Annotated in this window: 38 protein-coding genes, 1 pseudogene and 1 riboswitch (1 of these 40 cut by a window edge); of the genes and pseudogenes, 22 read left to right on the top strand and 17 right to left on the bottom strand. The window is 62.8% G+C overall.

Annotation, left to right across the window (positions count from 1 at the left end; genetic code table 11):
• Window position 1 precedes the first annotated feature (1 nt).
• On the bottom strand, window positions 2-1,066 hold the full coding sequence (locus tag ACP7BV_RS06850; RefSeq protein ID WP_426102846.1) for an IS1380 family transposase: 1,065 nt from the start codon (window positions 1,064-1,066) through the stop codon (window positions 2-4).
• 209 nt (window positions 1,067-1,275) lie between these two features.
• Here ACP7BV_RS06850 and ACP7BV_RS06845 point away from each other — a divergent pair, with 209 nt between their 5' ends.
• From ACP7BV_RS06845 to ACP7BV_RS06825, 5 genes are all read left to right on the top strand, one after another.
• Window positions 1,276-3,321 carry a hypothetical protein gene (locus ACP7BV_RS06845; RefSeq protein WP_426102844.1) on the top strand — a complete coding sequence of 682 codons (2,046 nt, stop codon included), beginning with the start codon at window positions 1,276-1,278 and terminating at the stop codon, window positions 3,319-3,321.
• 223 nt (window positions 3,322-3,544) lie between these two features.
• Window positions 3,545-3,895: an ArsC family reductase gene (locus tag ACP7BV_RS06840; RefSeq protein ID WP_426102842.1), complete on the top strand. Its 351-nt coding sequence runs from the start codon at window positions 3,545-3,547 to the stop codon at window positions 3,893-3,895.
• Window positions 3,892-5,034 carry a succinyl-diaminopimelate desuccinylase gene (gene dapE, locus ACP7BV_RS06835; protein ID WP_426102840.1) on the top strand — a complete coding sequence of 381 codons (1,143 nt, stop codon included), beginning with the start codon at window positions 3,892-3,894 and terminating at the stop codon, window positions 5,032-5,034. Before ACP7BV_RS06840 ends, dapE begins: the two co-directional genes overlap by 4 nt.
• Window positions 5,035-5,057: 23 nt before the next feature.
• A complete protein-coding gene (gene prmB, locus ACP7BV_RS06830) occupies window positions 5,058-5,960 on the top strand; it encodes a 50S ribosomal protein L3 N(5)-glutamine methyltransferase (RefSeq protein ID WP_426102838.1) in 903 nt (300 codons plus the stop codon).
• 190 nt (window positions 5,961-6,150) lie between these two features.
• Window positions 6,151-8,148, top strand: coding sequence for an ATP-binding cassette domain-containing protein (locus tag ACP7BV_RS06825; protein ID WP_426102836.1), 1,998 nt, complete (start codon window positions 6,151-6,153; stop codon window positions 8,146-8,148).
• A 79-nt stretch (window positions 8,149-8,227) separates the two neighbouring features.
• On the opposite strand, the gene ACP7BV_RS06820 is transcribed toward ACP7BV_RS06825, so the two are convergent.
• Together ACP7BV_RS06820 and ACP7BV_RS06815 are read right to left on the bottom strand one after the other, a co-directional pair.
• Window positions 8,228-8,539, bottom strand: coding sequence for a hypothetical protein (locus ACP7BV_RS06820; RefSeq protein ID WP_426102834.1), 312 nt, complete (start codon window positions 8,537-8,539; stop codon window positions 8,228-8,230).
• A gap of 266 nt (window positions 8,540-8,805) precedes the next feature.
• On the bottom strand, window positions 8,806-9,294 hold the full coding sequence (locus ACP7BV_RS06815; RefSeq protein WP_426102832.1) for a chemotaxis protein CheW: 489 nt from the start codon (window positions 9,292-9,294) through the stop codon (window positions 8,806-8,808).
• 389 nt (window positions 9,295-9,683) lie between these two features.
• Between ACP7BV_RS06815 and ACP7BV_RS06810 the strand changes: the two genes are divergently transcribed.
• Both ACP7BV_RS06810 and arfB read left to right on the top strand, forming a co-directional pair.
• Window positions 9,684-10,625, top strand: coding sequence for an HDOD domain-containing protein (locus ACP7BV_RS06810; protein ID WP_426102830.1), 942 nt, complete (start codon window positions 9,684-9,686; stop codon window positions 10,623-10,625).
• Window positions 10,622-11,020: an alternative ribosome rescue aminoacyl-tRNA hydrolase ArfB gene (gene arfB / locus ACP7BV_RS06805; RefSeq protein WP_426102828.1), complete on the top strand. Its 399-nt coding sequence runs from the start codon at window positions 10,622-10,624 to the stop codon at window positions 11,018-11,020. The genes ACP7BV_RS06810 and arfB overlap by 4 nt, the downstream gene beginning before the upstream one ends.
• A 29-nt stretch (window positions 11,021-11,049) precedes the next feature.
• Here arfB and ACP7BV_RS06800 read toward each other — a convergent pair whose 3' ends face one another.
• From ACP7BV_RS06800 to ACP7BV_RS06790, 3 genes are all read right to left on the bottom strand, one after another.
• A complete protein-coding gene (locus ACP7BV_RS06800; protein WP_426102826.1) occupies window positions 11,050-12,255 on the bottom strand; it encodes an EAL domain-containing protein in 1,206 nt (401 codons plus the stop codon).
• A 56-nt stretch (window positions 12,256-12,311) separates the two neighbouring features.
• Window positions 12,312-14,198, bottom strand: a complete 1,887-nt coding sequence (locus tag ACP7BV_RS06795) for a flagellar assembly protein A (protein ID WP_426102824.1) — start codon at window positions 14,196-14,198, stop codon at window positions 12,312-12,314.
• A 330-nt stretch (window positions 14,199-14,528) separates the two neighbouring features.
• Window positions 14,529-14,927, bottom strand: coding sequence for a hypothetical protein (locus ACP7BV_RS06790; RefSeq protein ID WP_426102822.1), 399 nt, complete (start codon window positions 14,925-14,927; stop codon window positions 14,529-14,531).
• 265 nt (window positions 14,928-15,192) lie between these two features.
• Here ACP7BV_RS06790 and ompR point away from each other — a divergent pair, with 265 nt between their 5' ends.
• The 3 genes from ompR (at window position 15,193) to ACP7BV_RS06775 (ending at window position 18,313) form a co-directional block, all read left to right on the top strand.
• Window positions 15,193-15,969: a two-component system response regulator OmpR gene (gene ompR / locus ACP7BV_RS06785; RefSeq protein ID WP_426102820.1), complete on the top strand. Its 777-nt coding sequence runs from the start codon at window positions 15,193-15,195 to the stop codon at window positions 15,967-15,969.
• Between the two features lie 80 nt (window positions 15,970-16,049).
• Entirely contained in the window at window positions 16,050-17,342 is a 1,293-nt protein-coding gene (locus ACP7BV_RS06780) for an ATP-binding protein (protein ID WP_426102854.1), read from the top strand.
• Between the two features lie 20 nt (window positions 17,343-17,362).
• Window positions 17,363-18,313, top strand: a complete 951-nt coding sequence (locus tag ACP7BV_RS06775; protein WP_426102818.1) for a threo-3-hydroxy-L-aspartate ammonia-lyase — start codon at window positions 17,363-17,365, stop codon at window positions 18,311-18,313.
• 178 nt (window positions 18,314-18,491) lie between these two features.
• On the opposite strand, the gene ACP7BV_RS06770 is transcribed toward ACP7BV_RS06775, so the two are convergent.
• Window positions 18,492-19,958 (bottom strand): flavin-containing monooxygenase, encoded by a 1,467-nt coding sequence (locus ACP7BV_RS06770; RefSeq protein WP_426102816.1) that lies wholly within the window; start codon window positions 19,956-19,958, stop codon window positions 18,492-18,494.
• A 203-nt stretch (window positions 19,959-20,161) separates the two neighbouring features.
• On the opposite strand from ACP7BV_RS06770, the gene ACP7BV_RS06765 reads away from it, so the two are divergent.
• Complete coding sequence (locus ACP7BV_RS06765) at window positions 20,162-20,533, top strand: YXWGXW repeat-containing protein (protein ID WP_426102814.1); 372 nt, start codon at window positions 20,162-20,164, stop codon at window positions 20,531-20,533.
• 14 nt (window positions 20,534-20,547) lie between these two features.
• On the opposite strand, the gene ACP7BV_RS06760 is transcribed toward ACP7BV_RS06765, so the two are convergent.
• The gene (locus tag ACP7BV_RS06760; RefSeq protein ID WP_426102812.1) at window positions 20,548-20,883 is read right to left on the bottom strand and encodes a hypothetical protein; all 336 of its coding nucleotides are present in this window, start codon (window positions 20,881-20,883) and stop codon (window positions 20,548-20,550) included.
• Window positions 20,884-20,989: 106 nt separating this feature from the next.
• The gene (locus tag ACP7BV_RS06755; RefSeq protein WP_426102810.1) at window positions 20,990-21,307 is read right to left on the bottom strand and encodes a thioredoxin family protein; all 318 of its coding nucleotides are present in this window, start codon (window positions 21,305-21,307) and stop codon (window positions 20,990-20,992) included.
• A 197-nt stretch (window positions 21,308-21,504) separates the two neighbouring features.
• Between ACP7BV_RS06755 and ACP7BV_RS06750 the strand changes: the two genes are divergently transcribed.
• Window positions 21,505-21,918: an SRPBCC family protein gene (locus ACP7BV_RS06750; protein ID WP_426102808.1), complete on the top strand. Its 414-nt coding sequence runs from the start codon at window positions 21,505-21,507 to the stop codon at window positions 21,916-21,918.
• Window positions 21,919-22,102: 184 nt separating this feature from the next.
• Window positions 22,103-23,260 carry an iron-containing alcohol dehydrogenase gene (locus ACP7BV_RS06745; protein WP_426102806.1) on the top strand — a complete coding sequence of 386 codons (1,158 nt, stop codon included), beginning with the start codon at window positions 22,103-22,105 and terminating at the stop codon, window positions 23,258-23,260.
• Window positions 23,261-23,263: 3 nt separating this feature from the next.
• Here ACP7BV_RS06745 and ACP7BV_RS06740 read toward each other — a convergent pair whose 3' ends face one another.
• Window positions 23,264-23,488, bottom strand: a complete 225-nt coding sequence (locus ACP7BV_RS06740; protein WP_426102804.1) for a hypothetical protein — start codon at window positions 23,486-23,488, stop codon at window positions 23,264-23,266.
• A gap of 24 nt (window positions 23,489-23,512) precedes the next feature.
• Here ACP7BV_RS06740 and ACP7BV_RS06735 point away from each other — a divergent pair, with 24 nt between their 5' ends.
• Together ACP7BV_RS06735 and ACP7BV_RS06730 are read left to right on the top strand one after the other, a co-directional pair.
• Window positions 23,513-24,463 (top strand): LysR family transcriptional regulator, encoded by a 951-nt coding sequence (locus ACP7BV_RS06735; protein WP_426102802.1) that lies wholly within the window; start codon window positions 23,513-23,515, stop codon window positions 24,461-24,463.
• Between the two features lie 62 nt (window positions 24,464-24,525).
• A riboswitch (TPP riboswitch) is annotated at window positions 24,526-24,624 on the top strand.
• Window positions 24,625-24,714: 90 nt separating this feature from the next.
• Window positions 24,715-26,823, top strand: coding sequence for a TonB-dependent siderophore receptor (locus tag ACP7BV_RS06730; protein ID WP_426102800.1), 2,109 nt, complete (start codon window positions 24,715-24,717; stop codon window positions 26,821-26,823).
• Here ACP7BV_RS06730 and ACP7BV_RS06725 read toward each other — a convergent pair.
• From ACP7BV_RS06725 to ACP7BV_RS06715, 3 genes are all read right to left on the bottom strand, one after another.
• On the bottom strand, window positions 26,820-27,338 hold the full coding sequence (locus tag ACP7BV_RS06725; protein WP_426102798.1) for an AAA family ATPase: 519 nt from the start codon (window positions 27,336-27,338) through the stop codon (window positions 26,820-26,822). The two genes, ACP7BV_RS06730 and ACP7BV_RS06725, sit on opposite strands and share 4 nt — an antisense overlap.
• Window positions 27,335-27,937: a nicotinamide riboside transporter PnuC gene (pnuC, locus tag ACP7BV_RS06720; protein ID WP_426102796.1), complete on the bottom strand. Its 603-nt coding sequence runs from the start codon at window positions 27,935-27,937 to the stop codon at window positions 27,335-27,337. The genes ACP7BV_RS06725 and pnuC overlap by 4 nt, the downstream gene beginning before the upstream one ends.
• 272 nt (window positions 27,938-28,209) lie before the next feature.
• Window positions 28,210-30,351: a S46 family peptidase gene (locus tag ACP7BV_RS06715; protein ID WP_426102794.1), complete on the bottom strand. Its 2,142-nt coding sequence runs from the start codon at window positions 30,349-30,351 to the stop codon at window positions 28,210-28,212.
• A gap of 539 nt (window positions 30,352-30,890) precedes the next feature.
• On the opposite strand from ACP7BV_RS06715, the gene ACP7BV_RS06710 reads away from it, so the two are divergent.
• The 7 genes from ACP7BV_RS06710 to ACP7BV_RS06680 all read left to right on the top strand — a co-directional run bounded on the left by ACP7BV_RS06710 (window position 30,891) and on the right by ACP7BV_RS06680 (window position 38,876).
• Window positions 30,891-32,144: an efflux RND transporter periplasmic adaptor subunit gene (locus ACP7BV_RS06710; protein ID WP_426102792.1), complete on the top strand. Its 1,254-nt coding sequence runs from the start codon at window positions 30,891-30,893 to the stop codon at window positions 32,142-32,144.
• Between the two features lie 22 nt (window positions 32,145-32,166).
• Window positions 32,167-32,829, top strand: a complete 663-nt coding sequence (locus tag ACP7BV_RS06705) for an ABC transporter ATP-binding protein (RefSeq protein WP_426102790.1) — start codon at window positions 32,167-32,169, stop codon at window positions 32,827-32,829.
• 9 nt (window positions 32,830-32,838) lie between these two features.
• Window positions 32,839-34,080 carry an ABC transporter permease gene (locus ACP7BV_RS06700; RefSeq protein ID WP_426102788.1) on the top strand — a complete coding sequence of 414 codons (1,242 nt, stop codon included), beginning with the start codon at window positions 32,839-32,841 and terminating at the stop codon, window positions 34,078-34,080.
• Window positions 34,080-35,276: an ABC transporter permease gene (locus ACP7BV_RS06695; RefSeq protein WP_426102786.1), complete on the top strand. Its 1,197-nt coding sequence runs from the start codon at window positions 34,080-34,082 to the stop codon at window positions 35,274-35,276. Before ACP7BV_RS06700 ends, ACP7BV_RS06695 begins: the two co-directional genes overlap by 1 nt.
• A 19-nt stretch (window positions 35,277-35,295) precedes the next feature.
• On the top strand, window positions 35,296-36,678 hold the full coding sequence (locus tag ACP7BV_RS06690) for a sigma-54-dependent transcriptional regulator (RefSeq protein WP_426102784.1): 1,383 nt from the start codon (window positions 35,296-35,298) through the stop codon (window positions 36,676-36,678).
• Window positions 36,675-38,033: a sensor histidine kinase gene (locus tag ACP7BV_RS06685; RefSeq protein ID WP_426102782.1), complete on the top strand. Its 1,359-nt coding sequence runs from the start codon at window positions 36,675-36,677 to the stop codon at window positions 38,031-38,033. Before ACP7BV_RS06690 ends, ACP7BV_RS06685 begins: the two co-directional genes overlap by 4 nt.
• A 363-nt stretch (window positions 38,034-38,396) precedes the next feature.
• Window positions 38,397-38,876, top strand: a complete 480-nt coding sequence (locus ACP7BV_RS06680) for a VOC family protein (RefSeq protein WP_426102780.1) — start codon at window positions 38,397-38,399, stop codon at window positions 38,874-38,876.
• Between the two features lie 57 nt (window positions 38,877-38,933).
• Here ACP7BV_RS06680 and ACP7BV_RS06675 read toward each other — a convergent pair whose 3' ends face one another.
• The 4 genes and pseudogenes from ACP7BV_RS06675 to ACP7BV_RS06660 all read right to left on the bottom strand — a co-directional run.
• Window positions 38,934-39,437 carry an SET domain-containing protein gene (locus ACP7BV_RS06675; RefSeq protein WP_426102778.1) on the bottom strand — a complete coding sequence of 168 codons (504 nt, stop codon included), beginning with the start codon at window positions 39,435-39,437 and terminating at the stop codon, window positions 38,934-38,936.
• A gap of 7 nt (window positions 39,438-39,444) precedes the next feature.
• Window positions 39,445-40,827, bottom strand: a complete 1,383-nt coding sequence (locus ACP7BV_RS06670) for an efflux transporter outer membrane subunit (RefSeq protein WP_426102776.1) — start codon at window positions 40,825-40,827, stop codon at window positions 39,445-39,447.
• Between the two features lie 8 nt (window positions 40,828-40,835).
• Window positions 40,836-44,036 (bottom strand): annotated as a pseudogene (locus ACP7BV_RS06665) (efflux RND transporter permease subunit).
• A protein-coding gene (locus tag ACP7BV_RS06660) for an efflux RND transporter permease subunit (RefSeq protein ID WP_426102774.1) crosses the window boundary here: on the bottom strand, window positions 44,033-45,096 show its final stretch. The gene runs 2,053 nt beyond the window's last position; 1,064 of the gene's 3,117 nt are visible here — the last part of the coding sequence; its start codon lies off the right edge, out of view — the gene reads right to left on this strand; it ends in the stop codon at window positions 44,033-44,035. The pseudogene ACP7BV_RS06665 and the gene ACP7BV_RS06660 overlap by 4 nt, the downstream one beginning before the upstream one ends.

Raw genomic sequence — 45,096 nt, 5'->3', positions numbered from 1 at the left:
GTTATATTAACTTTTCGGCTTGACCGCGCGCGCAGTAAATGTCTTCGTACAACATGCCAGCATCGAGTCCCGGCAAGGACGTGACGATGAAACGGGTGTTCTCACCAAGCGCCATGACCTCGGCCTTCAACAGTACCCGCCAAGCCCTTGGCCATGAGCGAGCCTTGTAGATAAATTCATCAAACAGGCGCACAGCATTGGGCGGCACCTCCTGCGACTGGGCCGCAACCCAGCGGTCGATGGCACGCAGCCTGGTCGGCTCGGCCATCGCGACAAGCTTGACGTTGCAGGAGAAACCGAAGATGAAATCGACGTTCGGCATGCTGTCGATCAAGCCCATCAATTCGGGGCCGCTGAAGTGGCCGTCGCCACGAACGAGAATGTGGGTATCGGGAAAACGCAGGCGTATCAGTTTCAGAACGCGGCGCATGATCATCGCGTTCTCGTTGCCAAATGGCCGCCTTCCAGGGCGCAGCACGGCGGCGATCAGGCCACCTGACATGCCGTCAAAGATCATCAGCGGCAGGTAGCAGGTCGAACCGTAATGGTGGTTGTAGAACGCCAGTGGCTGCTGGCCGTAGCACGCATCCTCCGAGTGATCGAGGTCGAGAATCAAGCTCTTTGGTGGGCTGGCAAAGCTGGCGATGAATTGCTCCACGAGTGCTTCGCTGACGCGGTAAATGTCCTGGCGGCTAGCGGCATGTTCGAAGCGCGAGATCGTCGCCCCCGATGCCAGCGCTGCGTCATCGTCAAACGGCAGGCGTGCCGCTCCCAGCTTGAACATCGGATCGTGACGCAGGCTGTTCGCATCGTTGCCGTCTTCGTAGCCACAGCCGATCTGGTAGATGCGCTGCGTTAAAAGATCGTGATACGAATGGCTGACGTAACTCTGATGGCGGCGGTCCGGCAGGGCTGCAGCGAGGCGCTTGGTCAGGCCGATCTGGAGGTCGACGCCACGCAGAAGAACCGGACCGAGATCGGAGGACAAGCCGCCGCCGGCGAAATCGGCACGGACACTGTGAGCGGGAATGGATGCAAAACGGAGCTGCTCTGGGGTAGAATTCATGTCGGGCAAGGTGGCGTTCGTGCTGATAGGTTGTGTTTCTTGATAACTCCCATTTTATCAATCACTTACGGCATTCTTGCCCTTTTTTATGCAAAATTCAGGTTAGAGCACCGTGACATCGTCCTCGCGCACGCGGGGATCCATAGAACGTTTGGGCCGAGTCCCGTTCAATGGATCGCCGTGAGCTTTTCAGCAAGAGGAAAACAAGGTTGGTCGACATTTTCACATTCCCCGATTTGCAAGCGACCGCCCTGCCTTCGGGCGGGTGCATCGCCGACAGCGTCGCCGCCCACCTTGAGCCCGCCACGCGCTTTGGCCGCAGCGATGTCCGTCAGGACGCCCCCGACCAGCTGGTCGCCGTCAATTTGACGCTCACGCAAGTCCAGGAAGTGCATTTCGACGTCGTGTGGCACGCCGGAGCACGCCAGCTGCCGAGCGACATCACCCAACTGGCCAACGGCACGCGCCTGAAAGTTGAACTGAACACGCAGCTTGGCATGGCGCGCGACGGCTGCGACGACGCGCTGCGCGCCTGGGTCGCGCACGATCCGCGCGCCTACCGCCGCGTGCTGCCGCCCGAGGCCGCGTTTCGCCATTCGCCCGGCCGCTACGGCATTGAATTCACCTGCCAGCACTGCTATGGCAAGTGCCAGGTCCAGTGCGACGGCTGCGCCGGCGCCGGGCGCGTCAGCTGCCCTGCCTGTCATGGCGCCGGCAACGTGCATTGCCATCAATGCGCCGGCACCACGCGCCTGACATGCAGCGCCTGCATCGGCAGCGGCCACACCACCGGGCAAGTGAGCGAGCAGCGCTGGGACGCGGACGCGAATGCCTACGTCACCATCCAGGTTCCGGTCAAGCGGCCCTGCCTTGCCTGCGGCGGCGCTGGATCGATCCATTGCATCGCCTGCACCTTCGGCCAGGCGCAGTGCGGCGCCTGCGCGGGCCTGCGCAGCGTCGCCTGCAAAGGCTGCGGCGGCGCCGGATGCTTCGATTGCGCCGAGTGCGCGGCGACCGGCGTGCAGCACGAATGGGCCAGCGTCACGGCCAGCGTGAGCACCCATGAAGAGCTGACCTTCGGCGCGGTCGACGCCACGCTTGAAGCGCTGATCCGCGAGCGCATCGGGGCCGCCGAGCTGCCCGCCTATGGCAGCTACCTCGAAGCCCATCACGTCGTCGACCGCGCGGCGCTGGGCAGCCGCTACGAACTGCGCATTGACGCCCTGTACGCCAGGCTGCATGCTGCGGCCCGCCATTTTTCCGTGTATGGACTGGGGCCGCAGGCGCGCGTGCTCGACTTCGTCAATATCGTCGGCCACCTGCTCGAGAACGACCTCGTCACGCTTGAACGGGCGCTGGCGCCGGTGTCGTTCTGGTCGCGCCCGAAGGACACGGCGCTGCTGCCCGCCTTGAAGCAGTTTGTCGCCTCCGAGCTGAACCTGTTGATCGCCGAACAGTTAGGCGCGCAGCCGGCGGCGGGCGCAATGCAAGCCCATTTCAAAGGCATGGTGGACGCGGCGTACGTGCAGCGCGCCAGCGCCGCACTGCGCCAGGGATTTGGCCGCCTGTACGGCGCCGGCCTGCCGCGCCCTGCCTTGTGGGTGGCCGGCGCGGCCGCCGTGGCCTCGGTCATGGTGTACGCGTTCGGGCCGTCGACTTACGGGCCATTCATTTGCACGCTGTGGGCTGCGCTGGCTGGGGCGGCGCTCTGGATCGGCGTTGAAATGCTCTCGCTTGGGCGCATCATGCGCAGTTTCCCCCAGCAGATCGGGGCGCGCTTGCATTCGCAGATCAAGGCCGGTGGCGGCGTGACGAAGTGGCGCATTGCGGTTGCGGCGGGCGTGCTCGCCAGTGCCTTGCTGGCGGCGACGCTCGCGTCCAAGGTACCGTTCATCGCGCGCCACCATCAGGCAAGCGCACTGGCCCAGCTTGCAGCACAAGCGCCAAGCGCGCCGGCTGCGAGCGGCATTGAGCAGGACCGTTCGACGGCCGAGAAGGAAGGCCTGTACGAGATCCGGCAAGCAGCCCGCAAGTTCCTCATCGCTCACAACAAGAAGAACAAGACCACATTCAAGGCACTCGAGCCCAATTTGAACGAGCAGTACCCCAAATGCAGTACGGCCTTGAGCGTGGCATGGGTGCCGAAGAGTTACGGCCTGGCGCAGCCGGCGCTGTTCGTGCGCTGCAAAAAGAGCGTCAGCAAACACGAGCGGAAGTGGGAATCCATCGTGCCGGTCGCCCGCCGCGGCGGCTGAGCCCGCCATCTCCCCCGGGGTCAGTTCCCCCTTTGCGACACGAGCTCATGTAGTAACGGCAGAGCTCGTGTCGTAATAGGGTAACTGACCCCGTTGGTCTTTCGGGCTACCCGCAGCGCATGTGGTATCCTGTCGCCCTTCCCCCGCATTGTAAAAACAGTGTAAGACTGGTCCATGCTTCGCGCATCCGGGCCACTTGTCGTCCACGCGTGAACAACTATCGATGAAAATGACTCTCTACGGCATTCCCAACTGCGACACGGTCAAGAAAGCGCGCACCTGGATGGCCGAGCATGGCCACGCGTTCGACTTCCATGACTTTAAAAAGCAGGGCCTGGAGCGCGCCACCGCAGCCGCCTGGCTTGAACAGCTAGACTGGGAAGTGCTCGTCAACCGCAAAGGCACGACCTGGCGCAAGCTGACCGACGAGCGCCGCGCCGCCGTCACCAGCAAGGCCGCCGCGCTCGAACTGGTGCTTGAACAACCATCGGTCGTCAAGCGCCCGGTGCTCGATCGCGGCGGCAAATTTTCGGTCGGGTTCTCGGACAGCCATTACCAGGAGCTGTTCAAATGACGCCGTCGCCCACCCTCGCGCTGGCCGAAGAATTGATCGCGCTTTCCTCGGTCACGCCCGAAGACAAAGGCTGCCAGCAGCGCCTGATCGAACTGCTCTCCCCGCTCGGCTTCGTGTGCGAAACCATCACGTCAAAAGGCGTCACCAACCTGTGGGCGCGCAGGGGCACAAGCTCGCCCGTGTTCGTCTTTGCGGGCCATACCGACGTGGTCCCGACTGGCCCGGTCGAGCAGTGGGAATCCAAACCCTTCGTGCCCACCCACCGCGACGGCAAGCTGTACGGCCGGGGCGCGGCCGACATGAAGACCTCGATCGCGGCGATGGTTGTCGCTTGCCAGGAATTTACCGCAGCGCACCCCGACCACAAAGGCTCGATCGCCTTTCTCATTACCAGCGACGAGGAAGGCCCGGCCACCGACGGCACCGTGATCGTCTGCGAAAAGCTGGTCGAACGTGGCGAAACCATCGATTACTGCCTGGTGGGCGAGCCCACCTCGGCGCACATCCTGGGCGACATGATCAAGAACGGGCGCCGCGGTTCGCTGTCGGGCCACCTGGTCATCAAGGGCATCCAGGGCCACATCGCTTACCCGCAACTGGCCAAAAATCCGATTCACCTGGCCGCGCCCGCGCTGGCCGAGCTGGCAGCCGAACAGTGGGACAACGGCAACGACTACTACCTGCCCACGTCGTGGCAGATGTCGAACATCCACGCCGGCACGGGCGCCAACAATGTGATTCCCGGCGAAGTGGCAATCGACTTCAACTTCCGCTTTTCCACCGCCAGCACGGCCGACGGCCTGGAAGCGCGCGTGCACGCCATCCTCGACAAGCACAACCTGGCGTACGAACTGGCCTGGACGCTGTCGGGCCTGCCGTTCCTGACGCCGCGCGGCACCCTGTCCGACGCCTTGTCCAGCGCGATTGTCGCCGAGACGGGCGTGCACACCGAATTATCGACCACGGGCGGCACCTCCGACGGGCGCTTCATCGCGCGCATCTGCCCCCAGGTGATAGAATTCGGCCCTCCGAACGCCAGCATCCACAAGATCGACGAGCACGTTGAAGTGCGCTTCATCGATCCGCTCAAGAACATCTATCGCCGCACGTTGGAAAACCTGCTGGCGCCAGCAGTTTAATCGACCATGCACCGAGACCTGTCATGACCACGACCCCGTTTGCCACCTTATTTACCACCCCGCGCGACCTGCTGCGCTACGCCGTGAGCCGCTTTCACGCGGCCAAGCTGTTCTTCGGCCATGGCAGCGCCGAAGCCTTTGACGAAGCGGCCTACCTGATCCTGCACACGCTCAAGCTCCCGCTCGACAAGCTCGACCCTTTCCTCGACGCCCGCCTGCTGCCCGAAGAAGTGCTGCAGGTACTGGCCGTGATCGAGCGGCGCACCGTTGAACGCGTGCCGGCCGCTTACATCACCAATGAAGCGTGGCTGGGCACCTACGCCTTTTATGTCGACGAGCGGGTGCTGGTGCCGCGTTCATTCATCGCCGAACTGATTCCACAGCAGTTCAGCCCATGGGTGGAAGATCCGTACGCGGTCGCGAACATCCTTGAACTGTGCACCGGGTCGGCCTGCCTGGCGATCATGATGGCCGACTGCTTCCCCAATGCCGTGGTCGATGCGATCGATATTTCGACCGATGCGATTGCCGTGGCCGAGCGCAATATTCGCGATTACAAGCTTGATGGCCGTGTCAATCCGATTGTCTCGGACCTGTACCAGAATGTGCCGTTCAAGAAGTACGACATGATCATCACCAATCCACCGTATGTGAATGCCGATTCGATGAGCAAGCTGCCGCCGGAGTATTTGCGCGAGCCGCACATTGCGCTGGCCGGTGGCGAAGACGGCATGGATTTGGTGCGCAAGATCGTTGCGGGTGCGGCTGAACGCTTGACGCCGAATGGCATCCTGATGGTTGAAATCGGCAATGAGGCGGAGTATGCCGAGGCTGCGTTCGGGCACCTGGGGCTGACCTGGCTGACCACCAGCGCGGGTGATGATATGGTTTTCCTGCTGACGGCTGAACAGCTGCAGTTGCAGTAAAGTTTTTGGCGGCTCATGGCGGAATGCGCTTGCGCTTTTCCGCCCTACGGGCCGTATAAGTTTTTGGCGGAGCTTGGCGGAATGCGCTGACGCTTTTCGCCCTACGAAACCCGTCGCGGGCCGTAGGGCGGAAAAGCGAATGCGCATTCCGCCATGCTCCGCCACCACCATTTAGAAGAAGAAGTAATCAATGATCCGTTTCCTCAACGTTAGCCTCATGCGCGGCACCAAGCCGCTCCTCAAGGATGTCGACCTAACCCTCAATCCAGGCGATAAAATCGGTCTGATTGGCGCCAACGGCGCCGGCAAATCGAGCCTGTTCGCCATGCTGCGCAACGAGCTGCATCCGGATCAGGGCGAGATCGACTTTCCCGCCAAGTGGCGCATGGCGTACGTGGCCCAGGAAACGCCGCCGCTCGAACGCTGCGCGCTCGACTACGCGATCGACGGCGACACCACGCTGCGTAAACTTGAGGAAGAACTGGCGCGCCTCGAAGCGCAGCCGGAATCAACCGAGAACGGCATCGCCATCGGTAACATCTACAGCGCGCTGGCCGACGCCGACGCCTACACCGTGCAGTCGCGCGGCGAACAACTGCTGCTCGGCCTGGGCTTCACGCTCGACCAGATGCAGCAGCCGATCGTGAGCTTTTCGGGCGGCTGGCGCATGCGCCTGAACCTGGCGCAGGCGCTGATGTGTCCATCCGATCTGCTGCTGCTCGACGAGCCGACCAACCACCTGGACCTGGACGCCATCATCTGGCTCGAGGACTGGCTCAAGCGCTATCCGGGCACCCTGATCATCATCTCCCACGATCGCGACTTCCTCGACGAGATCGTCAACGTCATCGTCCACATCGACGAGTGCAAGCTAAAACGCTACTCGGGCAACTACTCGGGCTTCGAGCGCCAGCGCGCCGCGCAGATGATCCTCGCCGCCGGCGCACTGGCCAAGCAGCAGCGCCAGCGCGCCCACCTCGAATCGTTCGTGAACCGCTTCAAGGCCCAGGCGTCCAAGGCGCGTCAGGCGCAGAGCCGCATGAAGGCGCTCGAGAAAATGGAAGAGCTGGCCCCGCTGCGCGCGGCCGCCGAATTCTCGTTCGAGTTCCGCGAGCCGTTGGCCGCGCCCAACCCGCTCTTGGTAATGGAAGACGTCAACGCCGGCTACCATATCCTCGACGAACATGGCGACCGTGTATCGGACAAGGTGATCGTCTCGGGCATTAAGTTCTCGCTGCAGATCGGCCAGCGCATTGGCCTGCTGGGCGTCAACGGCGCCGGCAAGTCGACACTGATCAAGACCATCGCGGGCGAACTGCAACCGCTGACGGGCGACGCCACGCTCGGCAAGGGTCTGTCGATCGGCTATTTCGCCCAGCACCAGGTGGAGATGCTGCGCCACGACGAGTCGCCGCTGTGGCACCTGGCCAAAATCGCGCCCACGGTGCGCGAGCAAGAGCTGCGCAACTTCCTGGGCGGCTTCAACTTCCCCGGCAATATGGTGACCAGCTCGATCCGTCCATTTTCGGGCGGTGAAAAAGCGCGCCTGGCGCTGGCGCTGATTGTATGGCAGCGACCCAACTTGCTGCTGCTCGATGAGCCGACCAACCACCTGGACCTGGAAACGCGCGAGGCGCTGACGATGGCGCTGGCGCAGTTTGAAGGCACGCTGGTCGTGGTCTCCCACGATCGCCACCTGCTGCGCGCCACGACCGACCAGTTCATCATCGTCGCCGACGGCAAGCTGCAACCGTTCGACGGCGACCTGGACGACTACAAGGACTGGCTGTTCCAGACCAAGCTTGGCAAGGGCACCACTGTGCTGCCGGCGGCCGGCAAGGACAACAAGACGGAGTTCCCGACCGTGCCTGCGGTGGCCGTGCCGGTGACGCCCGCGGTCAACACCAAGGACCAGAAAAAGCACGACGCCGAGCAGCGCCAGCGCATGGCCACGCTCAAAAAACCGATCGAAAACAAGATCAAGCGCCTCGAAGAGCAAATCGCCAAGCGCAATGAACAGCAGGCCGAAGTCGATGCGAAGCTGGCAGAGTCAAGCATCTACGAAGCGGCCAACAAGGCCAAGCTCAAGACGCTGATGGCCGACCAGGCCTTCTACAAGAAGGACCTGGCGACGCTGGAAGCGGAGTGGCTGCAATTGCAGGAGCAGCTCGAAGGACTGGCTGCGTAAAAAAGCATCACATCGTCCTCGCACGCGTGGCGCTTTGAGGACGATGGCCTTGCGTCGGGCTGTCCGATTCACGGCGCCTTCAGCTGGCGTGATGCCGGAACGGATTGGCATGCTGCGCCGGGCGTCGGGCACAGGGCGGCACGGGTACGCCCACCGGTCGCGCGATCGCATGGTGCGCGGCCACCTTGACGGTTGGCGGCGCCAGATCGGTGAGCAAATAGGCCAGCCGCACGGCCTGGTATTCACTTTCCTGCACATCCGGCAAAATGGTCTCATTGTCGCTGGAGAGCTTGAGCACCCGCCATCCGCCCCCGGCGCGCCGCACGCACCACAGCGAACCACCATTATCCAGAAAGTCGCGCTCGATTTCGGTAAGTGGAACTGTTGACATGTTCTCTCCTGGCTGGGTTGATATCGGGATCGCCACCGTGGCAACTTTTACACATTTAATTTCCCAATAGCATCAGTATTAATTACTCTTGGAAATTTCTCTGTTAGCTAGCGAACAGAGATGCATAAAACCGACAGCAGGGGCGTGCGAAGTTGCCGAACGAGTGGAGTGATGACGCGAAGGGAAAGGTAGAAGACGCTGGCGGACGCTGCGGTGAAAAGAGCAGAACGCCCTTTCACCACAATGTTTTTTAGCAAGGCGGGAACTTACGCGACGCGCTTTTCATCGCGCGCGCTGTCGCGCTTGATCGACATCAGGCGGTCGATGTCGACCAGGATCAGGCGCCGGCCCTCGGCTTCGCCCAGCCCGAGCAGGTAGTCGCAATCGCCGTCGCCGTCAGTGCCGGGGATCGGCGTGATCTGGTCGGCGTACATGCGCACCACGTCGGTCACGCCATCGACCACCATGCCGACCACGCAGCTGGCCAGCTGCAAAATGATGACGTCGGTCGACGGTCCGGCCACGCCGGCGCGCGCATCGAAGGCCATGCGCATGTCGACAATAGGCATGATCACGCCGCGCGAGACGGCCACGCCGCTGATGATGGCGCCGTCCGAGGCGAAGCGTTCGAGCGACTTGAGCGTGCTCAATTCCTTGACCTTGCGAAATTCAACACCGTAGTCGAGCCCGCCAAGCTGGAAACTGAGAAACTCCAACTTGCCGGCGGGCGCCGTCTTGGGTTCGGTGATGGACATGGTGTGCCTTTCGTTTCGTGCGTGGGGTAGCGCCGACGAAACCTATCGTAATGCGAGGGCATACTTCGCTCGTTGAGTGCGATCAATGTTTCCTAACGAACAGAACGACGCGCGCGCACGCCAGGACGCCCCGCGAGGAACTGATGGCCTTGCAAAGCGACTGGAACCCATTACAATGGGACAGCAATGCTGTGTGGGTAACATTGTAAAAATCAAGGACCGGACATGTTTCAATGGCTGCAGAAAATTTTTTCCTCCCCCGTTCCTGAGGCCCCGCCAACCGCGCCCGGCACACCGGCAGCCAGGCCGGCACCGCCCCGCGGCGGGCGCCAGGGGCGCCGGCCGCTGTCGCCGGTACCGGTACCGGCGACAGCGGCTCCATCGGCGGCTTGTCGTTCGACCAGCGTGACACCGTCAACACCACCTATTACAACTGGCTGTTCGGCAGCAAGGGGGCGTCGGAACTGGAGACCACGGAGCCTGAAAATCAGGTGCTGGGCGCCCTCGCCACCATCCTCAAGTCGCAGCAGTCGGGCGCCGCGCTGGTGCGCCGCCTGCCCGGCCTGATCCCGCAGCTGCTGCAAAGCCTGCGCAGCGATACTTTTTCAGGCGCGCACCTGTCGCGCACCATTTCCAGCGATGTGGTGCTGGTCGCGGCGGTGATCCGCGCGGCCAACAATTCCTTCATCGGCTACGGCACCACGATCACCAGTGTCGAACACGCGATCATGCTGATCGGGACCGAAGGCTTGCGCCACCTGATCACCAGCGTCGCCTTCCGCCCCATCATCGACATGAATTCGGGGCACTACACGCGCGCGCTGGCGCCGCGCATCTGGGACCAGTCCGAGCGGGCCGCCCTGGCCAACCGCATGCTGGCCGAAGAAATGGGCGTCGATCCTTTCGAAGCCTTCCTCGCCGGCCTGGTGCAGTACGTGGGCCTGATCGTCACGCTGCGCATCATGGACCAGTGCGACAAGGACGGCAAACAGCTCGGCTCCGACATGTTTTGCGCCAGCCTGCTGCGCGACGCCCGTGCGCTTAGCTGCAGTATCGGGCGCGAGTGGGATTTCCCGGCCAGCGTCGTCACCGCCATCGGCGAGCAGGCCGGCGCGCGCAAAGGTGTGCAAGTCTCGCCCATGGGGCGCCTGCTGTCGCAGTCCGACTACCTGAGCAAGGTGCGCATTTTGGCTGAAAGTGCGCTGGCCGACAGCGCCGATGCGGCCCTGTTCAAGGGCCTCACGCCTGCGGCGATGGCGTGCTATCACCGGCTCGACGCCATCGCCGACCAGGCGCCGGCCGCCATCGCAGTGCCTGCAGCGGCGTTGTGACGGCGCTCGTCAATCCAGCCGAAGTCGAGTTTTCCAACATCCGGGCCCAGGGCCCGGGCGGCCAGAACGTCAACAAGGTCTCGTGCGCGGTGCACCTGCGCTTCGACATCGCGGCCTCTTCCCTGCCCGAAGCGATCCGCGAACGCTTGCTGGCGCTGTCGGACCAGCGCATCACGCAAAACGGCGTGCTGGTGCTCAAGGCGCAGCAGTCGCGCAGCCTGGAACAGAACAAGGAGGACGCGCTGCGCCGCCTGCAGGAACTGGTCGACAGCGTGGCGGTGCTGCCTGCGCTGCGGCGCGCAACCAAACCCACCCGCAGCTCCCAGCGCCGCCGCCTCGATTCAAAAACCAGGAGCGGCCAGACCAAGGCGATGCGCGGCAAGGTCAGCGAGTAGTTCTCAGTAAAGCCGTGGCCGACGCCGCGTCACCCTGCCGGCAGGCTCCCCGGCCGGCCCGTCAGGTAGCCCTGCACCGTATGCACGCCCAGCTCGCGCAGCGTGCTCAGTTCGTCTTCCGTTTCCACGCCTTCGGCCACCACCTTGCTGCCGGTGGCCGCAGCAAACGTGATCAACGCGGCGGCCAACGCGCGCGAGCCGGCCTCGTGATCGATGTTGCGGATCAGGCTCTGGTCAAGCTTGATCACGTCCGGCTTGAGCTTGAGGATGTGGCGAAAACTGGCGTACCCCGATCCCGCATCGTCCACCGCCAGGCGCAGCCCGTTCTTGCGCAACTGCGCCAGCGCTTGCGAAATCTGGTCGTAGTCGGTGATCGAACAATGCTCGGTCACTTCGAGCATCAGGCGATCGAGCGGCGCGCCGGCCAGCACCGCGTCGAGGACACCGGTCAGGATCGTCTGCGGCGAGACGTTGATGGCAAGGTAGACGCCGTCAGGTATCAGGGCCAGGCCCGCGAGCGCCTTTTCGATGGCAAGCATCTCAAGCCGATGGCCCAGCTCCACGCCGTGCGCTTCGGTGAACCACTGATCCGGGCCGCGCCCGGGCTCGGGCGCGAAACGGGCCAGCGCTTCGTAGCCGACCACGCGCTGGCGTTCGGTGTCGAACACACCCTGGTAGACCATTGTAAAGCGGCCGGCGGAAAACACGTCGGTCAGCCGCTCCACGATCGTCGCGCGCGCGCGCTCGCCCAGCACGCGCGACTCGATCAGTTCGCCGATCAGGTTGGCGAATGCGGCCAGCGTGCCTACATCGCAGTTCGACAAATTTGCTTCCGGGTTGCGGCTGTAGCAGCAAAAGGTGCCGAACACGGCGCCGTCGTGAAAGCGGATCGGCACGCCGACGTGGGCGCGGATGTCGAATTGATCGGTGGCGGCCAGCGCCACCAGCTCGGGATAGGCATGACTGTCCTGCACGATGGCGGGAATGCGGCCATTGACCACCAGAGCGCAATAGCTTTCGTCGAGCGGATCGTAGTCGCCGACACGCACCGGCGAAAAACCTTCGACCGACGCCACGTGGCGAAAAATGCGCAGGCCGTCGCGAAATTCGGTGACGAAGCCCACGTCCATGCCGAGGCAGGTGCGGGCCAGGCCCACGGCGCAGCGGATCAGTTCATCGGTTGAATGGGGCGCTGCCACCGCCATGCCTGCCACCGCAGAAGTTTGCTCAGCCATGTGTTCGTCCATCGAGAATTAAACTACCGCATCCACCAACGCCGTGCATGCGAGTGCTACTGGCTGCACCATTCGATCTTACCGCAATCGGCCGACAGGATCACTTCGCCGGCCTCGTAATTGGAGCGCAGGCGCGCCTTGATTTCCTTTGACGGCAAATCGTACAGGGTGCTGCCGTCCGGATTGAACTTCATCGACAGCAGCACCGTGTCGCCCGAGAGCATCTGCACGTTCACCGCGCTCTGGCCGGCATAGTCGCGGCGCTGCTGCTGCAACTGCGCGACCAGCGCCTCGGCGGCCTGCTGCTGGGTTTCGGTTGCCTTGACCTCGAGCGACACCTTGGCAATTGCCTTGAGCGCCGGCCCGACGCTGCTTGCCATCTTTTGAAACTGCGGCACCTGTTCGGGCGTCAGCGTCAGTTCATTCTTGCGAATTTTCGAGGCCAGCATCACGTACTTGCGCACCTCGCTCTGGCTGGTCAGGCTGTCCATCTCCACCTTGCAGGCCAGCGCCGCCGCGCCGTATTCGGTGGCTTTGGCCATCATGGCGGCGATCGCCTCGTCGATGCGCGCGCTGTCCGGCTCCAGCGCGAACAGCTGCATCTCGGTCTGCTTGCGGGGCCCGGCGCTCTCGATGGTGATCTTGCGCGCGGCAATCGCGCAGCCCTCGGCGTTCTTGATGATCACTTCATCGGCCATGATCTCGCAGTTGGCCGCGTGCTCGATAGTCACGCGGGTGCCGGAAATGATGCAGCTCTCGGCGCGGTTGAGCACCACCTCGCCCACGCTGGTCTGCAGCACAGAACCGGACACCACGCCCTTGACGCAAATGTCGCCGCGCGCGTTGTGGGCCGAGCCGCCCACCATATTATGGTTAAGCAGGATAGTGCCGCCGCGCGAGACGATATTGCCAAAGACGTCGGCGTGAATGGTCACGCTTTCGCCTTCGATCACGCGCTTTTCCTGCACCTCGCCGAATTCCTCGTAGTCGCCGGTCAGCTGCAGGTTGCCGGTGGTGCGCGAACTGACGCCGTCGCGGCTGACGATCTTGTCGTCCACCGAGAGCTGGTGCGTCTTGCTGTCCACGTTCAGAAAGCCGGCCTGCAGCGAGAGCAGGAATTCGCCCTCGGCGTTCGACTCGATGACAGTGCCAGGGCCGGCCATGGGCCCCATCTCGATATCCTTGGGCAGCGGCGGCTCGATCGGGATGCCCGACAGCTCGTAGCCGGTGGCGCCGTCCCGGCGTGGTATTTTCTGCAGCAGGCGCACGCCCGCCTTGATCTGCGGGAAGCGGTTCTGGAAGGCCATCAAGTCCAGTTTGCCGTTGGCCAGCTGGCGCGGCGCGTCGCTGCGGTGCAGCTCGGACGAGACTTCGATGATGTGCGCATCGATGCCGGGCACCGGATCGAGGCGCGCGGCGATCACCACCCGCTCAGTCTTGCCGGCAGCGATCGCAGCGCGCACGGCGGCCATGTCCAGGCCAAAGCGTATGCCCTTGGTCCACATGTCGGCGACAAATTCATCGGCCTCCAGCCAGGCTGGCGTGCCGGCGCCGTCCGGGTCGTTCGGGTCGGTCAGCACGACCGGCTCGAACTGGTATTCGGCGCGCCCGCCGCTCAGCTTGACGGCCTTGTAGAGCTCGCGCCGCTGCGGATCGAAGGGCAGCAAGTCGTCGGCAAAGCGGATCATCATCTCGGTGCCGGCCGCGCGCGGCAGATCGGGGCCGTGGTCGTAGATGGCCTTGATCAAGACCGTATGATTCAAGCCCGCAAAGTAGCTGTTGCCCGAAAAAACCCGGTCAATGGCGGCGGCGAACGTTGGACCCAGCACGCTGGGGTCGGCATACACGCCGTCAGGCCGCTTGACGATGCAGTGACCCACTTCGCCGGCGAGCGCGTCGCCCGCTGCTGGCGGGGTGTTGGCCACGGGTGAGTCAATCGGCACGGTCAGGCTCCATACGGAAAATGCTTACGCCGATGGCAACAGTATTTGCCATCAGTAAGATTTATGGAGCGTAACATGATGCAGCCCTGAAACGAGTATATCGCCGAGAAAAAATACCGCTGAGCCGCCCTGCCGGATGACGGCGTTGCGCGCGCCATGGTGACATAAAGCATGTGACAAGAATCACTGTAACGTCAAGCACTGTGACGGCGAGCGCCGCGATGTCAAGCGTGGTGACATAAAGCACGGTGACCTACAATATGGTGACGCGACGCACGGTGACGTGATGCATGCTGACGTAAAAACGGGCGCCTGGGGCGCCCGTCGCGGCTAACGGCGCCGGCCGTGGTTGGGGTACAGGTCGGCGCCTGCCTCGTTGATCTGGCGCCGCAAATCGCGCCGTTCGTCGGCCGTCATGCGGCCATTGCGGCGCCCTTCATTGCTTTGCTGTTGCTGCTCGGCCTCGCGGCGCTGCTCTTCGGCGCGTGCCTGATTGGTGCGCTCGTCGTCCTGGCGCTGCTGACGCTCGTCGTACTGGCGCGGCTGCTGGCGGGGGTCGGCCTCGCCGCTGTACTCCTGGCGCTGCGGCTCGCCGCGCCGTCCCGGGCCGGCGTGCGCCGCCGACATCGACGCACAGCCGATCAGCGCGCAGGCAAGCAGGCGCCGCACAAGCGCCGTACCGAAGACCGGCTGGCCTGCTGCCTTGCTGTTGAAATGCGCGTTATTCATGGTGAACCTCTTTGCGTTGCGACGCTGCCGGGGCGACTGATGGTGCGGCCTGTTGCGTTGCTTTATTCATTGTGCTCCTCTTCCGCGTTTGCTTATAAACAGATAAGCTCAATGACGCTGGATTCCAGTGTAGGGGGAATCAATTTTCCGAGTAAGCCGAATTGGGTAAAGTTTGTAATAATTTGTAATGCCCATGTCACCGCCCGTCGCATCGGGCGATAAGACGTTACCATAGCGACATCAATATGACAAATCTGACAGCGATATGAACTCACAATCGACACCAACAGCAGGCAACAATACAACGCCCGTGCAAACCAATGGTCATACCGCCAAGATTATGGTAGTGGACGATGACGTGCGCCTGCGCGACCTGCTGCGGCGCTACCTGACCGAGCAAGGTTTCAACGTGGTGACGGCCGAAAGCGCGCCGGCCATGAACAAACTATGGCTGCGCGAGCGCTACGACCTGCTGGTGCTGGACCTGATGCTGCCGGGCGAGGACGGCCTGTCGATCTGCCGCCGCCTGCGCGGCGCCGGCGACCAGACGCCGATCATCATGCTCACCGCCAAAGGCGAGGATGTCGACCGCATCGTCGGCCTGGAGATGGGCGCCGACGATTATTTGCCCAAGCCGTTCAACCCGCGCGAACTGGTGGCGCGCATCGGCGCCGTGTTGCGCCGCAAAGGCCCCGACGAAATCCCGGGCGCTCCGTCCGAAACGCCGCAAACGTTCGAGTTCGGCGCTTTCGTGCTCGACCTGGGCACGCGCACGCTGAAAAAAAACGGCGACACCGTGCCCCTGACCACCGGCGAATTTTCCGTGCTCAAGGTCTTCGCCCGCCACGCGCGCCAGCCATTGTCGCGCGAAAAACTGATGGAACTGGCGCGCGGGCGCGAATACGAAGTGTTCGACCGCAGCCTTGACGTGCAAATTTCGCGCCTGCGCAAACTGATCGAACCGGATCCCTCGTCCCCGCTGTATATCCAAACCGTGTGGGGCCTGGGCTACGTGTTCATCCCTGAAGGCCAGCCGCGCTAGTGCCGCGCGATCCGACCGGCGCCCGTAAAAGCGGCCCGACCTGGCTCAGGAGCGGGCTGTTCTGGCGCACCTTCTTGCTGATGGGGATACTGACGGCCGTGTCGATGGCGTCCTGGATCGGCATGATCAGCGCCGTGCAGCGCGGCCCGCAGGTGCAGCAGACGGCCGAACTGGTGATCTCGGTCGTCACCATCACCAAGACCGCCCTCACCAATTCGGCGCCCGAGCTGCGCACCGAACTGCTGTTCGAGTTGTTCAGCAACGAAGGCATTCGCATCTTCACGCTGGAAGACAGCGACATTGTCGACCCGCCTCCTGACAATCCTTTGATGAACGACATCGAAAAGATCGTCAAGGACAGGCTTGGCCCGGATACCCGTTTTTCCAGCCGCGTGAACGGCTCGCCCGGCTTTTGGATCAGCTTCAAGATCGACGACGACAAATACTGGCTGATGCTCGAACGCGAACGGCTCGAAGGGCTGACCGGCGTGCAGTGGTTCGGCTGGGCCAGCGTGGTGGGCGTGCTCTCGCTGCTGGGAGCGGGCATCATCTCGCGCCTGGTGAACCAGCCGCTGGCGCGCTTGTCGGTCGCCTCGCGCGCCATGGCCCAGGGCAAGCGGCCCGACCGCCTGCCCGAAAAAGGCCCCAAGGAAGTACGCGAAGCGAACCGCAGCTTCAACCAGATGGTGGACGACCTGCAGCGCGTCGATTCCGACCGCGCCGTGATTTTGGCCGGCATTTCGCACGACCTGAGAACGCCGCTGGCGCGCATGCAGCTCGAACTTGAAATGGCCAATCTGACGGACGAAGCACGCGAGGGCCTGCAGTCCGACATCGGCCAGATGGACGCGATCATCGGCCAGTTCCTCGACTACGCCAAGCCGACCGAAGCGGGCAGCTTTGTGCCGGTCGATTTGTCCGACCTGCTGCACGACTGCGCGCGCGAGGCCGGCCGCATTGCCGACGTGCGCATGACAACCGACATCGCGCCCGACGTGCACGTGCTGGGCAACGCGACCGACCTGCGGCGCGTCTTTAACAACGTCATTGAAAACGCGCGCCGCTACGGCAAGACGGCCGGCCAGGACGCAACCCAGATCGACATCTGCTGCAAGATCGTCCAGCGCGGCCAGGGCCGGCGCGCCCTGATCGAGATGCAGGACCATGGCCTTGGGGTGCCAGAAGAAATGATCGAGAACCTGCTCAAGCCATTCACGCGGCTTGACAGCGCGCGCGGCCAGGCCAACGGCGCCGGGCTCGGGCTGGCCATCGTGCAGCGCGTCGTCACGCGCCACAACGCCGAACTGAAGGTGGGCAACCGCGACGGCGGCGGCTTGCGCATCCAGATCGCGATGCCGCTGGCCGACACTTGACCTTTACACGAGAGACCATCATGACCGACTATCGCGATATCGAGGCTGCGGCCGAACGCATCGAGGGTGTGGCCCACCGCACAGCGGTGCTCACCTCGCGCACCGCCGATGAGATCAGCGGCGCGCAGCTGTTTTTTAAATGCGAAAATTTCCAGCGCGCGGGCGCTTTCAAGTTCCGCGGGGCGTACAACGCGATTGCGCGTTTTACCGAGACGCAGCGCCAGGCCGGCGTACTCACTTACTCGTCGGGCAACCACGCGCAGGCCATCGCGCTGTCGGCCAGCCTGGCGGAGATACGCTCGGCGATCATCATGCCGCACGACGCGCCGGCGTTGAAGGTGGCGGCGACCAAGGCGTATGGCGGCGAAGTGATTTTCTATGACCGCTACAAGGAAGACCGCGAAGAGATCGGGCGCAATCTGGCGCGCGAGCGCGGCATGACCTTGATCCCGCCGTATGACCATCCGGACGTGATCGCCGGCCAGGGCACGGCGGCCAGGGAGCTGTTCCAGGAAACGGGAGAACTCGACGTGTTGCTAGTGTGCCTGGGCGGCGGCGGGCTGCTGGCCGGCTGCGCGCTGGCGGCGTCGGCACTAAGCCCGTCGTGCAAGGTAATCGGGGTGGAGCCGGAGGCCGGGAACGATGGCCAGCAGTCGCTGCGCAAGGGCGAGCTCGTGCATATCGGGGTGCCCGACACGATCGCCGATGGCGCCAAAGTCACGCACCTGGGCGCGCACAATTTTGAAGTGATACAGCGCCACGTGGATGACATCATAACTGTATCAGATTCACAACTAGTGGCCACGATGCGGTTTTTCGCCGAGCGCATGAAGATGGTGGTCGAGCCGACCGGGTGTTTGGCGGCAGCGGCCGCGCTGCATGGCGCGCTGCCGCTGCAGGGCAAGCGCGTGGGCGTGTTGATCAGTGGCGGGAATGTGGATCTGGCGATGTTTGCAAAGTATATTGCGTAGAGGCTCGCGAGACCGTCACAAAAGGTATGGGTAATGTGTAGGTCGGATAAGCGGCAGCGCAATCCGACATATGCGTCGCGTTGACGCATGTCGGATTGCGCTATCGCTTATCCGACCTGCTATCCGTAGCAGTGCGATGTAGTCCCCCACAAACGCTCTGCAACAGCCGCGTTTTTCATCAGCCAGCCGCCTCCACCGCTTCCTTCACCACATAATTGTCGATATCAAAGCGCCGCGTGATGCGCCGGTAGGTGAACGTGAACCCTGGCCACATAGTGTAATTGCGGCCCTCCTTGTCCAGGTACCAGCTGCGGCAACCGCTACTCCACACCGTCCCCTTCATCCGCCGGCGCAAGTCGGCGTTGAACGCCGCTTGCACCTCCTGCCTGACTTCCACCGAATGCAGGTCGAGGTCCAGGATATCCTTCACGGCGCCCAAGACATAACGCACGCCCGACTCGATCATGTAAATCATCGAGTTATGACCGAGCCCCGTATTCGGGCCGTTGATCATGAAGTAATTCGGAAAGCCCGCCACCGCGCACCCCTTGTACGCCTCGCGATTGACCGCGAACAGTCGCTTGCCGGCGCGCCCCACGATGTCGAGCGCGCTCCCCGCGTGCTCGACATCGAAGCCGGTGGCGAACACGATCGCATCGATTTGGCGCTCTTCGCCGGCGGCCGTGACGATGCCGTGCGCCGTCACGCGCGCAATCGGATCGGTGACCAGGGCCACGTTCGCTCTGGCGAGCGCCGGGTAATAGGTATTCATCAGCAGCACGCGCTTGCATCCCAGCGCATAGTTCGGCGTGAGCTTTTGCCGCAGCGCCGGGTCGGCCACTTGCGCGTGCAGGTGGCGCCTGGCCTTGCGCTCGGCCACGCGCAGCATGGTCGGCCGGTACACATACCAGAGCGCACGCGACTCGTACTGCACGTATGCGAGCGCCCGATACAGCCATTGCAGCGGCGGCGCCTTCGCCAGCAGCGACTGTTCGAGCCGGCTGATGGCGCGGTCCGGGCGCGGCAGTATCCACGGCGCCGTGCGCTGGTACAGGTCCAGCTGCGCCACCTGGCCGGCGATCTCGGGCACGAACTGGATGGCACTCGCGCCTGTGCCGATCACGGCCACGCGCTTGCCGCGCAGGTCGTAGCCATGGTCCCAGCGGCTCGAATGGAACATGGCGCCGGCAAAGTCGGCCAGGCCAGGTAGCGCCGGCAGCGCGGGCCGGTTCAGGGTGCCCAGCGCCCCCACCAGGCAGCGCGCCCTGATGACACCGCACCCGGCACGAACGTGCCAGCAGCCGCCCTCCTCGTCAAAGCGCGCGCTTTCGAGGGCGGTGCCGACGCGGATGTGCGGCGCCAGGCCGAACTCGCGCACCACGCGGCGCGTATAGGCCAGTAATTCTTCCTGGCGCGCGAAGCGGCGCGTCCAGCGCGCGTTCTGGGCAAAGGAAAATGAGTACAGGTGACTCGGCACGTCGACCGCGCAGCCGGGATAGCTGTTGGCCCACCAGGTGCCGCCATATTCGCGGTCCTGCTCGAGAATGATGAAGTTGTCGATCCCTTCCTGCTTGAGCCGGACCGCCATGCACAGCCCGGCAAAGCCGCTGCCCACAATGACGACGTCGAAGCGTTCCCTATTCATGCGCGTGGCATGTTCAGGGCAAAGCGTTCAACGGCGGGCGGCAACTGGCGCATAGTGATAGTCCACGACAAGGAGCCATGGACGATAGGCGCGGCATGCGGATTTGTCAACCGATGTCTATTCCAAAGTGTGTTGTGTGCCGCACATACCGATCGTATCTGGAGGGCGACAACTGAACTACATGAACTTCTCAGGAGTTGAAAATGATGAAAAAACTGTTAGTCGCTGCCATGCTCGCCGGTTCGCTTGGCACTGTCGCCGCCCCGGCGTCGTCTGCGATCATCGTAGTCCGGCAGGCGCCGCCCGCACCCCGCACGGAAGCCGTGCCGGCCGCACGTCGCGGCCATGTCTGGGTGCCAGGGCACTGGGACTGGCGCGGCGAGCGCTATGTGTGGGTAAAGGGTAATTACATGCGCGAGCGCCGCAGTTACATGTACGACCAGCCAAGCTGGGAAGAGCGTGACGGCAGATGGCACAGGACTGGCGACGCCTGGCGACGCGGCGACCGTGACAATGACGGCGACGGCGTGAAAAACCGCGACGACAACCGCCCTAACAACCCGAACCGCAATTAAGCACCAGTCAAGTCTCAGGCACCGCCAGCCTGAACAAGGCGGTCCAGGTATTCCCGGACCGCCTCGACGCTTGTAAATTCTCCAATCACCTGCTGTACGCCCTCGAGCGCCTCGCGCAGCGTTGCGTGATCGCTGTCGCTTGCCGGTACCAGGTGATACACGCCGTTCTTGGTTGTAAACAAGCCGCGCTTGTTCGGAATGTCAAATTGCGCACCCAGCGCGTGCCCGTGTTCGTCCCAGAACAGCCACATGGTCGCCTCCACGGCGCTACCTTCGCAATAGGAGGCGGCGGTCAGCGCATCGGGGAAAACGTGTAGCGAACGGTCGTCAGTATCGGCGGCAAAAATCAATCTGGATTCCTCTTTCGAGTGTCGTCTCGCTGCGCGTGACGGAACTTTCCACGCGACAACATAATTAGTCCCTCCGGACAATACTTGGCACTGCCAGGCGCTTGCCTCAGTCGCCTGCAGCCAGTGCCTCGCGCACCTGGTCGGCATCGGCAGGGCGCACGATGCGCGCCAGCTCCTTGCCCTTGCGCAGCACCAGCAGCGTGGGCCACAGCTTGACGCGAAACGCACGGCCAAGCGCCCTGCCGCTGCCATCTTCGACCTTGATGTGCCGGACTGCGGGATAGGCGGCCAGCGCCGATGCGATCAAAGGGGCTGCATTGCGGCAATGGCCGCACCAGTCGGCGCCAAATTCAAGCGCAATCACCCCATCAAGGGCATCGACAGCCCGGCGTTCCGGCTGGGCAATGGTGTAAGGCTGGGACATGGAAGCTCCTGCACGTTCAGATGCACAAGCCTACCGCAAATTGGCTGATCGCTAACGCACCCATCGCAATCGCGCGCGCGATCGACGCTTGCCGGGGTGCTTCAGATTGGAGGGAAAACGCCACCGTGCTAATCTGGCATCAAAAGGCAGCCGCTGTTTGCCTTGGCGGCCCACATCCACGACAACCAGGAATCACTATGTTCAAGAAAATTGCCATTGTCCTCCTCGTCGTCATTGCCTTGATCCTGGGCCTGGCGTTCACCAAGCCCGACACTTTTGCGGTACAGCGGGTGGCCACGATCACGGCGCCGCCCGAGAAAATCCTGCCTTTGATCAGCGACTTTCACAACTGGCCGGCCTGGTCGCCCCGGGAAAAACGCGATCCGGCCATGCAGCGCACCTTCAGCGGCGCACCCAACGGCAAGGGCGCGGTGTATCACTGGACCGGCGATGCCGACGTTGGCCGCGGTCGCATGGAGATCACGGACTATGCGGCGCCGGCCAGCGTCACCATCAAGCTCGAGTTCATCGAACCGGTCGCCATGGCCAGCATGACGCAGTTCGTCCTCACGCCGCAGGGCGAGCAGACCACCATCACCTGGAACATGTAAGGTCCGATGCCCATCATGAGCAAGATCATGAGCGTGTTTTACAGCATGGACGCCATGCTCGGCCCCGACTTTGAAAAAGGCCTGGCACAGCTCAAGGCGGCGGCCGAGAAGTAGGCATGGCCGGCACCGAAAGCGGCATTGAGCGATAATCCCTGTTCTTGTTTTCGCCACCAGAGGAATAACCGTGCTCAATTTCGATTTCTACAATCCGACCCAGATCCTGTTTGGCAAAGGCCAGATCGCCGCACTGGCCAGGCAGGTACCACCGGGCGCGCGCGTGCTGCTCGTCTACGGCGGCGGCAGCATCAAGCAAAACGGCGTGTACGACGAAGTGATGCAGGCGCTCGCCGGCCACCACGTCAGCGAGTTCGCGGGCGTGGAGCCCAACCCCAGCTACGAAACGCTGATGGGCGCGATCGACCAGGTCAAGGCCGAGAAGATCGACTTCCTGCTGGCCGTGGGCGGCGGCTCCGTCATCGACGGCACCAAGTTCATCGCCGCCGGCGCGCTGCTGGCAGAGGACCCGTGGACCATCCTTGAAAAGCACGGCGCCAACGTCACCGCCGCCATGCCCTTCGGCGCCATCCTGACGCTGCCGGCTACGGGTTCCGAGATGAACGCGGCCAGCGTCGTCACGCGCAAGTCGACGCAGGAAAAATTCGCCTTCATGAACCGCAACGTGTTCCCGAAGTTCGCCATCCTCGACCCATCCAAGACGTTTTCGCTGCCCGTGCGCCAGGTCGGCAACGGCGTGGTCGACGCCTTTGCCCACGTCATGGAGCAGTACATGACTTACCCGGTCGGCGCCAAGGTGCAGGACCGGTTTGCCGAAGGACTGCTGCTCACGCTGATCGAAGAAGGACCGCAGGCACTGGCCCACCCCGACGACTATGACGTGCGCGCCAACGTGATGTGGTGCGCGACGCTGGCCTTGAATGGCCTGATCGGTGCCGGCGTGCCGCAGGACTGGTCGACCCACATGATCGGCCATGAACTCACGGCGCTGTATCACCTCGATCATGCGCAGACGCTGGCCGTCATCCTGCCGAGCATGCTGCGCACCCGCAAGGACGCCAAGCGCGCCAAGCTGCTGCAGTTCGCCGAGCGCGTATGGGACCTCAAGGGCGGCGACGAAGACACCCGCATCGAGGCGGCGATCGTCAAGATGGAAGCCTTCTTCAACCAGATGGGCGTCAAGACGCGCTTGAGCGACTATCAGCTGGGCGCAAAGGAGATCGATGCGGTGCTGGGGGTGCTGGAAAAGCACCGCATGGTCAAGCTGGGCGAGCATCGCGACGTGACGCTCGCGGTCAGCCGCAAGGTGCTGGAAATGAGTCTCTAGCAATCAAGCCACGACCAGCAATGCGCCAATGAGCGCCAGCACTGCAAGGGTGACGCCGAAGGCGTAGCGAAAAAGCAGGCTGATGCGCTTTTCATCATTGGCCTGCTCGTTCGAAGCGGGGGAACAAATTGCGGTAAGGGTTGTCATGCATATCTCCTGGTTGATGACGTTGTCGAAGAATTCAGCATAGATAACATCAGCAGGCAATACAATACGGTGAAATTGCACATCACTGTGTCTTCCGGAGAAACAATGGAATCCCTGTCCGACAATCTGGCTGATCTGTTCGTCTTCGTCAAAGTCGTGGAACTGAAAAGCTTCTCGGAAGCGGCGCGCGCGAGCGGCTCCACCAAGTCGACCGTGAGCAAGCAGGTGCGCCGGCTGGAAGATACGCTGGGCGCCAAACTGCTCAACCGCACCACGCGCCGCTTGGCGCTTACCGAAGTGGGCCAATTGGCGTACCAGCATGGCTTGCGCATTGTTGAAGAAACGGCCGCCCTGCGCGGCTCGGTCGAAGGCATGCAGGCCACGCCGCGCGGGCACTTGCGGGTCACGACCTCGGTCGCCTTCGGCAATTTGCACCTGAGCCGGCTGATCGGGCAGTTCCTGAACCTGTATCCGGATATCAGTGTCGCGCTCACGCTCAGCGACCGCTATGTCGATATCGTTGAAGAGGGCTTCGACGTCGCTATCCGGCTTACCAGCACGCCGATTGACAGTTTTGTCGCGCGGCGCCTGGCGCCAATTGCCTATGTGGTGTGCGCTTCGCCAGCGTACCTGGCCAGCCATGCGTCCGTTGCCACCCTTGCGGATCTGGCCTCGCACAACTGCATGGTCAATGGCCTGGCGCGCGACGCCATCTGGCGTTTCGCGCGCGATGGCCAGGTCAGCGACGTGAAGGTCACGGGACGGTTTGCCGTCAACAGCAGCGAATCGCTGCGCCGGGCGGTGCTTGACGGTATCGGCATCGGCTTGCTGCCGACCTTCGCCATCGCCGACGACCTGCGCGCCGGCCATCTCAACGTCCTTCTGCCCGGGTACAGCATCGAAGGCACGTTCGGAAACAGCATTCATGCGATTTTTTTGCCGAGCAAATTTGTCGCGCCCAAGATGCGTGTCTTCGTCGACTTCCTGCTTACCCGCTTCAAGGACGAAGAGCACTGGAGCCGCACACCGGCCGATGAGCCGGGACAGCCGTGGTAAGGACCGTTCTGCACAGGCATGCCATGCATCGACAGCTGGCAAACACGGCATGTGATAAAATCACTATTCGCTAGGGGTCCTGGAACGCACGTTCCGGGTGAGAGATACCCTCCGTACCTGATCTGGATAATGCCAGCGAAGGAAAGCGCAAGGTTGCAAGTCGTCCCTCCTTTGTCCTTCCCCCACGCGCGTCATTCCAGCTCTTTTTTTAAGCACGGCACCGGCACGCCCGGTGCGTAACAAGAGCCATTATGTCATCGCCAAACTTGAAGCAAACCCTCCTCGCCCTGGCCATCTGCCAGGCGTTCACCTTGCCGGCGCACGCGCAAGACAGCACCCAGGCCATGGCCGAAGTAGTCGTCACCGGCAGCAAATTCGTCGCCACCGACCGCGCCAGCGTGGCCGGCTTTTCCGAAACGTCGCTGATGCAAACGCCGGCCTCGGTGGTCTCGATTGGCCGCGAGCAGATGCAGGACCTGGGCATTCGCAATGCCACCGACGCCATGCGCTTCGACGCGAGCGTGAGCGATTCGTATAATGCAGTGGGCTACGCCGAGATGTTCTCGATCCGCGGCTTCAAGCTCGATAACGCCTCGAGCTACCGCAAGGATGGCCTGGTCATCTCGGGCGACGCCCAGATCCCGCTTGAAAACAAGGAACGCATCGAAGTTCTCAAAGGCATCGCCGGCTTGCAGGCCGGCGTAACCGGCCCTGGCGGCATCGTCAACTACGCCGTCAAGCGCCCCACCAACACCGCCCTGCGCTCGGCCACGATGGAATTGCGCGAGCGCGGCACCGCTTACGGCAGCGTGGACCTGGGCGGGCGCTTTGCGGACAAGCGCTTCGGCTACCGCTTCAACGCGGCCGCCGAAAACCTGAAGTCTTACGTCAAGGGCGCCGACGGCCAGCGCCAGTTTATCTCGGCCGCGTTCGACTGGCAGATTTCGCCGCAGGCGCTGGTGCAGCTCGACATGGACTACCAGCACAAGTCGCAGCTCACGGCACCTGGCTACCAGCTCATTCGCGGCACCGAACTGCCGTCGCACGTTTCGCCATCGATGCTGCTCAATGACCAGCCGTGGGCCAAGCCGGTCGACACCCGCACCAGCAACGTCGGCCTGCGTTTCGAATACAAGTTCAGCGACGCCTGGCGCGCCACGCTGGCCGCCAACCGCCACAGCTTCAAGCGCGACGACTACACCGCCTTCCCCTACGGCTGCAGCGAAGAAGGCAAAGGCTTCTATCCGGGCTACTGCTCCAATGGCGACTACGACGTCTACGATTACCAGAGCGCGGGCGAGCGCAAAAATCCGTTCGCCAGCCAGGCGCTGTTGCAAGGCAAATTCGCCAGCGGCAGCGTGCAGCACGAACTCACGCTCGGCTACGCCGACATGGAGCGCAGCGACTATTACGGCGACTATGTCTACGACTACGCTGGTGCGAGCAACATCTACAAGAACGTGATCGTGCCGCCGGCGCCGGGCAACCCAGGCACCGGGCCGGTCACGGAGCGCAACCACGACGTGGAGCGCTCGCTGATCGTCCAGGATGTGCTCACGCTCACGCCCCAGCTCAAGGTGCATGCGGGCCTGCGCCACGTGGCGGTCAAGCGCAACGCCAACGTCGACACCAGTTTTAACCTGCCGAACCTGTCGCTGGTCTACAACCCGAATCGGGACTGGATGGTCTACGGCACCGTCGCGCACGGCATGGAGCATGGCGGTGAAGCGGAGTTCGGCACCAAGAACTACCCCGACGTACTGGCGCCGAGCCGCTCGCGGCAAATTGAAATCGGCGCCAAGGGCGTGGTCAGCAGCATGCTGACCCTTTCCGGCGCGCTGTTCCAGATCAAGCGCGGCAACGAATTCACCAGCACCGACAATTACTTCGTACGGGGCGGTACGCAGACCCACCGCGGGCTCGAACTGGGCGCCCAGGGCAACGCCACCAGCGCGCTGAAATACAGCCTGTCGCTCACCGCGCTCAACATGCTGATCGACGGCACCGGCAACGCGGCCTTCGACGGCAAGCGCACCGCCAACGTGGCGGCCTTCAAGTCGGCAGCCGTGCTGGAATATGCGGTGCCGTCGGTGGCCGGACTGAAGGTCAATGGCGTGTGGACCTATTCGGGCAAAAAAGCCTTTGACGCGGCGAACACGGTGTTTGTGCCCGGCTACCATGTACTGGGCCTGGGGACGGCGTATGCCACGCGCATCGGCGGCGTGGCCACGGTGATTCGCCTGAACGTGGACAACGTGACCGACAAGTTCTACTGGCGCGACGCCACCCCGGAACTGGGCGGCTACCTGTTCCCGGGCGCGCCGCGCACGGCAAGACTGTCGGCGCAGTTCGACTTTTAAGCGGGATTGATCAGGCGGCCGGCCTGCAGCACCCTCTGGTGCAGGCTGCCGCTCACCAGCAGGTACGGTATGGCGCGCTGCTGGAGATTCTCGATTAGCAGAGCATGCACGCTCTGGCGCACTTGCTCCGATTCGCGCTGCAGGCCGTCGGCCTGCCACGGGCTGTCAAGTGCCGTCACCAGCGTGAATGCATAGTCGTGGCGGCGCTCGAGCAGCGCCAGCTGCGCATCCACCCTCCCCCAATACCAGCGGCTGTAGACGCCCGTCATCAAGGGCGTCGTGTCGCAAAACAGAAAGCGCGAAGCTTTCGCGCAGGCGGCGTCTTCGCGTTCCATCTGCGTGCGCGCGATGCCATACTGGTCGCTTTCGTCAGGCACGCGCGCGTGGATGTCGACAAAATCGCGCAGGTATTCGGGCACCCACAGCGTGTTGTACTGAAAGGCCAGAGCATGGGCCAGAGTCGATTTTCCGGACGATTCCGCGCCCAAAATGGCGACCCGTTTTACATCGCTCATGCCGGCTCGCGCGCGGCGTCGCGCTGCCAGGCGACCAGGCCTATGCCGGCCAGCACCACGAACAGCGCGTACAGAACGGCGGTCAGCGCCAGGCCCTTGTAGACGTACAGGCCGACGTACAAAATATCGACGATGATCCAGACGGTCCAGTTCTCCACTTTTTTACGCGATAGCAGGACCTGGCCAACCAGACTGCCGGCGGTAAGAAAGCCGTCGATGTGGGGGACGTCGGTGTCGGTGTAACGCGCGAGGAAGACGGACAGGATGGCAAAGCCGATTGCCCAGCCGATGGCGCAGTAAACCAGGCTTTTGGGCGTGCAGCTTGTTACGGCCAGCGGCGCGCGCGCGGCGCCGCCATGCAGCCATTGGTACCAGCCCCATACCGATACAACGATGAACACGCCCTGCAGGCCCATGTCGCCGTACAGCCTTGCGTCGTAGAAGACGACGGCGTAGGTGGCCGAGGAGACGATGGCGAACAGCCAGGCCCAATGCAGCTGACGGATGTTCAGGACCACGGTCATGACCGACAGGACAAAGGAGATCAGTTCGAGGGGCGTGGTGGTAAAAAGGCCAAGCAGGTCGATGGGGGTATTCATTCGGGAAGGAGCGCAGGGATGGAGCGCTATTGTACTGAATGGTGAAGCTGGCACTGAACTAATTGTTACAGGTCGGACGAGCGCACGTGCCTTCCAACACGGGCCGCGGGCGGCTCTGAATGGTGAAGCTGGTACTGAACTAATTGTTACACGATGGCTTGTCGTAGGTCGGATAAGCGCAAGCGCAATCCGACACGGGCCGTCGGCGGCTCATGTCGGATTGCGCTTGCGCTTATCCGACCTACGTTGTGCAGCATCCTCGCGACGTGAAATTACTTCTTCGGATACTTGATCGTCATTTCCTTGAGCAGGTTGTCGGCGTGATCGATCTCCTTCATCACCCACAGCATGTACCGGATATCGACATGAATGGCGCGCGTGATGCCGCTGTCGAAGTACCAGTCCTTGGTGATCGACTCATAGGTCGAATCGAAGTTCAGGCCAACCAGTTCGCCGCGCTTGTTCATGACGGCGGAACCGGAATTGCCGCCCGTGGTATCGGCACTCGACAGGAAATTGACCGGCACCGTCCCCAGCGCAGCATCCTTGAACACGCCGTAGCGCTTTTGCTTGACGGCGTCGAGCAGCGGCTGCGGTGCAATGAAAGGATGCACGTTGGTGTGCTTCTCGGCGATCCCTTCCAGGGTCGAAAACGGCCCCTTGACCAGGCCGTCGCGCGGCGAGTAAGGCGACACGGTGCCGAACGTCACGCGCAGCGTCGAATTGGCATCCGGGTACACCGGTTTGCCCTGCGTCTTTTTGTACGCGATCAGCGCCAACATGTATTGCGGCACCACGCGTTCCATGTTGCCGTCGATTTCCTTGCGCCGGTCTTCCAGCGCCATGTTCGCTTCATGCAGCTTGACGGCCAGCTTGATGAACGCGTCGTCCGACTTGACGAAGGCATCGGCATCCTTGTTCATCCACGCCAGGCGCTTGGCGGTGTCGCCAAGTTCCGACTGCTTGTACAAAGCGGCCACCGCGCCCGGCGCAGGCAGCAAGGAATCCACGCCTTGCGGATGCATGTTGGAAGGCAGCTTGGCGTAGCGGGCCAGCGACGCGCCAAAGCGCGCCTCGTCAACCCGCGCATCATACGACTGCTCCAGGCGTGCCAGGCGCGCCTTGATGAACGACAGGTCGCGTTCCTGGTAGCCGCTTTCGCGCTTGGCGTCGGGTTTTTGCTTTTCCAGCGCCAGGCGGTACAGCGTGGCGGCGCTCTTGAGCAAGTCGCTTTTGGATGCCACCGCCGCGCCGAACTCTTCGTTCTGCAGCGTGATGTCGGAGGCGATCAGTGCATCGAGTTCGGCCAGCATGGTGCCCGACACGCCGCCCGTTGCGCCCTGCTTGCCGATCCAGGTACGAAACTCGGCGTCTTGCGCGTCCTTGATGGCGGCGATGTCCTTGCGCTTGAAGCCGTCGAGCAGGCCCTGGGTTTTCTTGAGCACGTTGTTGATGCTCTTGACCACGCTGGCATAGCGCACTTCGCTGCCGCCTTTGCTGGACGCGGCGATCACTTCAAGGTCGGCCTGCATGTCGGCCACGCGCACCGGAAAACTCACGTCGCGCACAAAACGGATTTCGGTGGGCAGCTTGTAGCGGCTGGTGCGGCCCGGGTAGCCGGCCAGCAGGATCGGGTCGCCGGCCTTCAAGCCTTCGGCCGAGACGACCAGGAAATCCTTTGATTTGAACGGCACATTGTCGGGCGACGGATCGGCCGGACGGCCATCCTTGCCGACGTAGGCGCGCAGGAAGGAGAAGTCGCCGGTCTGGCGCGGCCACTCGAAGTTGTCGACGTCGCCGCCAAATTCGCCAATCATGTCGGACGGCGCATACACCAGGCGCACATCGCGGATCATCATCTGGCGGATGCGGTAGTACTCAAGGCCGCGGTGAAAGCTCGGCACCGAGCAGCGGTAAGCCTTGTCAGTCTCGCATTCGGCGATCAAGGCCTTCACGCGCGAAGCGACTTCTTCGTAGCGCGCGCGGCCCGACATACCAGGGGTCAAGCCCTTGAGCACGCGGTCGGTGACGTTTTCCAGCTTGTCGGTCACGTACACGCGCAGGTTCGGGCCGCCCGGCAGTTCGGCCGCGCGCGTGGTGGCCAGAAAACCTTTCGCGATCAGGTTGTTCGCGGGCGTCGAGTTGCGCTGGATGGCGTCGTAGCCGCAGTGGTGGTTGGTGACGACCAGGCCATCGCCGGAGACGAACGATGCCGAGCAACCGCCGGTGGAGACGATGGCGCTCATCGGATGCTTGGAAAGGTCAGCCAGTTTTTCAGCCGGGATGGTAATCCCGATGCGTTTCAATTCGGCTTTCAGTTGCGGCAGCTGGTGTGGCTGCCACTGGCCTTCATCGGCGTTCGCGGTAGCGAAGACGCTTAACAAGGCGACGGGCAATGCGATGGATTTCAACAAGATATACCCCAAAAATAAATGCAAGCGGGGAGTATATCGTTGTTAGTGAGCGAGGGAAATTAATTTGAATCGGGGCGTATTGACGCCTTACAGCGTGCTGATGCTGGCGGGTGTTGCGCATGCTTTGAGAACATGAGGCTGAGCGGAAAAAGCTTTGACCGGTAACTGGAGCAACATCGGTACATCGGCAACATGATCAGCATCAGCAGCCTCAGCAGCCTCAGCAGCCTCAGCAGCCTCAGCAGTATGTGCAGCATGTTCGACGCCAGCTACATCGTCCTCGCGGGGACCCATGTAAAAGTTGCTCAGTTGAACCGTTCCATGGGTCCCCGCGTTCGCGAGGACGATGTGGGTTTGGGGGTTCGCAAAAACATCCGGTTATCTGTTGCGGCGATGGGCGACACTTCCTTTCCAACAACCCCGCTGCATTTCAAAGTGTCCGGAACCGGACACTCCCCTGCACAGGCGGGCATTTTTCGGCCCCATACCCCCCCTCGCCCCTTGGCAGCGGCTGGCACAGCGCTTGCTATACCACCCGCATGGATATCCCAATCACCCCCGCCACCCTCCAGCGCCGCCGTCGCCTCACCATGCTGACCGGCGCCCTCGTACTGACCGCGCTGTGCGCCAGCGCGTGGGGCGTGAACCGCATCCTGCGCCCAAGCGTCAACGCCGCGGACATCCGCGTGGCCGAGGTGCGCCTGGGCGACATCGCCAACACCATCAACGCCGCCGGCGTCGTCATCCCGATGCACGAAGAACTGGTCACCAGCCCGATCCAGAGCCGCGTGGCCAAAGTGCACGCCAAGCTCGGCCAGAGCGTGGCCGCCGGCGCCCTGCTGCTCGAACTGGACGACCACGCCATCGTCCTGGCCCGCGACAGCTTCAAGGAACAACTGGCGCAACAGGAAAACCGCATCCTGGGCCTGACGCTGGAACTGGAGCAAAGGCGCAAGCAGATCACCAGCGCCATCGAACTGCTGCAACTGGACCTGCAAAGCGCACGCGTCAAGTTCGAGCGCTACACCACCTTGCGCAAAGCGGGCGGCGTCTCCGGCGAAGACATGCTGACTGCAGAACTGAACGTCAAGCGCTTCGAAATCCAGTTGCGCCAGCAGCGCGAACTGATCGACGACACGCGGCGCGCCACCAGCAGCAGCATCGAAGGCGCGCGATTGCAAAAAAACATCCTGCAAAAGCAGCTGGAGCAGCAACAGGAACTGCTCGAACGCACCCGCGTGCGCGCACCGTTTGCCGGCGTGCTCACGCTGCTGGTGGAGGACGAAGGCGCCAGCCTGGCTATGGGCCAGCAGGTGGCGCGCGTGTCGGAACCGAACAACTACCGGGTCGAGGCGTCGCTGTCGGACTTTCATGCGCGCAGCCTCAGCCCCGGCCAGTCGGTGCGCATCGAGCAGGGCAAGGAGACTTTAACGGGCCATGTGCAGACGGTGCTTCCTGAAATCCAGAACGGCACCGTCAAGCTGCTCGTCACGCTCGACCAGCCAAGCCACCCGCTGCTGCGCAACAAGATGCGGGTCGACGTCAACATCGTCACCGACCAGAAGCAGCAGGTGCTGGTGGCCGACAACGGCCCGGCGATCAACGGCAAGGGCCGCCAGCAGCTATATATCGTCCAGGATGGTATCGCCCGCAAGACGGAAGTGAACATTGGCGCGGGCGACGGCAAGGCGGTCGAGATCATCGCCGGCACCGCCCTGGGCGACAAGATTATTGTGTCCGACACCAGCGCGTTCAAGCAGCACGAGCGCATCAGAATCAACAATCAACACTAAAAACTAGCCATCAAGGAACATCGTGATCAAACTCGACAAAGTCAGCAAGACCTACCAGACCGACAAGGTCGAAACGCTCGCCATCAAGGAAATCGACCTGCATGTGAAGAAGGGCGAATTCGTCTGCATGATGGGCCCTAGTGGTTGCGGCAAGAGTACTCTGCTCAACCTGATTGGCTTACTCGACCGTCCCGGCACCGGCACCGTGCAGGTCGACGGCGTGAGCGTCACCAACTACCGCGACAAGCAGGTCGCCGCGCTGCGCAACACGACCTTCGGTTTCATTTTCCAAAGCTTTCACCTGATCAACGACTTGCGCGTGATCGACAATGTCGAACTGCCCCTGTTGTACCGCAAGCTGTCGGGTGGCGAACGGCGCCGTCTGGCGCGCGAGGCGCTGGAAAAGGTTGGCCTGGGCGCGCGCATGGATCACTACCCGAACCAGTTGTCGGGCGGACAGCAGCAGCGCGTGGCGATCGCGCGCGCCATCGTCGGCCGCCCGCAAGTGCTGCTGGCCGATGAGCCGACCGGCAACCTTGACAGCAAGATGGGCGCCGACATCATGGACATCCTGCTCAAGTTGAACAGCGAAGGCACCACCATCGTCATGGTCAGCCACAGCGAGCAGGACGCCAAGCTGGCCGGGCGCATCGTGCGCGTATTCGACGGCCAGCTGGTCAGCTAGGAGCGTACCGTGTTCAAAAACTATCTGCTGACCGCCTACAAGGTCTTCATGCGGCGCAAGCTGTTTACCGCCATCAATCTGCTGTGCATCGTGCTGACGCTGGTGGTGCTGATGGTCGTTACGGCCATGCTCGAAAACGCTTTCTATCCGTCCGGTGTGGAAGGCAAGAGCAACCGATTCCTGCAAGTAATGCCCGTGCGCATGGAGTCGCTAGACAAGACGCGCACCTCGACCAGCCCGCTCGGCTACCGGATCATCGACAAATACTTGAAACCTCTGAAGTCGGTCGAGCTGGTCTCGGCGGTAACAATCACGTCGACCGTGGCGGTGTACCAGGAAGGGCGCGTCACGGAGTTGCAGATGCGCCGGGCCGACGCCAATTACTGGCGCATTCTCGACTTCACCTTGCTGGCCGGGCGCCTGACGACGGCGGACGATGACGACAAGGGGCGCTTCGTGATTGTCATCAACCAGTCGTCGGCCAGGAAGCTGTTCGGCCAGGCCGACGCGGTGGGCAAGACGATCAGCGTCAGCGGCCAAAAATTTGAGGTGGTCGGCGTGGTCAAGGATGAGCTGCACATCAATGCGTTTTCCGACCTGTGGGCGCCGATTACGACCTTTCCCTCCACGGAATACCGCGAGCAACTGTCGGGCGAATTTACCGCGCTGCTACTGGGCAAGAGCCCTGCGGACTTGCCGCTGATCCAGCAAGAGGTACAAATGGTCGCCAAGAGCGTCCAGGCGAGCGACCCGAAAGCGTGGGGGCGGGTCTATTTCTGGGCAGACAGCAAGCTTGACGCCATTGCACGCACGACCATCGGCGACCCGGACAAGGAAAATTCCGGCGCCGGTATTTTACTGGGGACAGTGGCGGGCGTCATGCTCGTGTTCATGATGCTGCCGGCGCTCAACCTGGTGAACTTGAATACGGGGCGCATCCTGGAACGCAGTTCCGAGATCGGTGTACGAAAAGCCTTCGGCGCCACCAGCGCCCAGTTGGTGTTCCAGCTGATTATCGAAAACGTGCTCTTGTGCCTGGCAGGCGGCATCATTGGCCTGTTGTGCGCAAAAGGCGTGCTGGTGTGGCTGGAACACTCGGGCTTGATTCCGTCCATGAAAATTGACATGAATTTCGCCGTGCTGTGCTACGGCCTGCTGCTGACCCTCGTGTTCGGCCTGCTCTCCGGTGTCTTGCCGGCTTGGAAAATGTCGCGCCTCGATCCTGTTCACGCCCTCAAGGGAGCCATTTGATGTTTCGCCACTTACTCAAGCTGATCTGGAAGCGCAAGTCCAGGAACCTGTCGCTGAGCCTGGAAATCCTGCTCGCCTTCGTCGTCGTGTTCGGCATTGCCGCCGCCGGGTTGCGCAATTATCAGCTGTACCAATTGCCAACCGGTTTCGTGAGCACCGACGTCTGGGCGGTGGATATCATCGGTGCCGGCGAAGTCCTTAACGGCCCCTCGCTGGGCACCTACGACCAGTTCAAGCGGGGCCTGCTGGCCGTGCCTGGGGTGCAGCAGGTGGCCTTTTCCAGTTCCGCACCCTATGCGCATGCCAATTTCCGCACCGGTTTTACGCTGGAAAACGGACGTCATGTCCGAACCGAAATTGCCTTTGTCAGCGATGATTTCTTCAAGGTGTTGGGCATCAAGGCTGTCCAAGGCCGCACCTTCGAGCAGAGCGACGCCGGCGCGGCGGCCGTACCGGTCGTCATCAACCGCCGCGTTGCGCTGGAGATGTTCGGCAGCACCGACGTGCTGGGCAAGCAATTCAATTCCGAAGAGCGCGGCAAAACCGTTTCCACGACGAAGCGCGTGGTGGGCGTGATCGACGATTACCGCAAGAAGGGCGAATTTGACGCGCCAGGCAACGTTGTCATCGCCCTTCACTCAGCGGCGAACAATGACGGCCCGCGCACGATCCTGCTCAAGATGGCGCCGGGCACGCCGCGCGCGTTCGAGGAAACGCTGAACCGCGAACTGAAACTGCTCAACAACGCATGGTCGTACCGTATTGTGCCGGTGGAAGCGCTGCGCGCCGCGTCGATCCGCGACATGGCAACCCCGCTGATCATCCTGTCCGTCATTGCCGCCTTTCTGCTGCTGATGGTCGCCTTTGGCCTATTCGGCGTGCTGTGGCAAAACACCACCCGCCGCATCCCCGAGATCGGCCTGCGGCGCGCGATCGGCGCCAACGCGGGGGACATTTACCGGCAAATCATCGCCGAGCAGTTCCTGCTCAGTTCCGGCGCCATGCTGATCGCCTTGTTGCTGCTGGTGCAGTTGCCGATCACCGGCGCACTGGGCGAAATGCTGAACTGGAACGTCTTCCTGGCGGCGACGGCAGTATCGATGGCAGTGATCTATCTGCTATCCTTGCTTTGCTCGGTGTATCCGGGCTGGCGCGCCAGCCGCATGAGCCCGACCGAAGCGCTGCATTACGAATAGCACGAACAGAAAAGAGACAATGGATTCACGTACCCAACGCATTTTGATTGTCGATGACGACGCCGCCGTCCAGGTGTCGCTTGCCCTGCTGCTCAAGCAGTCCGGGTTCGAGACGGCGTGCTGTGACAATCCGCGCCAGGCGCTCGAAGCGCTGGCCAAATCGCCGTATGACCTGGTGGTGCAAGATATGAATTTTTCGCTGCAAACGAGCGGCCAGGAAGGCATGGCGCTGCTGGCGCAGATCAAGGAAAAGTATCCGGCGCTGGCGGTGTTGCTGATGACGGCGTGGGGCTCGATCACGCTGGCAGTGCGCGGCGTCAAGGCAGGCGCGGCCGACTTTTTCACCAAGCCGTGGAACAACGCGCAACTGATCGAACTGATCGAGAGCACGCTGGAACTGTCGGCCAGCCTGTCGCCGCAACGGCTCAACCGCAAGGCGCTCGACCAGCAATTCGATTTTTCCGCGATCGTGGGCGAGCACCCTAAACTGCTGCGCGTGCTGGGCACGATCGGCCAGGTGGCGCGCACCAAGGCGCCTGTGCTCATCCTCGGCGAAAGCGGTACCGGTAAGGAATTGATTGCCGACGCCATTCACCGCAACAGCCCGCGCGCTACCCGTTCGCCCGTCAAGATCAATATGGGGGCGATCACGCCGTCGCTATTCGAGAGCGAAATGTTCGGCCATGTGCGCGGCGCCTTTACCGACGCCAAGGCCGACCGCAAGGGCCACGTGGCCTGCGCCCACGAAAGCACCCTCTTCCTTGACGAAATTGGCGAACTCAATCGCAGCGACCAGGTCAAACTATTACGTGTCCTGCAGGACCAGAGCTACCAGCCCGTGGGCGCCAGCCGCCCCGAGCAGGCCGACATCCGCGTGGTATCGGCCACCAACCAGGAGCTGGCCGAGCTGGTTGCGTCGGGCGACTTTCGCGAGGACTTGTTTTACCGGCTGAACCTGATCACCATCCGGCTGCCACCCTTGCGTGAACGGCGCAGCGACATTGCGCTGCTGGCTGAACATATCATCACGGGGGTGTCGCACCACTATGGCATTGATCCGGTAACGATTACGCCGCAGGCGCTGGAATGGCTCAGCGCCCAGCCGTGGCCGGGCAATATTCGCCAGCTCAAGCAGACGCTGGAACGCACCGTGCTGCTGGTCGGTAAAAGCCAGCTGACGCAGGCTGACTTTATCGCCGCCGAGCAGCGCGACGATGGCGGCGCGCACAAGCTGGGCGTCGATGGCATGACGCTCGAACAGGTCGAGCGCCACATGATCGGGCAGGCGATGGAACAGCATCGCGGCAACATCTCGCGCGTGGCGCAGGCGCTCGGTTTGTCGCGCACGGCGCTGTATCGCAGGCTTGAACGGCACGGCATCGGGGCCGGGGCCGACGAATGAAGCTGCGCTCGCAGTTTGGCACCTACCTGCTTGCCGTTCACCTGGGGCTGTTCGCCCTGACGGTGTTTCTGTTCCGCCAGAACATCGCGCTATTTCTGGCGATCGAAGTGCTGCTGCTTGCCAGCCTGGCATGCGGCTTTCGGCTGGTGCGGCGCGCCCTGCGCCCGCTCGAATATACGGCGCGCTTTCGCGACCTGCTGCAAGACCAGGATTACGCCGCCCGCATGACCGACAGCACCTTGCCCGAGCTGGACGAACTGGTCAGCCTGTTCAATACCATGCTCGCCACGCTCTACCGCGAAAGACTGGAATTGGGCGAACAGCGCGGCTTTCTCGACAGCCTGCTGGAAGCGACGCCAAGTGCCGTCATCGTGTTCGATTTCGAAGGCAATATCAGCCTGATGAACGCCAGCGCCAAGGCACTGCTTGCGCTCGACGACCCCAAGGGTAAACCGCTGAGCTACTGGGGCGAGAGCGGCCTGCCAAGCCAGCTCGACGCCTTGCCGTTGGGTGAAAGCCAGTTGCTGACCGACCGGGAAGGCCGGCGCTTTCGCGGCCAGCGCGGCCAGTTTTTTGATCGCGGTTTTGCACGCGGCTTCGTGCTGGTGGAGGAAATGACGGATGTGCTGGAAAGTTCCGAACGCGCCACCTACGACAAACTGATCCGCGTGCTCGCTCATGAAGTCAACAATACCGTGGCCGCGACCGGCTCGGTGATGGATTCGCTGCTGTACTACAAGACCCAGCTGGCAGAGCACGACAGCGAAGATTTTGGCACTGCCGTGGATGCCGTCAAGCGGCGCAATGTCAGTCTGGGCGAATTCATCGAGCGTTTTACGCGCGTCGTAAAAATGCCCGAGCCCGAGCTGCGGCCGGCGTCGGTGGCGGCGATGATGGACGACATCTTGTACCTCAACCGTGAACAGTGCAAGCGCAGCGGCATTGCGATTGGCTGGGCGCGGCGCTCCGAAGCGGCGCCGGTGCGGCTGGACAGCCACCTGATGGAACAGGCGCTGCTGAACATCGTCAAGAACGCGGTCGAGGCGGTGGAAGCGAGCCAGGCCGAAACGGGGGCGGCGGGCTACATTTCGTTCGCACTCGACGATGAAGGCGATCGCCTGCGCCTGTCGATCGTTGACTCAGGCAACCGGCTGGGCGAAGTGCCGGCGCGCCAGTTGTTCACGCCCTTTGTCAGCACCAAAAAAGGCGGCCAGGGCATCGGCCTGATGTTCGTGCGCGAAGTGCTTAACCGCCACGGCTTGCCGTACAAACTGGCCGCCAACGGCGCCAACGAAACGGTGTTCGATATCTGGTTTCCCGTCGCAAAACGCGTGTTAGCGCTTAGCAAGGAATGACGGAAGGGATTCAACGGCGCTGCCGCTGGTGTGAACGTGCCGCAGTGAGGAGCGTAGGTCGGATAAGCGTCAGCGCAATCCGACCTACCGCCGCCACGCATTAATTAGGAGAGCCATTGCCATCCGTTCTATAGGTCCCCGCGTGCGCGAGGACGATGTAACTGTGCTGCATCGTTGCCATTTTTGCGGCCGCCTCCTGCGCGAAAACGACCTTGCCACGTTCCCGATGCTGCCGACCTTTCTGTCACAGTTGCGCAGGCATACCAGCGCGTATGTGCTCAACTGTAAGGAACGCCAACTGCACCGGAAAGCGGGCATTATTCTTGGTGTAAGCTACGCATTGGTCACCCATCGGAGAAAAATATGGTCAGCAAAAACACGATTTGCCTCTGGTTCAACGGCTCCGCAGCAGAAGCGGCGCGATTTTACGCAGAGACGTTTCCCGACAGTGCGGTAGGAGCCATCTTTCGCGCACCCAGCGACTACCCCGCCGGCAAAGAAGGCGACGTCTTGACAATCGAATTCACCGTGCTTGGCATCCCATGTATCGGCCTGAACGGCGGCCCGGCCTTCAAGCACAGCGAAGCGTTCTCGTTCCAGGTTGCCACGGACGACCAGGCGGAAACCGACCGCTTGTGGAACGCCATTGTCGACAACGGCGGCGAAGAAAGCGCATGCGGCTGGTGCAAGGACAAGTGGGGCCTGTCATGGCAAATTACGCCACGCGTTCTCACCACGGCGATCGCCAGTCCTGATCGCGCGGTGGCGAAGCGCGCATTTGAAGCAATGATGCAAATGCGGAAAATCGACGTCGCCAAGATTGAAGCAGCGGTACGCGGATAACTTGTTGAGCGTCCGGCTGGCCATCCCCGCTGGCCAGCCACTGTCGTACTAAAGCGCTTATTTTTTCCTGGCGCGCTTTTTCGGCGCCAGCATGGTCCCCGTGCACGACGGCGCCCCGCAGCGGCACGCGAACAGTTTTTTCACGGCAGCCGTATGCCGCTCTTCATAGATGAGCGCGTAGTTGTAATTGAGTTCCTCGCCCTTTTCAATTTCTTGCAGCGAGTAGATGAACACGCGCCCTTCCTCCTCGTACGCCTCGCAGTTGGGCTCGCATGCGTGATTGATGTAGCGCGAGTCATTCCCGCCGCTGCCGCCATCGATCACATTGCCGTCCGCAAGCGAAAAGAAAAACGTATGGTTCACCGGCCCGCCGCCATTTTCGGCGCGGATGGCTGATTCGTCAGCCGTGATGCGCTCGCCTTCATATTCCACGATGCGCTCGCCGGCGTCGATCTTGCGGCGCGAAAAGACGCCATTGCCGTGAATGTGGGAGCGCCGCACTTCATATGCGACGCCATCGGCGCCGGCCGCCTTGGTGGTATTGGAGGTTTTATTGGTCATGGTGGCGCTATTCTAACGAAGCTTGCCAGCCGCCGCCCAACGATTGAATCAAAGCGACCGTAGTCGTCTGGCGGTCGGCCTGCGACTGCACCAGCGAGCGCCGCGCCGACAAGGCCGTAGACTGCGCCTGCACCACTTCGGTGTAGCCCACCTGCCCCGCCTTATAGCGATTCAACATCTGCGCTTCGACCTGGTCGGCGGCAGATGACGCCTGCCTGCGCAGCACCTGCTGCTGCGCCAGCACGCGCGTGGCGGACAGCTGATTTTCCACGTCGCCAAAAGCGTCCAGCACGGTCTGCCGGTAGCGCGCCACCGCAACGGCATGCTGCGCCTGGGCGCCGGCCACGTTGGCGCGCGTGGCGCCCGCGTTAAAGAGCGACTGCGCCACGCTGGCGCCAAACGACCATAACAGGTTCGAGGCGCTGAACAGCTCGCCCATCTTGCTGCCGCCCGCACCGAGCGAAGCGGACAGACCGATGTTCGGATAGTAGGCCGAGCGCGCGATGCCGATCTGCGCGTTGGCCGCCGCCACGCGCCGTTCGGCACCGGCGATATCCGGACGGCGCTCGAGCAAGGTCGATGGCACCAGCACTGGAATGTCCGGCACGTTGGCCGTCCACGGCGCGCTTACCAGCGCAAAATTGGCGGGCGCCTTGCCGATCAGGATGGCGATTGCGTGTTCGGACTGGGCGCGCGAGCGGGTCAGCGCCAGCTCGTCGATACGGGCATTGGCCAGCTGCGTCTCGGCCTGCAGCACGTCCGACTTGCCGACGATGCCGGCCTCGTAACGGTTCCTGGTAATGGTCAGCACGCGCTCATAGCCGTCCAGCGTGGTGGCCAGCAGCGCCTTTTGCGCGTCGCTCTGGCGCACTGCAAAGTAATTGATGGCCAGCTCACCCTGGGCTGACAGGCGCGCCGCCGCCAGGTCCGCCGCACTGGCCGCAGCGCCCGCGCTGGCGCCGCTCACGCCGGCGCGCAGGCGTCCCCACACGTCCGGCTCCCAGCTGCCGCCGATATTGAGCCGGTAATTGCTGGCACTGTCCTGGTCCCTGCCCCCTGACCGGTCGCCCAACAAGCCCAGGTTCACGCTCGGGAACAGCGATGCGCGCTGCTGCGCCACGGCCGCGCGCGCGGCGGCGTACGAGGCCACGGCCGCTGCCACGTTCTGATTCGATACTTCAACCTGGCTGGCCAGGCCGTTCAGCACAAGGTCGTTGAACAAGGTCCACCAGGGACCGCGGTCAAGCGCGTCTGCCGGGGCGGCCGGCGACCAGCCGGCGGCCTCCTTGAAGCTGGCGGACGTGGGCGCGGCCGGCACCTGGTAGGCCGGGCCGACAGCGCAACCGGCGGTGAGCGCCGCAGCCAGGACAAGCGGGAAAATGGGACGCATAGGAGCACTCATGGTTGGTTAGTTGATGGCACGTGGTCGGCATGGTGGCCGAACTCACGCTCGGCCGGGCTGCGGCGGCGCAGCTTGTCCATCACGATGTAGACGACCGGCGTGGTCAGGAGCGTGAGCAGCTGGCTGGCCAGGAGGCCCCCGATGATGGCCACGCCAAGTGGGCGGCGCAATTCAGAGCCTTCGCCAAAGCCGATCGCCAGCGGCAAGGCGCCGAGCGCAGCGGCCAGCGTGGTCATCAAGATCGGCCGAAAGCGCAGCAGGCACGCTTCGCGCACCGCCTCGTGCGGGCTCACACCACGCGTGCGCTCCGCTTCCAGCGCAAAGTCGATGATCAAGATGGCGTTTTTCTTGACGATGCCGATCAACAGGAACACGCCAATGAGCGCGATGATCGAAAAATCCATCTTGAACAGCAGCAGCGCCAGCACCGCGCCCACCCCGGCCGAAGGCAAGGTGGACAGCACCGTGATCGGATGCACCAGGCTTTCGTACAGGATGCCCAGCACAATGTAGATGACGACGATGGCCGCCAAAATCAGCAGCGGCTGCTCCTTGTTCGATTCTTCTGCCGCGCGGGCCGTGCCTTCAAAGCTGCCACGCACATTGTTGGGCATGGCGATGTCGGCCTCGGCCTGCTTGACGGCGGCCTTGGCGTCGGCCAGATTGGCACCTTCGCCCAGGTTGAACGAGACGGTCGTGGTCAGCTCGCCATCCTGGTGGTTGATCGAGGTGGGCGTGGCGCTTTCGGCAAAGCTGGCAATGGCCGACAGCGGCACCATCGTGGTCGCTTCGCTGCTCAGCGCCTGGCCGCTGGACGGGTCGCGCGCCGCAGTGGTGTTGGCCGGCGCCCCGGCCACCGACGTGCCGCGCGAAGGCACGTAAATGTCGCTCAGCGCTTGCGGCGTTTGCGCGTAGCGCTTGGCCACGCCCATGATGATGCTGTACTGATTGAGTTCATCATAGATGGTGGCAACCTGGCGCTGGCCAAAGGCGTTGTAGAGCGCATTGTCGACGTCGCGCGGGTTGATGCCCAGCCGCGCCGCGCTCTCCTTGTCGATCTTGACGAACATCTCGACGCCGTTTTCCGCCTGGTCGGTGTCGACGTCGGCCAGCTGGGGCTGGCGCTTCATGGCGTCGGCCAGTTTGCCGGCCCACAGCTTGAGGTCTTCGCGGTTGTCGCTTTTCAGGCTGTACTGGTAGGTCGAGTTGGACTGGCGACTACCCATGCGCAAGTCCTGCACCGGGTTCAGGAACATCGATACGCCCGTCACCTGCGCGAGCTGCGGGCGCAGGCGGGCAATCACGGCCTGGCCGCCAACGTCGCGCTGCGACACCGGTTTCAGGTTGATGAACATGAAACCGCCGCCGGCCCGTCCCCCGCCGGTAAAGCCAACCACCGTTTCCACGGCTGGATCGGCGCGGATGATGTCGACCAGCTGCTTGAGCTTTTCCTGCATCGCCTGGAATGAAATGCTCTGGTCGGCGCGCAGGCCGCCGTTGATCTGGCCCGTATCTTGCTTTGGAAAAAATCCTTTTGGCGCTGCCGTGAACAGGTAGACATTCAAGCCGATGACGAACAGGAAAATGAGCATGACCAGCGCCTTGCTGTCCAATGCCCAATCGAGCGAGTGTTCATACATCTTGTGAATTTTGTCAAAACCGCGTTCGGCCCAGCGCGCCAGGCGCCCGTCCTTGCGTTCAACGCCGCCGGGTTTCAGCAGCCAGGCTCACATCATCGGCGTGGTGGTAAGTGAAATCACCAGCGATATCAAGACCGCGGCCGACAGCGTGACGGCAAACTCGCGGAACAGCCGGCCCACCTGACCGCCCATGAACAGCAAGGGGATGAATACGGCCACCAGCGACAGGCTGATCGAGAGCACCGTAAAGCCAACCTCGCGCGCGCCCAGCAAAGCGGCTTGCATGCGGTCCATGCCCTGCTCGATGTGGCGGGCGGTGTTTTCGAGCACCACGATGGCATCATCGACCACAAACCCGGTGGCGACCGTGAGCGCCATCAGGGAGAGGTTATTCAAACTGAACCCCAGCATGTACATCACGCCAAAGGTGCCCAGCAGCGACACCACGGTGGCCACGGCCGGGATGATGGTCGCGCGCACGCTGCGCAGGAACATGCTCACCACCAGCACCACCAGCAGGATCGAGATGATCAAGGTGATTTCAATCTCTTGCAGCGAGGAGCGGATCGAATTGGTGCTGTCGGATGCCACCTGCAGCTTGATATCCTTGGGCAGCTGGGCCTGCAGCGTCGGAATGAGCGCGCGCACGCCGTCCACCGTTTCAATCACGTTGGCACCCGGCTGGCGCGTGATCAGCACCACCACCGCCGGCGCGCCATTGAACAGGCCCAGGGTATTGATGTTCTCGACGCCGTCGATCACTTCGGCCACGTCGTCCAGTCGCACGGCGGCCCCATTGCGCCAGGCGACAACCAGGCTGCGGTAGTCGGCCGCGCTGCGCCCTCCGCTGGCGGTGCTGGCCTGCGAGTAGATCTGCAGGCGCATGCCATTGCCTTCGATCGCCCCTTTCGGACGGTTGGCGTTGGTCGACTGGATCGCGGCGCGCACGTCCTCGGTCGAGACGCCGTAGCGGTTCAGCGCATACGGCAGCAGTTCGACGCGCACCGCCGGCAGCGAGCCGCCGCCAATTTCCACGTCGCCCACGCCCTTGACCTGTGCCAGCTTCTGCTGCACCAGGTTGGAGACCGATTCGTAGATCTGGCCAGGCGACTTGCTCTTGGAGGTCAGCGCCAGGATGATGACCGGCGCGTCCGACGGGTTGACCTTGCGGTAGGTCGGGTTGCTGCGCAGCGTGGCCGGCAGGTCGGCGCGCGCGGCGCTGATGGCCGCCTGTACTTCGCGCGCGGCCGAGTCGATCTTGCGGTTCAGGTCAAACTGCAGGCTGACGCGGGTCGAACCGTTGCCGCTGTTGGACGTCATTTCGTTCACGCCCGAGATGACGCCAAGACGCCGCTCGAGCGGCGTGGCCACGCTGGTCGCCATGGTGTCCGGGCTGGCGCCGGGCAGCGAGGCGCTTACGGTAATGGTCGGAAAATCCACCTGCGGCAGCGGCGAGACGGGCAGCACAAAGAACGCGCCGATGCCGGCCAGCGCAATGCCCAGCGTCAGAAGTACCGTGGCGATGGGGCGCCGGACGAATGGCTCGGACAGGTTCACTTTGCCGCCCCGGATGGCGTGGCTTGGACCGGATTTACCTGCGCCCGATTGCGGTCCCAGCGCCGCGCCAGGCGGTCAAAGCCGAGGTAGATGACCGGCGTCGTAAACAAGGTCAACAGCTGGCTGACAATCAGGCCGCCGAAAATCGCCAGGCCCAGGGGACGGCGCAGCTCGGCGCCCTCGCCCCAGCCGAGCATCAGCGGCACGGCAGCGAACAGCGCGGCCAGCGTCGTCATCAGGATCGGCCGAAAGCGTAGCAGCGCGGCCTGCTGGATAGCTTCGCGCGCGCCCATGCCCTGTTCGCGTTCAGCCTCGATGGCAAAGTCGATCATCATGATGGCGTTCTTTTTTACGATGCCGATTAACAGGATGATGCCGATGATGCCGATCACGCCCAAGTCCTGGCCGCTGATCATCAAGGCCAGCAAGGCGCCCACGCCGGCCGAAGGCAGCGTCGACAAAATCGTCAGCGGGTGGATATAGCTTTCGTACAGCACGCCCAGCACAATGTACACGCACACCACCGCCGCCAGAATCAGCCACAGCTGGTTCGACAGCGAATTTTGGTACGCACCGGCCGCGCCCAAAAAGCTGAGCGTGACCGAGGCCGGTAGCCCGATCTGCTTGGCCGCAGCGCTGATCGCCTCGACCGACTGGCCCAGCGACACGCCGGGTGCGGTGTCAAAGCCGATGGTGGTGGCCGGGTATTGCGCCACGTGGGTGATCTGGAGCGGCGCATTTTGCTCGGTGACGGTGGCCACGGCGGCCAGCGGCGTGGTGTTGCCCGAGCCTGTTTTCAGCGGCAGCTGGCCGAGCGTGGCGATCGACATGTTGGCGTCGCGCTGCGCCTCGAGGATCACGCGATACTGGTTGGTTTCGGTGAAAATCGTCGAGACAATGCGCTGGCCGTAGGCGCTGTACAGCGCGTCGTCAATCGACGCTGCCGTGATCGACATGCGCGAGGCCGTATCGCGGTCGATGCTGACAAACGCCGCGGCGCCCGTCGCGCCGGCGTCGGTGACGACATTGCGCAGCTGTTTTTCATCCTGCAGCCGCTTGA

Origin of the sequence: Massilia sp. TSP1-1-2 (assembly GCF_049896185.1) — a bacterium.
Lineage (GTDB): Bacteria > Pseudomonadota > Gammaproteobacteria > Burkholderiales > Burkholderiaceae_D > Telluria_A.
The sequence above is the reverse complement of the archived record's forward strand: the minus strand, read 5'-3'. Positions and strand labels throughout refer to the sequence as shown.

Bases quoted from the DNA above. Each gene is read 5' to 3' on its own strand.
- ACP7BV_RS06670 (WP_426102776.1), bottom strand. From the start codon at position 40,827: ATGCGTCCCATTTTCCCGCTTGTCCTGGCTGCGGCGCTCACCGCCGGT.
- ACP7BV_RS06735 (WP_426102802.1), top strand. From the start codon at position 23,513: ATGGAATCCCTGTCCGACAATCTGGCTGATCTGTTCGTCTTCGTCAAA.
- ACP7BV_RS06675 (WP_426102778.1), bottom strand. From the start codon at position 39,437: ATGACCAATAAAACCTCCAATACCACCAAGGCGGCCGGCGCCGATGGC.
- ACP7BV_RS06770 (WP_426102816.1), bottom strand. From the start codon at position 19,958: ATGAATAGGGAACGCTTCGACGTCGTCATTGTGGGCAGCGGCTTTGCC.
- ACP7BV_RS06680 (WP_426102780.1), top strand. From the start codon at position 38,397: ATGGTCAGCAAAAACACGATTTGCCTCTGGTTCAACGGCTCCGCAGCA.
- ompR (WP_426102820.1), top strand. From the start codon at position 15,193: ATGAACTCACAATCGACACCAACAGCAGGCAACAATACAACGCCCGTG.
- ACP7BV_RS06800 (WP_426102826.1), bottom strand. From the start codon at position 12,255: ATGGCTGAGCAAACTTCTGCGGTGGCAGGCATGGCGGTGGCAGCGCCC.
- ACP7BV_RS06850 (WP_426102846.1), bottom strand. From the start codon at position 1,066: ATGAATTCTACCCCAGAGCAGCTCCGTTTTGCATCCATTCCCGCTCAC.
- ACP7BV_RS06765 (WP_426102814.1), top strand. From the start codon at position 20,162: ATGATGAAAAAACTGTTAGTCGCTGCCATGCTCGCCGGTTCGCTTGGC.
- ACP7BV_RS06790 (WP_426102822.1), bottom strand. From the start codon at position 14,927: ATGAATAACGCGCATTTCAACAGCAAGGCAGCAGGCCAGCCGGTCTTC.
- ACP7BV_RS06820 (WP_426102834.1), bottom strand. From the start codon at position 8,539: ATGTCAACAGTTCCACTTACCGAAATCGAGCGCGACTTTCTGGATAAT.
- ACP7BV_RS06755 (WP_426102810.1), bottom strand. From the start codon at position 21,307: ATGTCCCAGCCTTACACCATTGCCCAGCCGGAACGCCGGGCTGTCGAT.
- ACP7BV_RS06685 (WP_426102782.1), top strand. From the start codon at position 36,675: ATGAAGCTGCGCTCGCAGTTTGGCACCTACCTGCTTGCCGTTCACCTG.
- dapE (WP_426102840.1), top strand. From the start codon at position 3,892: ATGACGCCGTCGCCCACCCTCGCGCTGGCCGAAGAATTGATCGCGCTT.
- ACP7BV_RS06695 (WP_426102786.1), top strand. From the start codon at position 34,080: ATGTTTCGCCACTTACTCAAGCTGATCTGGAAGCGCAAGTCCAGGAAC.
- ACP7BV_RS06730 (WP_426102800.1), top strand. From the start codon at position 24,715: ATGTCATCGCCAAACTTGAAGCAAACCCTCCTCGCCCTGGCCATCTGC.
- ACP7BV_RS06840 (WP_426102842.1), top strand. From the start codon at position 3,545: ATGAAAATGACTCTCTACGGCATTCCCAACTGCGACACGGTCAAGAAA.
- ACP7BV_RS06825 (WP_426102836.1), top strand. From the start codon at position 6,151: ATGATCCGTTTCCTCAACGTTAGCCTCATGCGCGGCACCAAGCCGCTC.
- ACP7BV_RS06710 (WP_426102792.1), top strand. From the start codon at position 30,891: ATGGATATCCCAATCACCCCCGCCACCCTCCAGCGCCGCCGTCGCCTC.
- prmB (WP_426102838.1), top strand. From the start codon at position 5,058: ATGACCACGACCCCGTTTGCCACCTTATTTACCACCCCGCGCGACCTG.
- pnuC (WP_426102796.1), bottom strand. From the start codon at position 27,937: ATGAATACCCCCATCGACCTGCTTGGCCTTTTTACCACCACGCCCCTC.
- ACP7BV_RS06815 (WP_426102832.1), bottom strand. From the start codon at position 9,294: ATGTCCATCACCGAACCCAAGACGGCGCCCGCCGGCAAGTTGGAGTTT.
- ACP7BV_RS06725 (WP_426102798.1), bottom strand. From the start codon at position 27,338: ATGAGCGATGTAAAACGGGTCGCCATTTTGGGCGCGGAATCGTCCGGA.
- ACP7BV_RS06780 (WP_426102854.1), top strand. From the start codon at position 16,050: ATGGGGATACTGACGGCCGTGTCGATGGCGTCCTGGATCGGCATGATC.
- ACP7BV_RS06690 (WP_426102784.1), top strand. From the start codon at position 35,296: ATGGATTCACGTACCCAACGCATTTTGATTGTCGATGACGACGCCGCC.
- ACP7BV_RS06775 (WP_426102818.1), top strand. From the start codon at position 17,363: ATGACCGACTATCGCGATATCGAGGCTGCGGCCGAACGCATCGAGGGT.
- ACP7BV_RS06750 (WP_426102808.1), top strand. From the start codon at position 21,505: ATGTTCAAGAAAATTGCCATTGTCCTCCTCGTCGTCATTGCCTTGATC.